The 54,765-nt window shown below is 68.3% G+C and carries 57 protein-coding genes and 2 pseudogenes; 19 read left to right on the top strand and 40 right to left on the bottom strand.

Annotated elements, in window-relative coordinates; translation table 11 throughout:
• Positions 1-119: 119 nt before the first annotated feature.
• From Q664_RS42305 to Q664_RS42290, 4 genes are read right to left on the bottom strand one after another with little or no spacing between them, the layout of a single operon-like run.
• On the bottom strand, positions 120-908 hold the full coding sequence (locus Q664_RS42305; protein WP_043409911.1) for an ABC transporter permease: 789 nt from the start codon (positions 906-908) through the stop codon (positions 120-122).
• Between the two features lie 4 nt (positions 909-912).
• Complete coding sequence (locus Q664_RS42300) at positions 913-1,683, bottom strand: ABC transporter permease subunit (RefSeq protein ID WP_043409908.1); 771 nt, start codon at positions 1,681-1,683, stop codon at positions 913-915.
• Complete coding sequence (locus Q664_RS42295; protein WP_043409904.1) at positions 1,680-2,411, bottom strand: ABC transporter ATP-binding protein; 732 nt, start codon at positions 2,409-2,411, stop codon at positions 1,680-1,682. Before Q664_RS42295 ends, Q664_RS42300 begins: the two co-directional genes overlap by 4 nt.
• 4 nt (positions 2,412-2,415) lie before the next feature.
• The gene (locus tag Q664_RS42290) at positions 2,416-3,081 is read right to left on the bottom strand and encodes a TetR/AcrR family transcriptional regulator (protein WP_160174622.1); all 666 of its coding nucleotides are present in this window, start codon (positions 3,079-3,081) and stop codon (positions 2,416-2,418) included.
• Between the two features lie 270 nt (positions 3,082-3,351).
• Between Q664_RS42290 and Q664_RS42285 the strand changes: the two genes are divergently transcribed.
• The 4 genes from Q664_RS42285 to hppD all read left to right on the top strand — a co-directional run bounded on the left by Q664_RS42285 (position 3,352) and on the right by hppD (position 6,946).
• Positions 3,352-4,665 carry a cation:proton antiporter gene (locus Q664_RS42285; protein ID WP_043409901.1) on the top strand — a complete coding sequence of 438 codons (1,314 nt, stop codon included), beginning with the start codon at positions 3,352-3,354 and terminating at the stop codon, positions 4,663-4,665.
• 1 nt (position 4,666) lies between these two features.
• On the top strand, positions 4,667-5,605 hold the full coding sequence (locus Q664_RS42280) for a universal stress protein (RefSeq protein ID WP_043409898.1): 939 nt from the start codon (positions 4,667-4,669) through the stop codon (positions 5,603-5,605).
• A 30-nt stretch (positions 5,606-5,635) separates the two neighbouring features.
• A complete protein-coding gene (locus tag Q664_RS58500) occupies positions 5,636-5,770 on the top strand; it encodes an alpha-hydroxy-acid oxidizing protein (protein WP_152622648.1) in 135 nt (44 codons plus the stop codon).
• An 84-nt stretch (positions 5,771-5,854) separates the two neighbouring features.
• Entirely contained in the window at positions 5,855-6,946 is a 1,092-nt protein-coding gene (gene hppD, locus Q664_RS42275; protein WP_043409893.1) for a 4-hydroxyphenylpyruvate dioxygenase, read from the top strand.
• 23 nt (positions 6,947-6,969) lie between these two features.
• Here hppD and Q664_RS42270 read toward each other — a convergent pair whose 3' ends face one another.
• The 17 genes from Q664_RS42270 to Q664_RS42190 all read right to left on the bottom strand — a co-directional run bounded on the left by Q664_RS42270 (position 6,970) and on the right by Q664_RS42190 (position 22,848).
• Positions 6,970-8,292 (bottom strand): aminotransferase-like domain-containing protein, encoded by a 1,323-nt coding sequence (locus tag Q664_RS42270; RefSeq protein WP_052519353.1) that lies wholly within the window; start codon positions 8,290-8,292, stop codon positions 6,970-6,972.
• Positions 8,293-8,361: 69 nt separating this feature from the next.
• Entirely contained in the window at positions 8,362-9,639 is a 1,278-nt protein-coding gene (locus tag Q664_RS42265; RefSeq protein ID WP_043409890.1) for a hemolysin family protein, read from the bottom strand.
• Positions 9,640-9,712: 73 nt separating this feature from the next.
• A complete protein-coding gene (locus tag Q664_RS42260) occupies positions 9,713-10,093 on the bottom strand; it encodes a response regulator (RefSeq protein WP_043409887.1) in 381 nt (126 codons plus the stop codon).
• Between the two features lie 151 nt (positions 10,094-10,244).
• The gene (locus tag Q664_RS42255; protein ID WP_043409884.1) at positions 10,245-11,078 is read right to left on the bottom strand and encodes a metallophosphoesterase family protein; all 834 of its coding nucleotides are present in this window, start codon (positions 11,076-11,078) and stop codon (positions 10,245-10,247) included.
• Between the two features lie 90 nt (positions 11,079-11,168).
• Complete coding sequence (locus Q664_RS42250; RefSeq protein WP_052519351.1) at positions 11,169-12,428, bottom strand: ceramide glucosyltransferase; 1,260 nt, start codon at positions 12,426-12,428, stop codon at positions 11,169-11,171.
• A 158-nt stretch (positions 12,429-12,586) separates the two neighbouring features.
• Positions 12,587-13,279: a phosphate signaling complex protein PhoU gene (phoU, locus tag Q664_RS42245; RefSeq protein ID WP_043409880.1), complete on the bottom strand. Its 693-nt coding sequence runs from the start codon at positions 13,277-13,279 to the stop codon at positions 12,587-12,589.
• A 20-nt stretch (positions 13,280-13,299) separates the two neighbouring features.
• Positions 13,300-14,043: a phosphate ABC transporter ATP-binding protein PstB gene (gene pstB, locus Q664_RS42240; RefSeq protein WP_200883847.1), complete on the bottom strand. Its 744-nt coding sequence runs from the start codon at positions 14,041-14,043 to the stop codon at positions 13,300-13,302.
• Positions 14,044-14,088: 45 nt separating this feature from the next.
• Positions 14,089-15,003 carry a phosphate ABC transporter permease PstA gene (gene pstA / locus Q664_RS42235; protein ID WP_043409873.1) on the bottom strand — a complete coding sequence of 305 codons (915 nt, stop codon included), beginning with the start codon at positions 15,001-15,003 and terminating at the stop codon, positions 14,089-14,091.
• Positions 15,000-15,998 carry a phosphate ABC transporter permease subunit PstC gene (gene pstC / locus Q664_RS42230; protein WP_052519350.1) on the bottom strand — a complete coding sequence of 333 codons (999 nt, stop codon included), beginning with the start codon at positions 15,996-15,998 and terminating at the stop codon, positions 15,000-15,002. Before pstC ends, pstA begins: the two co-directional genes overlap by 4 nt.
• A gap of 91 nt (positions 15,999-16,089) precedes the next feature.
• Entirely contained in the window at positions 16,090-16,908 is an 819-nt protein-coding gene (locus Q664_RS42225) for a phosphate ABC transporter substrate-binding protein (protein ID WP_043409868.1), read from the bottom strand.
• A 108-nt stretch (positions 16,909-17,016) separates the two neighbouring features.
• The gene (locus Q664_RS42220; protein ID WP_043409865.1) at positions 17,017-17,709 is read right to left on the bottom strand and encodes a response regulator; all 693 of its coding nucleotides are present in this window, start codon (positions 17,707-17,709) and stop codon (positions 17,017-17,019) included.
• Between the two features lie 70 nt (positions 17,710-17,779).
• Positions 17,780-18,280 (bottom strand): SixA phosphatase family protein, encoded by a 501-nt coding sequence (locus Q664_RS42215; RefSeq protein ID WP_043409862.1) that lies wholly within the window; start codon positions 18,278-18,280, stop codon positions 17,780-17,782.
• Between the two features lie 54 nt (positions 18,281-18,334).
• Positions 18,335-19,288 carry a metallophosphoesterase family protein gene (locus tag Q664_RS42210; RefSeq protein ID WP_043409858.1) on the bottom strand — a complete coding sequence of 318 codons (954 nt, stop codon included), beginning with the start codon at positions 19,286-19,288 and terminating at the stop codon, positions 18,335-18,337.
• A gap of 12 nt (positions 19,289-19,300) precedes the next feature.
• Entirely contained in the window at positions 19,301-20,665 is a 1,365-nt protein-coding gene (locus tag Q664_RS42205; protein ID WP_043409855.1) for a sensor histidine kinase, read from the bottom strand.
• A 6-nt stretch (positions 20,666-20,671) separates the two neighbouring features.
• A complete protein-coding gene (locus tag Q664_RS42200; protein ID WP_043409852.1) occupies positions 20,672-21,358 on the bottom strand; it encodes a response regulator in 687 nt (228 codons plus the stop codon).
• 114 nt (positions 21,359-21,472) lie between these two features.
• Entirely contained in the window at positions 21,473-21,970 is a 498-nt protein-coding gene (locus Q664_RS42195) for a hypothetical protein (RefSeq protein ID WP_043409850.1), read from the bottom strand.
• Positions 21,967-22,848 (bottom strand): tetratricopeptide repeat protein, encoded by an 882-nt coding sequence (locus Q664_RS42190; protein ID WP_235217088.1) that lies wholly within the window; start codon positions 22,846-22,848, stop codon positions 21,967-21,969. The genes Q664_RS42195 and Q664_RS42190 overlap by 4 nt, the downstream gene beginning before the upstream one ends.
• A gap of 175 nt (positions 22,849-23,023) precedes the next feature.
• Between Q664_RS42190 and Q664_RS42185 the strand changes: the two genes are divergently transcribed.
• On the top strand, positions 23,024-23,608 hold the full coding sequence (locus Q664_RS42185) for a YceD family protein (RefSeq protein ID WP_043409844.1): 585 nt from the start codon (positions 23,024-23,026) through the stop codon (positions 23,606-23,608).
• An 84-nt stretch (positions 23,609-23,692) separates the two neighbouring features.
• Here the strand turns inward: Q664_RS42185 and Q664_RS42180 are convergent, their stop codons facing one another.
• From Q664_RS42180 to Q664_RS42165, 4 genes are all read right to left on the bottom strand, one after another.
• Entirely contained in the window at positions 23,693-25,231 is a 1,539-nt protein-coding gene (locus tag Q664_RS42180) for an ELWxxDGT repeat protein (protein WP_084610814.1), read from the bottom strand.
• A 170-nt stretch (positions 25,232-25,401) separates the two neighbouring features.
• Positions 25,402-26,214 carry a DUF1963 domain-containing protein gene (locus Q664_RS42175; RefSeq protein ID WP_043409841.1) on the bottom strand — a complete coding sequence of 271 codons (813 nt, stop codon included), beginning with the start codon at positions 26,212-26,214 and terminating at the stop codon, positions 25,402-25,404.
• A gap of 37 nt (positions 26,215-26,251) precedes the next feature.
• Positions 26,252-27,070: an SRPBCC domain-containing protein gene (locus Q664_RS53415; RefSeq protein ID WP_052519348.1), complete on the bottom strand. Its 819-nt coding sequence runs from the start codon at positions 27,068-27,070 to the stop codon at positions 26,252-26,254.
• Positions 27,067-27,423, bottom strand: coding sequence for an ArsR/SmtB family transcription factor (locus Q664_RS42165; protein ID WP_043409838.1), 357 nt, complete (start codon positions 27,421-27,423; stop codon positions 27,067-27,069). Before Q664_RS42165 ends, Q664_RS53415 begins: the two co-directional genes overlap by 4 nt.
• 96 nt (positions 27,424-27,519) lie before the next feature.
• On the opposite strand from Q664_RS42165, the gene Q664_RS42160 reads away from it, so the two are divergent.
• The gene (locus tag Q664_RS42160; RefSeq protein WP_043409835.1) at positions 27,520-28,644 is read left to right on the top strand and encodes a hypothetical protein; all 1,125 of its coding nucleotides are present in this window, start codon (positions 27,520-27,522) and stop codon (positions 28,642-28,644) included.
• Positions 28,645-28,823: 179 nt separating this feature from the next.
• Here Q664_RS42160 and Q664_RS60330 read toward each other — a convergent pair whose 3' ends face one another.
• Positions 28,824-29,435: a hypothetical protein gene (locus Q664_RS60330; protein WP_052519347.1), complete on the bottom strand. Its 612-nt coding sequence runs from the start codon at positions 29,433-29,435 to the stop codon at positions 28,824-28,826.
• On the opposite strand from Q664_RS60330, the gene Q664_RS61755 reads away from it, so the two are divergent.
• On the top strand, positions 29,424-29,792 hold the full coding sequence (locus tag Q664_RS61755; protein ID WP_052519346.1) for a hypothetical protein: 369 nt from the start codon (positions 29,424-29,426) through the stop codon (positions 29,790-29,792). The two genes, Q664_RS60330 and Q664_RS61755, sit on opposite strands and share 12 nt — an antisense overlap.
• Complete coding sequence (locus Q664_RS61750) at positions 29,789-30,265, top strand: hypothetical protein (RefSeq protein ID WP_052519345.1); 477 nt, start codon at positions 29,789-29,791, stop codon at positions 30,263-30,265. The genes Q664_RS61755 and Q664_RS61750 overlap by 4 nt, the downstream gene beginning before the upstream one ends.
• Before the next feature lie 22 nt (positions 30,266-30,287).
• Here Q664_RS61750 and Q664_RS61745 read toward each other — a convergent pair whose 3' ends face one another.
• Positions 30,288-30,614 carry an imine reductase family protein gene (locus Q664_RS61745; protein ID WP_326938788.1) on the bottom strand — a complete coding sequence of 109 codons (327 nt, stop codon included), beginning with the start codon at positions 30,612-30,614 and terminating at the stop codon, positions 30,288-30,290.
• A gap of 336 nt (positions 30,615-30,950) precedes the next feature.
• Between Q664_RS61745 and Q664_RS62425 the strand changes: the two genes are divergently transcribed.
• Complete coding sequence (locus tag Q664_RS62425) at positions 30,951-31,079, top strand: hypothetical protein (RefSeq protein ID WP_268811445.1); 129 nt, start codon at positions 30,951-30,953, stop codon at positions 31,077-31,079.
• Positions 31,080-31,179: 100 nt separating this feature from the next.
• On the opposite strand, the gene Q664_RS42145 is transcribed toward Q664_RS62425, so the two are convergent.
• A complete protein-coding gene (locus tag Q664_RS42145) occupies positions 31,180-31,614 on the bottom strand; it encodes a hypothetical protein (protein WP_043409832.1) in 435 nt (144 codons plus the stop codon).
• A 383-nt stretch (positions 31,615-31,997) separates the two neighbouring features.
• On the opposite strand from Q664_RS42145, the gene Q664_RS59600 reads away from it, so the two are divergent.
• Positions 31,998-32,330: a hypothetical protein gene (locus Q664_RS59600; RefSeq protein WP_160174621.1), complete on the top strand. Its 333-nt coding sequence runs from the start codon at positions 31,998-32,000 to the stop codon at positions 32,328-32,330.
• On the opposite strand, the gene Q664_RS42140 is transcribed toward Q664_RS59600, so the two are convergent.
• The 5 genes and pseudogenes from Q664_RS42140 to Q664_RS62790 form a co-directional block, all read right to left on the bottom strand.
• Positions 32,252-33,076: a ferritin-like domain-containing protein gene (locus tag Q664_RS42140; protein ID WP_043409829.1), complete on the bottom strand. Its 825-nt coding sequence runs from the start codon at positions 33,074-33,076 to the stop codon at positions 32,252-32,254. The genes Q664_RS59600 and Q664_RS42140 overlap by 79 nt on opposite strands.
• Positions 33,073-33,309: a hypothetical protein gene (locus tag Q664_RS42135; protein WP_043409826.1), complete on the bottom strand. Its 237-nt coding sequence runs from the start codon at positions 33,307-33,309 to the stop codon at positions 33,073-33,075. Before Q664_RS42135 ends, Q664_RS42140 begins: the two co-directional genes overlap by 4 nt.
• Before the next feature lie 71 nt (positions 33,310-33,380).
• Positions 33,381-34,505, bottom strand: a complete 1,125-nt coding sequence (locus Q664_RS42130) for a serine hydrolase domain-containing protein (RefSeq protein ID WP_084610813.1) — start codon at positions 34,503-34,505, stop codon at positions 33,381-33,383.
• 62 nt (positions 34,506-34,567) lie between these two features.
• Positions 34,568-34,768 (bottom strand): hypothetical protein, encoded by a 201-nt coding sequence (locus tag Q664_RS42125; RefSeq protein WP_043409823.1) that lies wholly within the window; start codon positions 34,766-34,768, stop codon positions 34,568-34,570.
• A 25-nt stretch (positions 34,769-34,793) separates the two neighbouring features.
• A pseudogene (locus tag Q664_RS62790) lies at positions 34,794-34,949 on the bottom strand (bestrophin family protein); the annotation flags it as partial.
• 110 nt (positions 34,950-35,059) lie between these two features.
• Between Q664_RS62790 and solA the strand changes: the two are divergent.
• Positions 35,060-36,181 (top strand): N-methyl-L-tryptophan oxidase, encoded by a 1,122-nt coding sequence (gene solA, locus Q664_RS42120; protein ID WP_043409930.1) that lies wholly within the window; start codon positions 35,060-35,062, stop codon positions 36,179-36,181.
• Positions 36,182-36,641: 460 nt separating this feature from the next.
• Here the strand turns inward: solA and Q664_RS42115 are convergent, their stop codons facing one another.
• The 4 genes from Q664_RS42115 to Q664_RS58495 all read right to left on the bottom strand — a co-directional run bounded on the left by Q664_RS42115 (position 36,642) and on the right by Q664_RS58495 (position 41,459).
• The gene (locus Q664_RS42115; RefSeq protein WP_160174620.1) at positions 36,642-38,441 is read right to left on the bottom strand and encodes a TIR domain-containing protein; all 1,800 of its coding nucleotides are present in this window, start codon (positions 38,439-38,441) and stop codon (positions 36,642-36,644) included.
• Positions 38,438-38,974, bottom strand: coding sequence for a M12 family metallopeptidase (locus tag Q664_RS42110; protein WP_160174619.1), 537 nt, complete (start codon positions 38,972-38,974; stop codon positions 38,438-38,440). The genes Q664_RS42115 and Q664_RS42110 overlap by 4 nt, the downstream gene beginning before the upstream one ends.
• 285 nt (positions 38,975-39,259) lie before the next feature.
• On the bottom strand, positions 39,260-39,673 hold the full coding sequence (locus Q664_RS42105; protein ID WP_043409819.1) for a hypothetical protein: 414 nt from the start codon (positions 39,671-39,673) through the stop codon (positions 39,260-39,262).
• A gap of 445 nt (positions 39,674-40,118) precedes the next feature.
• The gene (locus tag Q664_RS58495) at positions 40,119-41,459 is read right to left on the bottom strand and encodes a hypothetical protein (RefSeq protein WP_152622647.1); all 1,341 of its coding nucleotides are present in this window, start codon (positions 41,457-41,459) and stop codon (positions 40,119-40,121) included.
• 432 nt (positions 41,460-41,891) lie between these two features.
• On the opposite strand from Q664_RS58495, the gene Q664_RS42090 reads away from it, so the two are divergent.
• Positions 41,892-43,496: a PKD domain-containing protein gene (locus Q664_RS42090; protein ID WP_043409919.1), complete on the top strand. Its 1,605-nt coding sequence runs from the start codon at positions 41,892-41,894 to the stop codon at positions 43,494-43,496.
• Positions 43,497-43,733: 237 nt separating this feature from the next.
• Here Q664_RS42090 and Q664_RS42085 read toward each other — a convergent pair whose 3' ends face one another.
• Positions 43,734-46,355: a DUF4962 domain-containing protein gene (locus tag Q664_RS42085; RefSeq protein ID WP_043409816.1), complete on the bottom strand. Its 2,622-nt coding sequence runs from the start codon at positions 46,353-46,355 to the stop codon at positions 43,734-43,736.
• A gap of 312 nt (positions 46,356-46,667) precedes the next feature.
• Here Q664_RS42085 and Q664_RS42080 point away from each other — a divergent pair, with 312 nt between their 5' ends.
• Complete coding sequence (locus tag Q664_RS42080; RefSeq protein WP_052519343.1) at positions 46,668-48,617, top strand: glycoside hydrolase family 15 protein; 1,950 nt, start codon at positions 46,668-46,670, stop codon at positions 48,615-48,617.
• Positions 48,618-48,632: 15 nt separating this feature from the next.
• Here the strand turns inward: Q664_RS42080 and Q664_RS42075 are convergent, their stop codons facing one another.
• Both Q664_RS42075 and rpmF read right to left on the bottom strand, forming a co-directional pair.
• Positions 48,633-49,037, bottom strand: coding sequence for a DoxX family protein (locus Q664_RS42075; protein WP_052519342.1), 405 nt, complete (start codon positions 49,035-49,037; stop codon positions 48,633-48,635).
• A 147-nt stretch (positions 49,038-49,184) separates the two neighbouring features.
• Entirely contained in the window at positions 49,185-49,373 is a 189-nt protein-coding gene (gene rpmF / locus Q664_RS42070; protein ID WP_043409813.1) for a 50S ribosomal protein L32, read from the bottom strand.
• Positions 49,374-49,623: 250 nt separating this feature from the next.
• Here rpmF and plsX point away from each other — a divergent pair.
• From plsX to Q664_RS42040, 6 genes and pseudogenes are all read left to right on the top strand, one after another.
• Positions 49,624-50,689, top strand: a pseudogene (gene plsX, locus Q664_RS42065) (phosphate acyltransferase PlsX).
• A gap of 48 nt (positions 50,690-50,737) precedes the next feature.
• Complete coding sequence (locus Q664_RS42060) at positions 50,738-51,721, top strand: beta-ketoacyl-ACP synthase III (RefSeq protein WP_043409812.1); 984 nt, start codon at positions 50,738-50,740, stop codon at positions 51,719-51,721.
• A 29-nt stretch (positions 51,722-51,750) separates the two neighbouring features.
• Positions 51,751-52,683 carry an ACP S-malonyltransferase gene (gene fabD, locus Q664_RS42055; protein ID WP_043409808.1) on the top strand — a complete coding sequence of 311 codons (933 nt, stop codon included), beginning with the start codon at positions 51,751-51,753 and terminating at the stop codon, positions 52,681-52,683.
• Position 52,684: 1 nt separating this feature from the next.
• A complete protein-coding gene (fabG, locus tag Q664_RS42050) occupies positions 52,685-53,431 on the top strand; it encodes a 3-oxoacyl-[acyl-carrier-protein] reductase (RefSeq protein WP_043409805.1) in 747 nt (248 codons plus the stop codon).
• A 103-nt stretch (positions 53,432-53,534) separates the two neighbouring features.
• Complete coding sequence (acpP, locus tag Q664_RS42045) at positions 53,535-53,777, top strand: acyl carrier protein (protein ID WP_043409801.1); 243 nt, start codon at positions 53,535-53,537, stop codon at positions 53,775-53,777.
• Between the two features lie 79 nt (positions 53,778-53,856).
• Positions 53,857-54,765: beta-ketoacyl-ACP synthase II (locus tag Q664_RS42040; protein ID WP_043409799.1), on the top strand; the 909-nt coding region annotated here is incomplete at its 3' end.

The raw sequence follows: 54,765 nt of genomic DNA, 5'->3' as shown, positions 1-54,765 counted from the left end.
TGTCTGATGGAACTTCACCCGCTCAACGAGGGCCCGGGGCGCTACCTGCCGCGCGCCGCACCCGCCTCCATTGGCTCGAACTCTTCGTGAGCGACTGCCGAGGAAGGCGAGATGCCGGCTCAGCGCGGCTCCGCGCGCTCGAACACGCGGGTGCCGATCACGAGCGCCCCGCAGGAGCCCACGAAGGCCACGGCCAGTGAGATGGCCGTGAGGAGCGGCACGGACGCGTCGTACCACAGGAGATTCGGTCCCAGGACGATCAGATCTCGCAGCCGGTCGCGCCCGTCGTACAGATCGGGACGGTAGAGCAGCACGGCGGTCGGGAACATGGGCACGATCCACATCGCGAACGCGATGAGGAGTCCCTGGAACGCGTCACGCACCAGGAGCAGCGGGACAACGAGCACACACAGCAGCAGCACCGCCAGGGCCGTGAAGATGAGCCCGGCGCCCACCGCTCCCGCGACACTCACGTTGGAGCCCTCGCCCGTGTAGGGCCGCACGACGAGCCCCAGGACCAGGGACATCCCCACGCCCACGGCGGAGGAGGCGAGCAGGATGGGGCCCACCCGGGCCATCAGGAAGACACGGCGGGAGACAGGCTTGCTGAGCAGCATCTCGAGGGACCGGTTCTCCCGGGGCTCGACGAGCGCCCGCATCAGCCCCGTGACGCCGCCGAAGAAGGCCAGCATGTAGATGCCAACGTATTCGTTGACCAGGATCACCGCGCCCATTCCACGAATGAGGAACGCGCGCTCCATGAAGGTGATGACCGCGGTGGGAAACAGCGGCATGAACAAGGCCGTGAAGACGACGACGGCGATGCCCACGAGCAGGGACACGAGGGGCAGCCACCCGAGGGCATGGCGGGCCTCGAGGAGGCGGTAGCGACGAAGAGGGGCCTGCATGGCGTCACATCTCCAGATGGCGCACCCGCAGGGCGCCGAGAGCGAGTACAGCCGCGTTCATTCCCAGCAGGAGGGCGATGGGCGTCAGCACGTGCCCCGGGCGCAGGTCGTCCACATGGCCGAGCACGGAGATGCCCTGGGTGAGGGGGTTGAGCTGGGAGATGCCATTCCAGGCCGGGTTGTAGAAGCCGATGAAGGCCATGCCCACCAGCAGGCTGAGCACCATCAGGCTGACGAACCCCGCCAGCGCCCGCCGCTGGATGAGCACGGCCATGAGGGCGCTGAAGCAGACGGCGAAGAACGCGGCGAAGAGGTGCACCGCCATGGAGGCGAAGAAGAGCCCCGCGCGGAACCCCGGCAGGCTCCGGGCCACGAAGGGCGCGGCGGCCAGGTGCGTGCCGATGTAGAGCACCCCCATGACGGCACAGGCCGACAGTGTCCGGGCCAGGAAGTACGCGGCGGGCGAGATGGGCTTGGACAGCAGCACCGCGAGCTGCCCCGTCTCCCGCTCGCGGATGAGCAGGCTGCTCGCGAGCACCACCCCGAGGACGAGGATGCACTTGTTCATCGCCAGGTCCGTCCAGATGAACAGGAAGAGGATGAAGGGATCCGACGTGGAGAACCACCCCTTCAGCGCCGAGAGCACGTGCTCGGGCGGCTTCGCCGCGACGAAGGGCATGGAGATGGCCGCGTAGAGCATCATCCCCGCGGCCAGCCACGTCTTCCGCTCGCCGAGCGTGGCGCGCATGTCGAGCCAGAGGAAGCGCGCCTTCATGCGGCCCTCCGCGCGAGCGACAGGTAGAGCTCGTCCATGTTCGCCGAGCGGTGCTCACTCTTGAGCGCCTCGACAGGGCCGAAGGCGACGAGCTTGCCCTGGTGCAGCGCCGCGACGCGCTGGCAGAGCGTCTCGATGTCCGACAGGATGTGGCTGGAGAAGAGCACGGTGACGCCGCGCTCGGAGGACAGGCGGCGCAGGTGCTCGAGCAGCTCGTAGCGGCCGAGAGGATCCAACCCGGAGGTGGGCTCGTCCAGCAGCAGGATGCGGGGCTCGTTGATGAGGGCCTGGGCGAGCCCCACCTTCTGCGTCATGCCGGTGGAGAAGCCGCCGAGCTTCCGGTCCGCCGCGGCCTCGAGTCCGAAGAGCTGGAGCAGCGACTGGATGCGCGTCTCGGCCACGCCCGGGTCGAGGTCGAACATGGCGGCGACGTAGTGGAGGAACTGGCGCGCCGTCATGTGGGCCGGGAGGGCGTAGCTCGCGGGCAGGAAGCCGCACTGGCGGCGCACCTCGAGGCTCTCGTGTACCACGTCGTGGCCGAGCACCCGGGCACTGCCCGAGGTGGGGCGCGTCAGCCCAAGCAGCATCCGGAGGGTGGTCGTCTTCCCCGCGCCGTTGTGTCCCATGAAGCCAAAAATTTCTCCGGGCTCCACATGGAAGCTCACTCCATCCACGGCCCGTACGGAGCCGTAGACGCGGGTGAGCCGATCGATCTCGATGGCATGCATGGCCTTACCTCTTGGAGCCGCGGCCCGGGCTCTTGGCCTGGGATGGCGGGGTGGGGGCGGGCGCGGAGAGGCCCGCGATGAAGATGTCGATGACGCCATCGAGCAGGCGCTCACGGGAGATGCGGTCTCCCGTGGTGACGAGCCCGGTGTGGTAGTGCAGGAAGCGCATCAGCCCCAGGACGAAGGGCACCGCTTCGATGTCCAGATCGGAGCGGAGCTCGCCCCGCTCGATGCCCTCGCGCACCCAGCCGCGAATCATTTCCAACTGGGCATCCGCCTTGCGCGGGTTGTCTCCGGATTCGGCCAGGGAGCGGAGCACCGCCACCTCGGGATCCTCACGGACGAGCCGCTCGAACAAGGTATCGCGGGAGAGCTCGCGGTAGGAGAAGCGCAGCGTGGCGCGCAACCGCTCGCGGGGCGACTCCAGCGGCAGCACCTCCGCGGCATACCGGCGCCCAATCTCCTCGAACAGGGTGCCGATGACCGCGTGGAGCAGGACTTCCTTGCTCTCGAACTCCAGGTAGACGGCCCCCTTGGCGATCCCCGCCTCGCGGGCGATGTCCTCGATGCGCGTGCGGCGGAAGCCGAAGCGCTCGAAGTGGCTCTTGGCCACCTGGAGGATGCGCTGACGCCGGACCTCGGTGGATGAGCGGCCAGCAGGCGTAGCCACTGGGGGAGAAGACGCTGCCATGAAGACAATATGACCCGTTTTTATTTTTCGGTCAAAGGGTCACGAGCAGCAGGGCCCTCCCGTTCCCGGTGGCACGGGGCACGGGTGTCAGGGGGCCCCAGCCCGCCCGCTCCCTGGATGGACGTGGGGCACAGCCCCTGGATGAAGCGTTCCCCGCCTCGCTGACTGGCGGGGGAGGGAGCGGCAGTTCTGATGCGGGCCGACCCATCCCCTACCTTCATTCAAGAGGGGGGAGAAGGAGGAGCGGTGATGCGCAAAGTCCTCGTTTATTCCGTCCTCCTTCTCGGAGGACTGGTGGCTTCGCAGGCGCTTCCCGCGCTCGGGCCAGGTGTCTACGAGCCGCTGACGCACGTCATCCGGCTGCTCACCATGGTGGGGCTCGCCTTCATCATGATTCACGTGGGGCAGGAGTTCGACCTGGATAAGTCGAACATGCGCCAGTACGGGTGGGACTACGTGGTGGCCGCGACGGCGGCGACCTTTCCGTGGATTTTCGTCACCCTCTACTTCGTCTTCGTCCTGGCTCCCCCCGAGTTCTGGGGACAGTTCGACCTGTGGAAGGAAGCTCTGCTTCAAGGGCGATTCGCCGCGCCAACGAGCGCCGGGGTGCTCTTCTCCATGCTCACCGCCGCGGGCCTGGGCGTGACGTGGATGTTCCGCAAGGCCCGCATCCTCGCCATCTTCGACGACCTGGACACCATCCTGCTCATGGTGCCGCTCACGGTGCTGCTCGTCGGCTTCCGCTGGCAGCTCGGGGGCGTCATCGCGCTCATCGTCCTGCTCCTCTGGGCGGGGTGGAAGTACCTGCACCGCTGGCACATCCCGTACAGCTGGCCTTGGGTGCTCGGCTATTCGGTGCTGCTCGCGCTCGCCTCCGAGGCCATCTACCTTGGGACGGGGTACCTGGACTCCGACGCGGCGGTCCACTTCGAGGTCCTCCTGCCGGCCTTCATCCTGGGCTGCATGATCGCCAATCCCGAGCACGGCCTGCACGAGAAGGACGCGTTGGAGGGGGAGCTCCCTGGACTCGATACGCCGGGCGAGCAGCGTGTCGCCACCCTCATCTCCGGCGGCTTCATGGTTCTCGTGGGGCTGTCGATGCCCGCCCTGGGTGGGGCAGGGGCGGCACCGGAATCCGAGCAGAGCATCAGCGCCGTCGCGGGTGGCAGCCCGGGCTGGGGCCTCATCGCCCTCCATGTGCTGGCGGTGACCCTCCTGTCCAACCTGGGGAAGATGTTTCCGGCGCTGTGCTACCGCCGGGAGGCAAGCCTGCGCGAACGGCTCGCCCTGGCGATTGGTCTCTTTCCACGAGGAGAGGTCGGCGCCGGCGTGCTCGTCGTGTCACTGGGATATGGCATCAACGGCACGGCGACGACCGTGGCCCTGCTGTCCCTGTCCCTCAACCTGTTCCTCACGGGCCTCTTCATTCTGGGCGTGAAGCGGCTACTGGCCGGTCCTCGCCCCACGGCCACTGCCGTGTCTACCCCCCAGGCGCCTCGTCCACCGCGGAGCCGAGCGCCCCGGCCGCCCAGGAACATCTCCGTACGCGAGGGAGGACACTGACATGATGACGCACGAGCCAATGGCGTCCGAGGGCCTCGGGCCAGGAAGGACGGTGGGGTTGAGCCGCGTCCTGGTGGCCACGGATTTCTCCCCCCACGCCTCTTGTGCGCTGGAGCGGGCGCTCCAGCTTCCCCTCCGGGAGGGAGCGGAAATCCTCCTTGTCCACGTGCTCAAAGCCACCGTGGGGGGCCGCGACGAAGAGGAAGAAGCGCTCGCCCGGCATGCCCTCGAGGAGTCGGTGCTCCTCACCCAGGAGGCACGCGCGCGAGTCGTATGCAAGGTGCGTAGCCTGCTGGTGCGGGGCATACCGGCGGAGTCCCTCACCCAGGCGGCGCGGGACTTCGGTGCGGAGTTGGTCGTGCTGGGGAGGCCTCGCCACCCCAGCTCGCTCCTGGCGAGAATGCGGGAGCGGTTGGCCGGAGGGCTCATCGAGAGCATCCCCACCGCGCTCCTCATCGTCGGGCCGCCTCCGGTGTGTCCGTACCAGCGCCCCCTGGTGGCCGTGGACTTCACGGAAGCGTCCCGGCATGCCTTGGAGGCAGTGCTCCACCTGTGCCCCGGTGTGAGCCGCGTGGCCGTGCTGCACGACTACGACACCTCCTACGCGCTCGTCCTCCACCAGTCGGGAGCTCAGCTCTCCCGCATCCTGGAGTACCAGCGCGAAGCCAAGGCACAGGCGCGCGCCGAGTTGCAACGGTTCCTGGCCCCGTACCGTGACGCCGGGGTGTACTTCGACGAGATCGTCCGTTCTGGCGATGCCACCGCCTCCATTCTGGAGATCGCCCAGGAGGAGCAGGCGGACCTGGTGGTTGTTGGAAGGCACCTGCGTTTGGGGCTGAGCCGGATCGTGCGTCCGCACACGGGGCCGCAGGTCGCCAGGGAGAGCACCTGTGACGTGCTCATCTTGGGGCAGGAGGCCCCACACGCCGCTGGAACGTGACCGGCAGTGCACGGGGCGTAAGGGAGAGGCATGGCCATGCCCCTGCTGGTGGCGCCCATGGCCTACCACCACCTGGCCGCTCCGGAGGGCGAGGTGGCGACCGCGCGGGGAGCGGGGGCCGCGGGTGTCCCCCTGGTTCGGATTCCCTTCTCTTCCTGGATGTGAAAAAGTGCAGCCCCTTTACTCTCGCAGTGCGGTTGCGTCGAGGGTTGGCCCGTGTCTCGGCGGCCTCGAGGAAGAGAGCTGAACTTGAACTTCGCTGGGGTCGATCATCTCGAGCTGTATGTGGGCCAGCTGGAGGAGGCGGCGGAGGTGTACTGCGCCGGCTTCGGTTTCCGGGTGACGGGAAGGGCCGGTCCGGAGACGGGGCAGCAGGGCCGCATCAGCCTCCTGCTCAAGCTGGGCCGCATCCGGCTGATTCTCACCCAGTCCCTGGTGGCCACGGATGAGGCCGCGGACTACGTCGCGGTCCACGGGGACGGAGTCAAGGACGTGGCGTTCCGCACGGAGGATGCGGCGGCGGCCTTCCACGAGGCGGTGCGGCGGGGCGCGACACCGGTGCACGAGCCGCGGGTGTACGAGGGTCCTCACGGACGTCTGGTGCGGGCGACGGTGGCCGCCCCGGTGGGTGACCTGGTGCACTCCTTCATCGAGCGCGCGTCGCCCGAGGGGGATTTCTGGCCGGGCCGTTTCCAGCCGGTGGTGGCTCCCGCCTCGGAGCGCGATCTCCTGGCCTCGCTGGACCATCTGGCCCTGTGCCTGATCCCGGGCACGCTCCAGGAGACGGTGGACGCCTATGGGCGGCTGTTCGGCCTGAAGCAGAGCCACGAGGAGAACGTGGCGACGCAGTACGGGGGCATGAACTCCAAGGTGGTGCAGGATGCCTCCGGCGGCGGGGTGTGCTTCGCGCTGATGGAGCCGATGTCCGGCAAGCGCCCGGGGCAGATCGACCACTTCCTGAGCAACCACCGCGGGGCGGGTGTGCAGCACATGGCCTTCCTCACGGAGGACATCCTCGAGGCCGTCCGCGTGCTGCGCGCGCGCCAGATGCCCCTGCTGGACAGCCCCGCCGGCTACTACGAAGCGCTCCCGGCGCGGGTCGGCACGCTGTCCGAGGATCTGGAGCAGCTGCGCGAGAACCATGTGTTGGTGGATCGCGAGGGCAACGCGGGGTACCTGCTGCAGGTCTTCACCCGCTCGGTCCACCCCCGGCGCACGCTCTTCTTCGAGGTCATCCAGCGCAAGTCGGCGCGGGGGTTCGGTACGGCCAACATCCGTGCGCTCTACCAGTCCGTGGAGCAGGAGATGATGCGCAAGGAGCGGAAGGCGAACGTCGGGTAGCTCGCGCCGCCCGGCGGTTCCGGTCACCCCGCCTGGAGCGCTCGCGCGCCGCGCTGCTCCAGCGTCGTCTTGAGCAGCCTGGCCAGGCGGGACACGCCCTCCTCGATTCTCTCCGGTGTGAGGTAGCTGACGGAGAGCCTGAGCTCATGCTCGCCACCGGTGCCGAGGTAGAAGTAGCGCATCGGCGTCCAGATGACCTGGTGGTGCCGCGCGGACTGCTCGAGCAGGGCCTCATCCGCCTCGATGGGGAGCTTCATCACGAGGAAGAAGCCACCGTCCGGGACGTTCCACGTCACGTCGCGTGCCCAGGCCTCGCTTCTCGGGAAGTGGCGCTCCAGGGCCTGGAGCGTCGCGTCCATGTTCTCCTTGTAGAAGCGGATCGCCTCGTGGTTCGCCTCGAGGAGGCTGCAGCCGTTCATCACCAGCATGCCGCCGATGATGGCCTGGCAGATGGCCGACGTGTTCACGGTCAGCAGGCTCTTGATCTTCGAGAACTCCTCGGCCAGCAGGTGCGGCTCGTTCGTCGGGCCGAGCACCCGTTGATCCGCCACCGCGTAGCCCACGCGCAGGCCCGGGAAGGCGGATTTCGAGAACGAGCCCAGGTAGATGACCTGTCCCCGGTCATCCATCGACTTGAGGGTGGGTTTGCGGGGGCCCTCCCGGTAGAAGAACCCATAGGGGTTGTCCTCGAGGATGAGCATGTCGGCGCGCGCGGCGATCTCCAGCAGGCGCTTGCGCGAGGGCTCCGGGAGGCTTCGTCCGGACGGGTTGGCGAAGTCCGCCACGAGGTAGAGCGCCCGCGGCCGCTTCCCTTGCGCCTTGAGCGTTTCCACCGTGCGCTCGAGCTCGTGCAGATCCAGCCCCTCCTCGCGCTCGGCCACCGGGACGATCTCGATGTCCAGGAGCCTGGCCGCGCCGGTGATGCCGATGTAGCAAGGCATGCCCACCAGCAGGACATCGGTGTCCTTCGAGAACAGCGCGCGCAAGGAGATGAACATCCCCTCCTGGCAGCCGGCGGTGACGACGATGGACTCGGGGGCGACGCGGATTCCCTCGTCCTTCTCCAGCATCCGCGCGATCAGCCCGTGGATGTGTCCGTTGGTCCGGCCGTATTGGAACAGGTTGGTGCGGATCTGCGCCTCGGTGAAACCCCGCTCCTGGCCGAGATGACGGACGTACGCGTCGAGGTACGTCGTGAGCTGCTGGGGATCATAGAACTTCTCGTGGGGCCTGCCGGGCGCGAACGAGATGGCCTCCGGGTAGCGGAGCGCGATCTCGTTCAAGAAGTTCATGACGTCCAGGATCGGATCCGTCAGGGAAGGGTGCAGGGCGTCTTGGAGCAGCATGGCGGTGACCCACGATAGGCGAGGTGTCCCGGCGGGTGCCACGGCCCCCGCTCCAACCGTCTCCGTTCTTCAGTCCTTGGATGCTTCCTGGGGGGGCAGGTGGATGCGCACCGTGCGCACCCGGCGGGGGCTCGAGTCCAGCACCTCCAGCACCGTGCCGTCCTCCAGCGTCAGCTTCGTTCCCGGCTCGGGGATGGTTCCGGCCTCGGCCGAGCACAGGCCTCCCACCGTGGACCAGCCCTGGCCCTCTTCCAGCTCGAGCCCCAGGGCCCGGTTGACGTCCCGGATGGCCGCCGTGCCCTGCACCACCACCGTGGTGGGGCTCTCGTGCTTGAGGAGCTCCTCGGGCTTCTCGAACTCGCTGGCGATCTCTCCCACCAGCTCCTCGACCATGTCCTCCACCGTCACCAGTCCCGCCACCCCTCCGCGCTCGTCCACCACGATGGCCAGCTGCATCCGCCGCTGCTGCAGCTCCTTCAGCGCGTCGATGGCCCGCATCGACTCGAAGGCGAACCAGGCCGGCCTCATCACGTCCTCGAGCACGATGAGCGGGCCCTCCCACGCGATGCCCAGCAGATCCTTCGCGATGACGTAGCCCACGATGTTGTCGAGCGAGCCCTCGTACACCGGCATCCGCGAGTGCCCGTGCTCCAGCAGCACCTGTTTGATCTCCTCCGCGCTCGAGTGCCGGCGCAGCGCCACCATGCGGCTGCGCGGCACCATCACCGCCGACAGCGGGATGTTGCCGAGATCGAAGGCCCGCGAGGCGATCTCCCCGGCCCGGGGATCCAACGAGCCCGACTTCGCCGCTTCCTCCACCAGCTGCTGCAGCTCGTCCGGGGACAGGCGCGACTCGGTGAAGTTGGTCTTGTCTCCGAAGAAGCGCAGGATGAGGTTGGAGCTGGCGGTGAGGAACCACACCAGCGGCTGCACCAGCCAGGAGATTCCCCGGAGCGGGCGGGCGATGAACAGCGCGTACCCCTCGGAGAAGCGCAGGGCCAGGGACTTGGGCACCAGCTCGCCCAGCACGAGCGACAGATAGGACACCAGCCCCACCACGCCCGCGAAGGCCACGCTCTCGGCCGTCTCCGCCGCCAACCCCAGCTGCTTGAGCGGTTCCACCAGCCGCTGGGCGATGGAGGCTCCACCGAAGGCCGCCGCGGTGGCGCCCACCACGGTGATGCCGATCTGCACCGTGGCCAGGAAGCGCTCGGGGTTGTCCCGCAGGGCCTGCACCGCCTGGGCGCCGCGGTTGCCCTCGTCAAGGAGCTCGCTCAGGCGCGTCTTGCGCACCGACAACAACGCGAGCTCCGCCCCGGCGAAGATGCCGTTGGCGAGGATCAGCACCAGGATGATGGCGAATTCGAGGGCGATGGCCGTTCAACCTCCGGGCATCGAGCTATAGCAGCAGGGGGCGGCCTCAGGCGTCCAAAGATTGGAGCAGCAAGGAGAGTTGATCCCGGCTGGCGCCCTTGGGGAGGTAGTAGTGGGGCCCGGTGCGGAGGGCGCCGCCCACCTCATGGGCCGCCGCGGCGGTGAGGAACACCACCCGGGGCGGGCTGCCGTTGCGAGGCATCCGCTCCAGCACCTCGAAGCCGTTCATGCCGGGCATGTTCAAATCCAGGAGCATCACGCCGTAGCGCTGCTGGGAGAGGGAGTCGAGTGCCTCCTGGCCGTTGGCGGCCTCGATGGCCTCGTAGCCGAGATCCTCGAGACACAGCCGGAGGAACTCCCGCCAGTCCGCGTCGTCGTCAACGACCAGCACCTTGCGTCCGTCGTCTTCGGATGCCCTTCGACCCAAGTCTCCTCCCGGTACGTGAGGACAACCCGCCGGCGGCAACGTGGCATTCGCGGAGGGAAGAAGGCCGGCCGGAGAGCAGGGGAGGAGGCAGCCGGGCAGCGCTCCTTCGAGCGGTCCTTCGAAGGTGCTCCAAAGGTGTCTCAAAGGTAGTTCAGAGGAGGGACACCGTCAGCTGGCTGGCCAGGTATTGCAGGGCGGGCATGACGTTGGGGGCCGAGCGCTTGCGCACCGGGGGCAGCGCCGAGCCCTGCCAGACGGGCTCGCCCACCAGCCGGCCGGCCGCGTGCTGGAAGAGGCGGAAGCGGCCGAGCTCGATGGAGCTGCCCGAGTTGTAGATGCGCAGCCCGCGGCCCCGGGTGGGGCCCAGGTCGAACTCGCGGGGCACGTGCCGGTGCCCGTGGAGGATCAGATCGCACCGGCCCTGGACGCGGCGGACGAGCTCGGCGCCCAGCGCCAGCTCCGAGGCGTGGGGCCAGCCCATGCGCGTGGCGAAGCGCTCCGGGAGGCTCTCCTCGGGCAGGGGCAGCACGTGGTGGTGCAGCAGCACGGCGGTGAGCGCGCCGGTGGGAGCGGCGCTCAGGGCCGCGTCCACCTCGTCCAGCACGGCCCGGGTCAGCTCGCCATGGCAGGCGAAGTAGTTGCGGTTGTGCGGGCCCGTGGAGTCCACGCAGACGAGGAAGAGGCCCTCGTGCTGCTCCACCCGCACCTTCTGGCCGTTCATCCACTGGCCTCCGGCGTCCTCGCCGGTGCGGTCATGGTTGCCGGGGATGAAGGTGAGCCGGCCGGCGTCGAGCAGCGGTGCGAAGAGCTCCCGGAAGCGCCGGTACTCGCTCCGGCTGCCCTGGTGGGTGAGGTCTCCCGTCACCACCACGTGGTCCACGCGCTCGGCGAGGAGGGCCTCCACGAGCGCGGAGGCCGTCGCGTCGCTCTCGCGGGAGAGGTCCAGATGCAGGTCCGACAGATGTGCCAGTGTCCGGATGAGCATGGGTACGCTTCAAGTACCCATGCGCTGAAACACCGGAATGGCCCCCCGGTGAACCTTCTGGGAGGGCCCGGTGACTTCGCGGTGAACCCGTCAGCCGACGAGCAGTTCCTTGGAGTCGGCCTCGGAGTCGGCCTCGGGCTTGGCGCCGGCAACCTCCTCGGGGGTGGGCAGCGGCTGCACCGGGGTGCCCGCGGGCGGAATCAGCTTGGAGCCGGCCATCACGCGCAGCTTGTTGCCGCGCCAGTCCACCGAGCGGGCGAACAGTCCGTTCACCCAGGCCACGAAGAGCAGCACGTCCTTGAGCAGCACCGCCGGCACCGTCATGGAGGGCATGGGCTGCCCGGGTCGCAGCACCCGGAAGACGGTCACGTCGTGGATGAGCTTGGCCGCCGTCACACCCGTCACCACCGCGAGCGCCCGGAGCGAGGGCTCGAACACGGCGCCCAGCAGGGCCCACGGCATGGGGTTGAGCAGCGACTGCGACAGGTACACCGGCGTGGGGATGCAGGAGTGGTGGATGATGCACCAGCGGATGTAGCGCTTGAAGAAGGCCGAGACGCTCTTCTTCTGCGACACGTTGTACACGGGGGCCCGTGCCACCACGGCGCGCTTGCCCAGGCCGCGCGTCACCCACCGGCCGATGACGAAGTCCTCGGCCAACACGTTGCGCACCGAGTAGAAGCCGCCCAGCGCCTCCAGCACCTCGCGGCGCAGCGCCATGGACTTGCCCACGACGATGTCCTGGTTCGCGGCCTGCTTCGCGGCGATCTGCCCCGCGCCCGTGGTGGTGCACTGGTACAGGTTGTCCATCAGCGAGCCCAGCGACTGCTCGCCAATGCCGCTCACGGGGTGGGAGATACAGCCCACCTCCGGGTCCTCGAAGGTGCGGGAGATTTCATGCAGGTAGTCCGGCTCCACGCGCGTGTTGGAGTCGCTGATGAGCAGGATGTCGTACCGGGCCGCGCCCGCCAGGGTGATGAGCTGATTCACCTTGGGGTTGAGGCCGGGCTCGCCGTGCTGCAGCTCCAGGCGCATGACCTTGGGCCAGCGCGCCACGGCCGCCTGGGCTACCTGATAGGCCGGGTCCCGGGTGTCCTTCACGCCGAGGATCACCTCGTAGACCGGGTAGCCGAGCGTGGCGAAGCACGCCAGGTTGGCCTCCAGATCGTCATCCACGCCGCACAGGGGCTTGAGGATGGAGATGCCCGCCGGAGGCGCGCCGCTGGACACCGGAGCGGGGGCTCGGGACAAGCTCCACTGCCGGCGCAGCACGAAGAAGAGTTGGACGCCGAGGACGAAGGCTCCAATGCCGGCGAAGGTGAGCAGGGTGAGGCTGAGCGCGTGGTTCATGGGCGCGGGCTGTCTCCTGAAGCGGGGGACGCTTTCGGCCGCGCATCCTACCCGCTGCGTTCCCGAAGCCCAAAGTCCCGGTGTGACGCTTGCCTGTCCGCTAGGAGAAATTCCAGTGACGGCGCAGGGGCATGACCTCCTGCGTCAGGCGGCGAGTGTCAGGTGGCGGTCGTCAGGTTGCGGCTGCGCGGGTGGCGGATGTCGGTGCCGCGAACCATGTAGACGACCATCTCCGCCACGTTGGTGGCGTGGTCGCCAATGCGCTCGAGGTGCTTGGCGATGAACATCAGCGCGGTGGCGCGGCGGATGTTCTTCGAGTCCTCCATCATGTAGCCGAGCAGCTCGTTGAATATCTTCAAGTAGAGGACATCCAGGTGCTCGTCCTCCTTGAGGACGACCTCGGCCTTGGCCACGTCCGAGGAGACGAAGGCATCCAGGGCGCGCTTCACCTGCTGCTGGGCCAGCTCGGCCAGGCGGGGCGTGTCCACGTAGGGCTTGAGGGGAGGGGCCTCGTTGAGGTCCTTGGCGCGCTCGGCGATGTTCACCGCCAGGTCGCCAATGCGCTCCAGGTCGGTGACGATCTTCAGCGCGGTGGTGATGAGGCGCAAGTCGCTCGCGGCCGGCTGGCGCAGCGCGAGGATGCGGCGGCACGTCTCGTCGATCTCCACCTCCAGGCGGTTGACCTCCTTGTCCGCCTGGATGACGCGCTCGGCCAGGGGCGAGTCGCGATCGATGAGCGCGCGCATGCTGTCCGCGATGAGTGCCTCCACCTTGGCGCCCATGGCCAGCAGCTTCTCGCGCAGGTCCCTGAGGTCCGCCTCGAATGCCTTGTCCGTATGTGTCGACGGCATGTGCCCGCTCTCCCTCGCTCCTACCCGAACTTCCCGGTGACGTAGTCCTCGGTGCGCTTCTCGCGCGGGTTGGTGAAGATCTGCTCGGTGGGACCGCATTCCACCAGCTCGCCCATGTAGAAGAAAGCGGTGCGGTCGCTCACCCGTGCCGCCTGCTGCATGTTGTGGGTGACGATGGCGATGGTGTAGCGCTCCTTCAGCTCGTGGATGAGCTCCTCGATCTTCGCCGTGGCGATCGGGTCGAGGGCGCTGGCGGGCTCGTCCATGAGGAGCACCTCGGGCTCCACGGCCAGGGCGCGCGCGATGCACAGGCGCTGCTGCTGGCCGCCGGACAGGCTCAGGGCGCTGTCGTTGAGGCGGTCCTTCACCTCGTCCCAGAGCGCGCCGCCCTTGAGGGACTTCTCCACGCGCGCGGCGATGTCCGCCTTGTCCTTCATCCCGCCCACGCGCAGGCCATAGGCCACGTTCTCGAAAATGGTTTTCGGGAAGGGGTTGGACTTCTGGAAGACCATGCCCACGCGGCGGCGCAGGTCCACCACGTCCACGTGGCGGTCATGGATGCTGGTGCCGTCCAGCAGCACGGTGCCCTGGTGGCTGGCGCCGGGGATGAGATCGTTCATCCGGTTGAGCGAGCGCAGGAAGGTGGACTTGCCGCAGCCGGAGGGGCCGATGAGGGCGGTGACCTGGTGCTCGGGCAGCGCGAGGCTCACCTCCTTCACGGCCACCTTGGAGCCGTAGAGGAGGGAGAGCTGGCGCGCCTCCATCTTGATGCGCGCGGGGACGGCGGGGGAGGGGGACATGGCTCGGTGTCAGTGGGACGCGGAGGCGCGCCGGCGGGTGCGGGCGCGGATGAGCACCGCGACGAGGTTGAGGACGAAGGTGAGGGCGAGCAGGACGAGCACCGTGGCGTACAGCAGGGGCCGGGTGGCCTCCACGTCCGGAGACTGCGTGGCCAGCACGTACGTGTGGTAGCCCAGGTGCATGAACTGGGAGTTCAGCGTGTCGGGGAGGTCCGGGAGGAAGTAGGCGGCGCCGGTGAAGAGGATGGGGGCCACCTCGCCCGCGCCCCGGGAGACGGCCAGCACGGTGCCGGTGAGGATGCCCGGCAGCGCGCCCGGCAGCACCACCCGGGCCAGCGTCTGGGAGCGGGTGGCGCCCAGCGCGAGGCTCGCGGTGCGGTGGTCCATGGGGACCGCGCGCAGCGCCTCCTCGGTGGAGACGATGACCACCGGCAGCGTCAGCACGGCCAGGGTGAGCGAGGCCCAGAGGATGCCCGGCTGGCCCCAGTTCAGCTCCTGGTAGCCGAGCAGCCGGTCCATGCTCCCGCCGACGAAGTGGATGAAGAAGCCCAGGCCGAAGAGGCCGAAGACGATGGAGGGCACGCCCGCGAGGTTGACCACGGCGATGCGCACCGCGGCCGCCAGCCGGGAGCCCGGGGGCGCGTACTCGTGCAGGTACACCGCCGTCAGCACGCCCACCGGCATCACCGCCAGCGTCATCAGCAGGGTGAGCGCCGCCGTGCCGTAGAGCGCGGGGAAGATGCCGCCCGCCATCATTCCGTCGGAGGGCGGCTGGCTGAGGAAGGACCAGGAGACGTGGCCGATGCCGCCGCGGACCACGTCGAAGAGGATGATGGCCAGCATGGCCACGATGAGCAGCGCGGCGAGGCCGGTGAGGGACGTGAGCGCGCCGCCCACGGCCCGGCGGAAGGTGTGCTGCTTCACGCGCCCGCTCCCGTCAGCCGCTTGAGGACCCGCCGGGTCCAGGTGGAGGCGACCATGTTGAGGACGAAGGTGAAGAGGAAGAGCTCCACGCCGATGAAGAACAGGAGCGAGTAGTGCGGGCTGCCCACCACCACCTCGCCCATCTCCGCGGCGATGGTGGCGGACATGGAGCGCACCGAGTCCGTGAAGTTCCACGACACGATGGCCGCGTTGCCCGAGGCCATCAGGACGATCATCGTCTCGCCGATGGCGCGGCCGAAGCCCAGCACGCACGCGGCGAGGATGCCGGGGGCCGCCGCCGGGAGCACCACCTTCCAGGCCGTCTCCCAGGGCGTGGCGCCCAACGCGAGCGAGGCCTCGCGGTAGCTGCGGGGCACCGCCGTGAGCGCGTCCTCGGACACCGTGAAGATGACGGGGACGATGGCCAGCGCCAGGCCCAGGCCCGCCACCACCGCGTTGAGGCGCGTGGGCAGCCCGAAGGTGTCCTGCAGGAAGGTGGCCAGCACCATCAGCGCGAAGAAGCCCAGCACCACCGAGGGAATGCCCGCCAGCAGCTCGATGGTGGGCTTGAGCACCTCGCGCAGCCGCCGGGGCGCGAACTCGGCCGCGTACAGCGCGCCCGCCACCCCCACCGGCACCGCCACCACCATGGACACCAGCGTCGTCTTCAGCGTGCCGATGAAGAGCGGAATCATGCTCACCTTCGGCACGTTGGACACCGGCTGCCACACGAAGGCCGGCGGGCGGTTGGCCCGCACCACCTGTGGCAGGAACATCTTGGACAGGCTCGCCTCCTCGCGGGCGTGGGCGTCCAGGAAGAGCGTCAGGGCCTCCTTCGCGATGAAGACGAGGATGAGCACCAGCGCGGCGATTCCCGTGAAGGCCGCCGCCGTGATGATTCCGGCGATGACCTTCTCGCGGATCTGCCGGCGCCGGGCGGCCGAGGACAGCCGCGGTGCCACGGGCGCTGTTTCCACGAGACCCTGACTCTGCATGGCTACCTGTCTATCCATCATGTTCTCGAGCCCCGTGTGACAATCGCGTGACGCGCTCGTGGCTTCATTCCAGGCAACTCGTCCCGGAGGACTACTTCACCGGGAAGTAGCCCACCTTGGTGACGATGGCCTGGCCCTCGGGGGACAGGGCGAAGTCGATGAAGGCCTTCACCTCGCCGGCCGGCGCGTTGCGCAGGTAGAAGTAGAGGTCGCGCGAGAGCGGGTACTTGCCGCTCTTGATGTTGGCCTCGGTGGGCTCGATCTCCTCGTTGCCCTTCTTGACCTTCAGCTCCTTGATGCCCTTGGCGTAGGCGGCGCCGCCGTAGCCGATGCCGTTCTTCTCCTTGGCCACGGCGTTCACCACCGCGGCGGTGCCGGGCAGCGTCTGGGCGCTGGCGGCGTAGTCCTCGCCGTCGAGCACGTTGTCCTTCACGAACACGTAGGTGCCCGAGGAGTTCTCACGCGAGTAGACGACGATGGGGGCGTCCTTGCCGCCCACTTCCTTCCAGTTGGTGATGTCGCCCAGGTAGATGCCCTTGAGCTGCTCCTGGGTGAGGGAGCCCACCGGGTTGGACTCGTGGACGTAGAAGGTGACGCCGTCCCTGGCCACGGAGAGCTGCGTGGGGGTGGCCTTGATGGAGCGCAGCTTGTCGTCCTCGGCCTTCTTCATGGGGCGGCTGGACATGGCGATGTCCGTGGTGCCGTTGATCAGGGACGCCAGGCCGGTGCCCGAGCCGCCACCCGTCACCTGCAACCGGGTGTTGGGATTCTTCTTCATGAACTCCTCGGCCCAGCGCTGGCCGAGGAGGACCATGGTGTCCGAGCCCTTGACGGTGACGGTGCCCGCGCGCGCCGCGCCGGGGAGGGCCAGCAGCAGCACGGCGGCGATCGAAGCGATGAACGTCTTCATGTGGATGTCTCCCGGTCTGTTCCACGCGTTGTGGAACAACGGTAGGCACCCTGTATGCGCCGTCTGTGGCTGTTTGACGGAAGGAGCGTGACAAATGCGCAACGACGCTCAACACGCCATGCCGGGCTCGACGATGCGGTAGCCCACGCCGCGCACCGTCTCCAGGTAGGCGCGGGCGGGCCCCAGCTTGTCGCGCAGGCGCATGACGTGCGTGTCGATGGTGCGCGTCTCCAGGTTGCTCGACAGGCCCCACACCTCCTCCAGCAACTGCTCGCGCGACTGCACGCGGCCCACGCGCGTCATCAGGTACTCGAGCAGGCGGAACTCGAGCGCGGTGAGCGGCACCTCCTTGCCGTCCACGTAGAAGCGGTGGGCGGAGGTGTCGAGCGTGAGGGGACCGAGCTTCACGGGCGCGGACTCGTCCCGGGCGGGAGCGCTGCGGCGGAGGATGGCCTTGAGCCGCAGGACGAGCTCGCGGACGCTGAAGGGCTTGGTGACGTAGTCGTCGGCGCCCACCTCGAAGCCACGCACGCGGTCGGACTCCTCGCCCTTGGCGGTGAGCATGACGATGAGCACGTCACGGGTGTTGGCGGCGGCGCGCAGCTGGCGGCAGACGTCCACGCCGGACATGTCCGGCAACATCACATCCAGGAGGACGACGTCCGTGCGCTGCTCCCGGGCGGCGGACAACGCCGACTCGCCCGTGGGCGCCACGCGGGTGGAGAACCCGGCGGCGCGGAGATTGAAATCAATGAGCTCGGCGAGATCGCGCTCGTCATCGACGATGAGGACGTGGGGCATGGCGGCGGCGCACTCTGGACCCTGGCGTTTGCACTGGGGTGTCGTGCCTGCGACAACTCTGTAACATCTGTTACTTGGCGTGGGAATCGTTGTAACGCACGAGGGCCCGGCCCGGTGCCGCGAGCCACGCGGGGGTGAAATATTTCCCCTCGGGGTGGAGCGCGAGCGCGGCGCCCTTGCGCAATTTTCCAGGCAGCTCGTCCAGGTCCAGCGCGAGCGCACCGGCGCGGGTGAGGGAGGGGTTGTGGCCCACCAGCATCCACCCCGCGCCCAGCTCGCGCGCCAGGTGGAGGATGCGCTTGGGGGCGCTGTGGCGGGGAATCAGCGCGGGGTGCACCTCCACGCGGCCCAGCCCGAAGGCCTCGGCGAGGAGCTCCGCGGTCTGCACCGCGCGCACCAGCGGGCTGGTGACGATGCCCGTCATGGGCGTGAGGCGCGCCAGCTTGCGGGCGTGGGTGCGGAAGGCGGCACGGCCCTCGACGGTGAGGGCGCGGGCCTCGTCACCCAGGGGGTGCACGTCTTCGGCCACCGCATGGCGGACGAGCAGCAGGGGCATCTGGTGAGAAGACATGGCGGGCCGCGTGCGTAGGCCGCCGGGGACAGCGAGGCAAGCAACGTTCCCGCGTCAGCCGTCCAGATCCAACACGCCGGAGATCTGCGTCGGCTCCTCGTCGACGGGGGTGGCGTGGTGACGCTCCTCGTCGCCCGCGGCCTGCTTGAGCATCATGGGCGGGGCCACGACCGGCAGCTCCAGCGGCGTGGGCCTGTGGGGGATGTTGGCCCCCGGAGGCGGGCGCAGCACCGGGCCCGGCGGAGGCAGTCCCGAGTGGCGGCGCGCGGCCTCCATCAGCGCCTTGTGGTGGCGATAGCGCGCCTCGACGAGCTTGTGGATGAGCAGCGGGCCGCCCGGCACGCGGCGCGCGGTGAGGGCCTGCGTGGCCTTGCGCACCGGGTAGCGCACGCGGCGGATCTGCACGCGCCAGCCCTTGGGCGTGTAGGTGAAGACGCCGTAGGCGGGGCGCAAGTCGCCGTCCCGCGGGATGCCGGCGCTGGCCACGTCGGCGATCAGCAACCGGCCTACGCGGCGCCGGTAGGGGAAGTGCAGGTGGCCGAAGGCACACGCCGCCGCGTCCAGGTTCTGGAAGTAGCGCCGGACGGTGGCCTCGTCCAACGTGGGATCCAGCGAGTCCTCGAGGTTGCGCGGGTTGGCGTGGCAGACGAAGAGATCCTGCCCCTTGCGCGGCGAGTAGCGCTGGGAGAAGGGCAGGGCGCCCAGCTTCTTGAGCCAGGACTCGCCGAGCTGATCCCTCGTCCACTGGAGCAGCTCCGTCTTCCAGTGGTCCCGCTCGCGGTAGGCCCCGCCCAGGTAGTGGCCGGCGAGGTAGCAGTCGGTGTTGCCCATGAGGATCGAATCGCAACGATCGAAGAGCAGCTCCACCGTCTCGCGCGGGTGCGAGCCCCGCAGGGCCAGGTCCCCGGCGGCCACGATGTAATCGGGCGCGACGCGGGCGATGTCCTCGAGGACGGCCTCGCAGGCGGGGAGGTTCCCGTGAATGTCGGCGAGGATGGCGACCCGCATGGCCGCCCCATCCTAACCCGTCGCCGTGGCCGAGGGCACCGCCGCTGGAAGGAAAATCGTGAAGGTAGAGCCCTCGTTTGGTTGGCTCTCGACCCGGACCTCGCCCCCCATGGCGCTCATCAGGTGCTTGACGATGGACAGGCCCAGGCCCGTACCCCCCATGTCCCGGCTTCGTCCCTTGTCCACCCGGTAGAAGCGCTCGAAGATGCGGGCCAGGTGCCTGGGCTCGATGCCGACCCCGGTGTCCCGGACGTGCACCACGCACCGCCCCTCCTCTAGAGCGCCCGTCACCACCACCCGGCCCCCCTCGGGCGTGTACTTCACCGCGTTGTCCAGCAGGTTGAGGAGCACCTGCTCCAGCCCCCGCTCGTCTCCCCGGCCGATCAGCCCCGGGGGGACGTTCAACTCGACCGTAATCTTCTTGCCCTGGGCCTTGTGCCGGACCACCTCGGCGGCCCGGGAGGTGGAGACGGCCAGGGGCACGTCCGTCACCTGCAACTTCACTTCCCGTGACTCCAACCGGGACAGTTCGAGCAGATCCTCCACCAGCTCCGAGAGGCGCTCGGACTGGCGGTGGATGATGTCCACCATCTTGGGGGCCATGACGGCGTCCTGGAGGGCGCCGCCCTGGAGCGTCTCGGCGTAGCCGCGGATGGCGGTGATGGGGGTGCGCAGCTCGTGGGAGACGTTGGCGACGAAGTCCTTGCGCACCTTCTCCAGCCGGCGCAGCTCGGTGACATCGTGGAAGACGGCGGCGCTGCCGGGCAGGTCCTTGCCCAGGGGCGTCACCCGGATGGCGAGCGTGCGGGAGAACAGGCCCTCGAGCGGCAGCTCGAGGCGGGTGGAGGCGCCCTCGCGGCAGGCGCGGATGACGGCCTCGTTGAGCGCGTCATTGCGCAGGAGCGCCAGGGGGCGCTGGCCGATGATGTCCCCCGTCGTCTGGAGCATGTCGCGCAGGGCGTCGTTGTGGCGCACCACCGTGCCCTCGGCGTCCGTCACCCAGATGCCCTCGGCCATGCCGTCCAGCACGGCGGTGAGGGTGCGCGACTCCTGGTTGAGGCCGGCATTGCGCGCGGACAACTGCTGGTGGAGCGAGTCGATGGCGCCCTGGAGGTTGGCCACCTCCTCGAGCCGGTCCCGCTCGTCCTCGCGGCTGCCGGTGGAGGGGGCGCCCTCGGCTCGGGTGCGGACCTGGCGGGCGAGGGAGAGGAGCTGCCGCTTGAGCGCGTCCCGGGCCGCCCACAGCGTCAGCAGGGAGCCGGCGAGGGTGGCGAGCGACACGAAGAGCGCATCCAGCCGCCAACCCAGCAGCAGGAAGAGGACGAGCGCCGCGATCGCGGGGGCGAGCAGGGGAAGCAGGAAGAGGCGCAGGGGCATGGGCTTCTAGCGCGGCGGAGGGCTGAGCTTGTAGCCCACGCCGCGCACCGTCTCGATGATGTCGCCCGCGGGGCCGAGCTTCTCGCGCAGGCGTTTGATGTGCGTGTCCACCGTGCGGGTGTGGATCTCCGCCTGGATGCCCCACACGTCGGAGAGGAGCACCTCGCGCGTCTGCACGCGGTCGGCGCGCTCCAGCAGGGTGCGCAGCAGGCGGAACTCCAGCGCGGTGAGGACCACCTCCTGGCCCTTCACGCGCACCTGGTGGCGCGAGGTGTCCAGCTGGATGTCGCCGGCGGACAGCTGGGCGGCCGGGCCCTCGTCCACGTCCGCGCGCCGCAGCACCGCCCTCACGCGCAGCAGCAGCTCGCGCACCGAGAAGGGCTTCACCACGTAGTCATCCGCGCCCAGCTCCAGACCCTGGACGCGATCGGACTCCTGGCCCTTGGCGCTGACGATGATGACGGGCACCTTGCGCAGCTCGGGGTCGCTCTTGAGCAGGCGCAGCACCTCGCTGCCCGCCAGGTCCGGCAGCATCAGATCCAACAGGACCAGGTCCGGCACGTTGGCGCGCGCCCGGGCCAGACCGGTCGCACCCGTGCCCGCCACCTCCGCCTCGAACCCCGCCGCCCGCAGGTTGTACTCCACCAGTCCGGACAGGTCCTGCTCGTCCTCGATGATCAGGATGCGCGCCATCGTCCCTCCGTGCCCCTCGCTTGAACACGTGTGGCCTACCAGATTGGGGGTGGCGGTTGAATGACGAGCGCGTGACGCCTGTGTGACACGGAGCGTCCGCCCGCCGGCCTCCGCTCAGGGAGCGAAGGAGGGATCGCACGCCACTTCCGTCAGGGTGATGGCGGCGGCGATGAGCGGCTCGTTGCGGGCGGCGCTCACGGACTCCAGATAGTTGCAGGAGCTGCCCAGGAAGCGCGGCGGGTTGGAGCGCGAGAGCGCCTCGATGACGACGACGTAGTCGCGGCCCACGGGGACGTCCACGGCCAGCTCCTGGGCCCCGCTCCGCAGCCCCGCGGGGAAGCGCAGGGCGCGCCCCTTCTTGCCGTCCGGCCCCTGGAGGACGAGCGCCTCCTGCGGTTGCACCTGCTGGTTGAGGCAGGTGCGTTGGATGTCCGCACAGCGGCGCGACTTGCCCTCGGGCAGCACCACCACCTGGAAGGCGCCCAGGTCGTCGGCGACGGCGCGCGAGATGCTCAGCTCCAGGGCGAGGCTGTTTCCAGACGAGGGCGGCTCCGCCCCACAGCCAGCGGCGAGGGTGGCGCCCAGCAGGAGGAGGAAGGAACGCGGGCTCATGGGTTCACCCGGATGGTGATGGGGACGCGGCCCCGCTCCTCGGAGGTGGCGTAGACGACGGCGCCGGCGGTGCCCGCCACGGCCACCGCGCCCACGGCCACCCAGAGCCACGGACTCTTGTACCAGGGGCGCTCGCTGGACGTGGCCACCGTGCCGGGCTCGGGCGCTATCTGGAAGACGAGCGGGTTGAAGGCATCCCCTCGGCCCGCCAGCCGCCGCTGTGCCGCGTCCGCCACCTCGAAGTAGTACTCCACCTCGTAGGCCGAGGCCGTGGCCGGCAGCTCGTATGCGGGGATGGTGGCGATGAAGCGCTCCTTGTTGGCCCGGTCGCGCGTGAAGTCCACGGAGCTGTACGCCTGGGCGCCCGCCCGCCGGTAGAAGAGCCGCGCCCGCGCTCCGAGCGCCATGTCCTGGATGGTGGCCTCGGCCATCACCGGCGTGCCGCCCTCGGCATCCGGGATGGGGTCCACCTGGAGGGTGACGGGCCGGACGCGGCGGTTCTTGATGTCCTCCTTGATGCGCGCGTAGAGCGTGCGGATCTTCGGCGGCGCGGTGCGGGGCAGCTCGTAGTCCGGCCGGGCCTGGAGGAGCATCTCGTAGGCCTCGCGCGCCCGGGCCTCGTCCCCCAGGTACAGGGAGGTGAGCCCGAGCAGCCGGTAGAGCTCCACGAGTTGATCATCGGTGACGTCGGGGGCGTCGAGGCCGGCCTCCAACGTCTTCACGGCCTCCTCGAAGTCGCCATCGCTGATCTGCTGCTGGGCGCGGGCGATCTCCGGGCGCGCCGGAGCCACCTGGAAGAGCAGGGGGGAAGGGAAGAGGGGCCGGGCGAGCGAGGCACCGGGGGACAGCAGGCTCGCCACCACGATGCTGGCTACCACGCGATTCCGCCGGACGGACATTGGCACCTACCCTAGCAAACGGCCAGACAGCCCTCTAGCGCGAGGAGACTCCCGCAACGGTGAACGGACCGTGACATCTATGGAGGTTCGGACGCGTTGACTGCGGGGGGGAGCCTCACCATGATGCGCGCCCTTTTTGGAGGTACTTGGGTAGATGCTCGTAAAGATTGAAGAAATTCGCGACACAGGGCTCCAGGTGAAGAAGGAGATGAGCCTGGAGTCGCTCGAGGCCGCGCTCGAGGGGTCCAGTTTCCGGCCGCTCGAGCCCCTGGCCGTCTCGGCGAGCCTGCGCAAGGTGAGCGGGGGCGTGCTGCTCGAGGGCAGGTTCACCTCGCGCGTGGTGGCCGAGTGCAAGCGCTGCCTCACGGAGTCGAAGCTGGAGCTGCCGGTGTCCTTCACCCTCAACCTCGTTCCCGAGTCGCTCGCCCGTGGCGAGGGCCTGGTGGACGAGGACGAGGAGGATGAGGAGAAGAAGGACAAGGGCACGGGGGAGAGCGGTGGCTCGTTCGCGCTGGATGACGCGGATGCGGAGGTGTTCGACGGGAAGGTGATCGACCTGGAGCCGATCGTCCGTGAGCAGGTGCTGCTCGCGCTGCCGATGAACACGGTGTGCCGTGAGGAGTGCAAGGGGCTGTGCATGAAGTGCGGCCAGAACCTCAACGACAAGGCGTGCGGCTGTGACATGACGTTCGTGGACCCGCGGTTGGCGGCGCTCAAGAACATCAAGCTGAAGGGCTAGTCGTGCCCCGGGCACGGGAAGAACGAAGGCCGCCTCCTGGCACCGGGGGGCGGCCTTTCGTGTGTCCACTGGCCGCTGGACGGCTCAGTGCCCGGTCGTGCGGTCGCCTCTGCGCAGGGGAAGGGCCCACAGTTCGTTGCCCGTCTCCCGGGTGTGCGCGACGAAGAAGATGAAGCCATCCGAGCGTGTGAATTCTCGCGGACCCGAGCCCTCCGGATCCCGCGTGAGGTCCTGCAGCAGCCGCGTGCCGCGGGGTGTTCCATCACTCACCCATGGCTCCAGACCGTGCTCCCCGTCGTGGGCACTGAAGACGATGCGCCCATCGCCCACCGGTGTGAGCGGCGCGACGGGGATGTTCGCTCCGAGCAGCGACCGCGACAGCAGCTTCGTCCCCGAGTCCGTCCCGTTGGACACCCACAGCTGCGCTTCCATCGGGAAGCTGGCGAGGAACAGGTACTGGACGACGAAGAAGAGCTTGCCTCCCGTGGCCGTGAAGAGGGTGACAGCGGGAGGGCTGAAGTCGGGATCGGTCTCGAAGAAGTCGGGAATGGCCGCCACGCGCACCGGGCGGTGGTGGCAGGAGCCGTCCACTCGCACCTTGTACAGGAGCAGCTCGGAGCTGGCCGGGTCATCGCGCGTGAAATAGAGACGGCCGTTGTTGACCGTGAGCAGCTGGATGAAGGAGTCCGCGGGGCCCGGAGACAGGTCCGCGACGAGCCGCGTGCCTCTCCGGGTGCCATCCGACTTCCACAGTTCGCGGCCGTGAGCCGGGTCGCTGGAGGTGAAGTACAGGTCGCCCCCCGCCTCGGTCAGGCCCATCGGATCCGAGCCGGTGGGCCCCGGGTAGATGTCCTCCACCAGGTGGGTGCCCGAGGCGGTGCCATCGCTGACCCAGAGCTCACTGCCGTGAGCCGTGTCCGGTACGGCGAAGAACAACCTGCCGTGCGCGGCGGCCGCTCCGAATCCCGAGCTCGGGACGTCTCTCACGACCCGGGTTCCCGAGACCGTGCCGTCGCTCCGCCACAACTGGTGGCGGTTGTCATCGGGGGCCGGGCCCGGGACGTAGTCGAAGAAGAACAGGGTGTCCTCCACCACCGTGAGGTCGACGGGGAACGTGAAGCGCCCCAGCCGGCGGGTGCCCGAGGCCGTGCCATCGCTCGCCCACAGCTCTTCACCGCTCGTTCCGGTGCTCACGATGAAGAAGAGCCGGTCCCCCGCCACCCTCGGCGAGTGCAGGGTGCTGAAGCCAGAGGGGGTCGATGGAACGCGGAGCAGGGCGACGGTGCCCGGGGCGGTGCCTTCGCTCCTCCACAGCGTGGTCTCCCGGTGGAGCGGGGAGGTGACCGTGAAGTAGACCCGCCCCTTGAAGTCCACCAGGTTCGTCGGTCCGGGCGCATCGAAGAGTGCCTCGGGAGGTTGCTCTTCCGGAGGAAGGATGTCCTTCACGAGGTATGCCCGGCCGAGCTCCACTCCCGGCCGCTTCCAGGCCGCGGACACCTCGGGGCTCTCGTCCGGTGTGGCCTGTTCTCCGGGTGCTTCCCCGGGCGAGGTCTCCTCCCCGGTGAGTGATCCACCACAGCCCACGGCCAGCGCGCAGAGCAATGCCAGACCCCGCCATCTCATGACCTTCCCCCCTCGTGTCCTCAGGTCGTGGATCGACCTTCCGAGACGATGGGGAGCGAGGTCTGGATGACCACTGCCTCCAGGGCGTGGGACTTCATCCACCCGGCGTCATGGCCACTGTCCCCGTGGTCATCGAGAAGCGGCCTCCTGGCCGGTTGCCCGCGGTTGGCTCAGCCACATGCCCAGCCGAGCGCGAGGACCTCGGGGTGGTTGGGGCAGCGCGTGATGTGGGCGGTGCCCATGTCGCCCCACATGAGGGGGAGGTGGTCCTGCGAATCAATCTGCAACACGTACTCCATTCGCGCCTTGCACTGGGGGCACTCGGGATACTCCACGCCTTGGATCCAGTGTGGCCAGCCCAGCAGCTTGTCCCCCATCGACGCGTTGGCGATGGTCTCCGCCTCCAGCTCGTAGAGACCGATGGGTGGGGAGTCGAGTCCGATCTCCGGACAAAGGAACCGCACCGTGTTCGCCTCGAAGTCGTAGTCGCGGTCCAGCCCGAGCTCCTTGTGCTCGGCGGCGGAGGGGAAGTCCTCGACCTGCTTCCAGCCGGAGATCTCCTTGGGCGGAAACGGTTTCCCGGCCGGGGCGGCCATCTCCCCACGGGCCGTGTCGATGATGCGGATTTGATGCGCCTCGCTGAAGGGGGACCACCCGTTACACTCCTGCTCGCAGTCATCGCGCTCGCAGTAGAACGCCTGCAGCAGCCCCTTCCCGAGACGCTGACGTGCTTCCTCGGGAATCGTTTCCAGGTCGAGCTGGAGGAGGAGCCGGAGCGGTTGTTCGCAGTTCGCACACGCGGGGTGGTTCTCACCACTCGGGATCCACGGCAGTCCACCGAAACGGGACCCGGCCGCGCGCCCGTGCCCGTTCTTCACCTGGGGCAGCCAGGCGGAACGCTTGTGCTTGTTCCGCCACGGCTCGAGGGCCTTCTGAATCGCTTCCGCCTTCGCCGCATCGTCCGACTTGTCCGAGGGTTCCATGCGCGCATCCTACCGCTCACGCGCGTTCCCGTGCTCCCTACGAATCGGACCGCTCGGGCGGCTTGTTTCCGCGGGCGTGAATCGTCCGGGTGCCGGCCGTGTACCGCCCCGAGACGCGCGCGCTCCTGGGGATGACGAACTCCCGCCCGGCACCCAGGTGCATGTCCATGCCATTGATGCGCACCACGTAGCTGCCTTCCAGGACCACGACGTACTCGTCGGTGTCCCGCCACTGCTCGCCGGTCTCCGCGTCGCTCTTCGCGTGGCAGAGGGTGAGCTGGGTGCCATCGGCGCCGTTGAACACGTAGGCCTCGACGCCGGGGATGCTCAGTGACGCGTCCGCGACGCGGTTGGCCGCGCCCAGCATGAAGGCGGGGAAGCTGCCCAGGCCGAAGCGCGCGGCGTAGTCCGCGTTGAGCGCGGAGAAGCGCTCCTTGTCGAACCCGGCGGCGGGATTCCCGTCCACCGACGCCTCCAGGTTGTCCAGGCAGAAGTGCCAGCCCGTGGCGTCGCGGGAGACGTTCGCCCGGTCCGCCGGGATGGTGGTGAAGACCAGCAGGCAGCCCGTGCCCTCGGGCTTCAATTCCCACCGCAGCAGGTCTCCCTCCCACGTGTATTCGAGCACGCGCGGCGGATCGAACACGTGCATCTTCCCGGAGCCAGGATCGCCCTCCTCGAAGAAGAAGCGCAGTTGGGCGCCGGCCTCCCGGGCTCCCTCGATGCGCGCGGGGAACCAGTGGGCCAGCTCCTTGCTGTCCGTCAGTGCGCGCCAGACCTTCTCGGGCGGGTGGGCGAGGCGCCGCTCGAACCGGAGCTCGACCTTGTTGCCTTTCGTCGTCAGGGTGCCGTGCTTCATGACTTCCTCCTCGGGGCCGGGCTCCGGCGGGTAGGGGCGGGCTCATCGTCCGCCATGGTGTCCAGGTGGCGCTCCAGCGCGTCGAGCCGCCGGGCCCACAGCTCGCGGTATGGCGCGAGCCACGAGTCCAGCTCCAGGAGGGGCTCTGGACGCAGGCGGTACAGCCGCCGTTGGGCGTCCTGCTCCACGTCGACCAGTCGAGCATCCTTGAGCACGCGCAGGTGCTTGGACACGGTGGGCTGCGTCAGCCCGAGCCGATCCACCAGTTCCCCGACGGGGCGGCGCCCCTCGCGCAACAGGTCCAGGATCCGGCGGCGGTTCGGCTCCGCCACGACTTCGAACGCGCTCAGCATGAGCCTTATATGCTGATGGAGGCATATGTCTGTCAAGGCATATACGATGGGCTGAAGCAGGCCGGCTGGTATAGGTATCAGGAGGGGAGGGGTCTCATGCCGGAAGACACTGAAGACAACGAGCTCAACGCGAAGCGCTGGGCCTGGTGGCGGACGGTCTCCGCGCGTCTGGAGGATGCGTCGTCATGGGAGGTCCTCTGGCGCCTCCGGGTGTTCTGGGGCACCCAGGGCCCGACGGCGAAGCAGGCCGCGCTCCTCCGGCAGTTCATTCCCGAGTTCAAGGGAAGGTCCATCACGGAGGTCGGCGAATGGCTGGCCGGCACCGCCTGGAAGGAGTGGCGCACGCTCTTCGCCGAGGATGCTCGAAGACTCCAGAAAGAGGCGGAGGCACGCGGCTTCCGGGTGGAGACCGTGCAAGAGGGGCTGGACGATCCCGCCATCGCGCATGTCCGCTCACTCCTGCGAGCGCACGGGGACGCCCACCCGGAGGCGGCCCGTTACTGGATCTCCTTCCTTCCCTCCTTCCATGAGGGGGGCTGCATCCTGGTGACTCTCGGTCCCGGCGAGAGCCTCGTGTCCGTCGCCAGCCGGGCGCAGCATGAGACCGTGCCCGTTCCCGACGAGCGTGGCCTGCGCTTCCTCGAGGAACTGGCGGCGCTCGATCCGCTCGGAATCCCGGGTGGGAACCAGATTGGCCTGGATGGAATCTATCTGACGTGCCTGGTGGAGGAGCGTCAGGGCCGTCGCGAGTTCTCCACCTGGAGTCCCGATCCGAAGCAGTACCCGCGGGAGCATGGCTTCGTCTGGGCCGTCTACCAGCTCGCCGCGGACCTCATCCGAGATCCCGTGACCTGCCGCTTCCTGGAGGAGATGTTCGGGTACCTCAACGACAATGATGAGCGGCTGCCGGTGAGGCACTTCGACGAGGTTCCCCGGCGCATCCGCCTCTTCGGCAGCCTCTCGTCCATGAAAGCGAAGGCGCTGGAGGCCCTCTTCGCATCCGTGTCCCCCGACGAGCCCCTGCTCATGGACCTCTCCAGCTTCGAGGGGATGGGCACCTCGCAATACCCACTCTTCGCGCGCTTCCACTCCCGCCCGGGACGCACCGCATGGTGGGTGAACAGGATCGCTACCATGCAACTGCTCGGCGCGGGCCTTCCCCGCTCCCACCTGCATGACACCCTGGAGGCCGCCCGCGCGGCGCTGCTCGACGCGTCGTGAGGCGGGTGAACGCGGCACATGAACGATTCCGCGCGGCGTCTTCCACGACTCCAGCGCAAGTGGATCCTCGCGCTGGAGTCTGTGTTCGCCCCCGAGGGGCAGGTCAGTGGTTGATCAAGCTGTAGTTGCCGCTGCCCGTGCTGCTGTGAGCACCGCCCGTGGGACAAACCGAGCCGGGATTACCGCCAAAGAACAGCCCCTGGCACTTGTTGCACCATCGCCAATTCGACTGCAGATCGGGGCCAGTTCCCGAGCCATGGATCAGTAGATGAGAAAGACATACGGGAAGCCCCTGAAAACACCAAGGCCGGAAACCGCCAGTCATTCAGCGGCTTCCGGCCTCGGGGGAACCCAGGGACTACCAGGTCAGTTGGGACGGGCACCACCTCGAGGTTCGCGTCCTTCCAGATGGACTTCGGGCTGTGGGCCAGCCCGGCGCGCGCCAGGCCCCGCTCCAGCGCCTGATCCGCGGCCACGAGCGGCAGGGTGCGGATCTTCACGTCGGCCCACCCCTCGGTGCCGATGAGCACGAGGTTGCCGTGGCTGAGGGTGGCCGCCAGCCGGCCCTCGCGCACGGGGATGCCCTGGATCTGCTGCGGGATGTGGACCTGCCAGAGGTGCTCGGTGACCTGCGTGACGCGCGGCGTGCCGAGCTGCGACGTATCGATGCCCAGCACCTCCGCGTTGTCGCGGGCGAACCGGACGACGAGCTCGCCCACCAGGGACTCGTCCACCGTGGACACCGCGCGGCCGAGGCTCTGGCCCACGTCGCTCAGCTGATGCTCGAGCACCGGAGCGGGCCGTCGTGGAAGGGCGCGGTGCTCCTGGGCGGGGTGATGGGGCTGGGCGCGCTGACCCGGGCCGAGCACCTGCACCTGTGGCCCTTCCTGCTCGTCTACGCCTGGCTCCACCGGGACCAGGGGGCGCCGGTGCGCGCGCGACTCGTGCGGTGGGCGGGGGCGGTGGGCGTGTCCCTGGTGGTGCTCGCGCCGTGGGCGCTCCACAACGCGCGCGTGCTCCAGGAGCTCAACGCGCGGACGCCGGAGCTCGAGCCGCTGCCCGTGGTGGCCCCCGTCACGGTCTATGGCCCCCCGCCGACGCGGCCCGCCTGCTGGCCGCCAAGCTGGGACGTTGGCTGGACGGCTTGAGCCTCGGGTATGGCGCCTCCAACCTGCCGGGAGGGCTCCAGGGGGCTCGCGCGCCGGTGGATGTCTTCGTCCCGGAGCGCACCTGGTTGAAGTGGCCGCTGGTGCTGCTGCTCCTGCTGGGCGCGGGGCTCTCGTTGCGCGCGCGGCACCGGGCCTTCAGCTTGTTCACCCTGGTGCTGCTGCACCGCGCGCTCATCACCCTGGCCTTCTTCGGGTACACGCGCGGCATGCTGGTCCTCTTTCCCGTGCTGGTGCCGCTGCTCCTGTTGCCCCTGAAGGCGTTCGCCAGCAGCCGCCCCTCCCTGGCCGGGAAACTCCCGGTGCTCGCCTCGTGCGCCCTGCTGCTGCTGTGGCTCGAGGCCGGGACGCTCGCCCTGCGCGGTCCCCGCGACTTCATGGCGAGCGGCAGCACCGACCGGACGAGCGGCAAGCTCATCCAGGATGATTGGATACGGCTCTGGCCGAAGCCCTGAGCGGGGCCCTACAGCCCATGCGTCAGTCCCGTAGCAGGGTCTGGAACACGGCCGGCAATTCCTGGAGGCCCAGGCCCTGGCTGAGGGCGCGCTTGTAGTTCTCGAGCAACTCCTGGGGGAAGCGTGCGCTGATGCGGGCGTCCTTGCTCAGCCGGACGATGTGCTCGATGGCCGCGACGTGGGTATTGAGGCTGCACTGGTCGCCCGAGAAGTCGTTGCGTTCCACCATGCCCTGCGCGGCGTCGGCGGTGACGGAGACCAGGCCGAGGAAGGTGCTCTTGTGGGAGAAGAAGAGCTTCGGATCGAGACCTTCCGCCTTGCACATGGCCGCGGCGTGCAGGAACGCCAGGGAGCTGCCGTAATAGGCCTCGAGAATCGCGCAGTCGAGTGTCGCGGCGGAACCGATCTTCTCGTCGACGTAGACCGAGAGTCCTGTTCCAGACCGCGACGTCGTGACCCGCCGCCGCGAAGGCTCGGGCCAGTGCGCTTCCCATGAGGCCGGTACCGATGACCGCTATTTTCGTGGGACTACGGGAGTCCATCTTCCATCTCCTTGTGTCGAGCGTGTTGAGCGAGAGAAGCACCAACCCCTCTCCCACCGGGAGAGGGACGGGGTGAGGGTATCGAGCTCACCCGGGTTGTGCCCACCAGCGGAGAACGTGTCGGTCGTGCTCTCCTACCCTCGATGGAAGCTGGTCACTACGTCATGCACGTGAACAGCAAGGGCTCCGCTGGCGTGGAGGCGTGCGAGGGCTTCAGCTTATGCCACGCTGGCCTCGATGAGCGGCTCGAGGTGCCCTTCGTCATCGAGTAGCAAGCTGTCAGGCGAAGCGGGCGGCCACGGCGCCTGATCCGTGGCGCCCGAGCCTTCGTAGGTGGCTCAATGACCGCAGTGCCTCTCCGAGCGGTGCCTGCTACTCCCAGATGAGCTCGCGGCGGAGGATGCCGGTGGACACGTGCGGATCCGCCGCGCGCCAGGTGCGAAACACGCGAATGCGCCCGGCCGTCGCGAGCCGTGGATGACGGGTGCGGAGGACCGCCGTCCATCGGGCAATCCGGGACGGCTCCGGTCGCAGTGCCAGATGCCACAGGGTGCCCCACTCCCGCTGCGAGGCCCCCTCGGCGAGATCCCATCGGACGAGCTGGCCGCCGACCTCCGCTTCGAGCTCCAGCGCGGGAATCTCCGCCGGAGCCTTCGTGTGGAACGTGGGGTAGCACGCGAACGGGAAGCCGTGCCGCAGGCCCATCGCACCCGACACCGTGGCACCGAGCACGAGCACTCCGCCGGCGACCGCGGCCGGTATCCACCCGCGCTCGTCCCGGGCCTTCTCCGTCCTCGTGCTGGCCACACCACTCGTCGATGCGGAGCCAGGGACGCCACCCCCCATGCTCGGCCCACTTCCAGTAGAGCTGGCCCCGCAGCGTTCCGCCCAGCGCCCAGTCGAGCCCCGCGCTCCACTTCCACAACCCCGGGAAGAGGAAGATGAGCCCGACGAGGACCCAGGCGGCACGGATGGGGAGTCCGTATGCCACGGCTTCGTCCGGAGCGCCCTGGGGGCCGTGCTTCCTCGCGCGAAGCCATGCGTCCACCGAGAGCGCGTCTCCGCAGGGGCTCGCCGCGAGCAATAGCGCGAACCACAGGAGATGGTGGGTGTGCATGACCGTCCCGGAGAACTGGGGGACCGCCAGCACGTAGGCCAAGGAGCTCGCCGCGAGCACTGTCGCCACCCGCGTGAACAGCCCCACCACGGAGAGCAGTGCCGAGGGGACGAGGATGCCGAGCGCGGCCCAGGTCCAGACGGGAGACATCGGGAGGTGGGACGCGAGCCACGCGAGGCCCCCGGGGGTGGCTCGCATGGCCTCGGACGTCGCGGCCCACGCGGGCGCCTCGTATACGTCACGCGAGAGCAGCACGACGCTGAAGACGGTGATGCGGAACACCGCCAGATCGACCGCGCTGCCCGCGAGCCACCCGCGCATGGCGCGTCAGCGAGGTTCGAGCCCGCGTGCCCTCAATGGCGCGAGCACCTCGGTCTCCATCGACTTGCGCGCGAGCTCCAGGTAGGCCCGCGACCTCATCCACCCGAGTGCATGGATCGCGGAAGGCTCTCCCTCGCCCTGCGCGGCGATGCGGGCCTGGTTCTCCCGGACCACGGCGATCGTCTTCCCCGCCGCTTCGCGGAGCACCTCCCGCTCGTCCTCCTCCAGCATGGGCAGTGCCCAGTCCAGGAACATCCACCCGAACTGCCCGTGCGCGGCCTCGTCCTTCACGATTCGCCCCAGCACCGCCTTCACCAGTGGGTGCGTCGCGGCGCGCCAGGTGCCTCTGAGCAGGGGGATGGAGATGGCCTCGCCCACGCAGAAGTAGCGGACGACGAGCTCCGCGGCCTGTGCGAGCGCACGTCCCGGCCGGGGTGGTGGAATCATCCCCAGCGGATCATGCAGGAGGGGGATGCCCCCGCCCAGCTCGCTCGCCAATCGCGCGCACAGCTCGACGTGGACCATCTCGTCGAGTGGGAAGCGGCAGGCCATGGCGATGAGATCCAACGGGGCCCGCGCGGCGATGAGCGCCTGCAGCGTCGCGGTGCACGCGGCGGCGGTGCGGTGCTCCTGGAAGGCGGCCTCGGTCCAGGCCCTCCGCGCCGCGAGGACGAGGTGCTCGGGAAACGCCTCCGGGCGGAGCGTCCCCCACGGGAGTGCCTCCACCTCGGGCCGGAGCTTGCGGTACCGGCGCTCGACGTTGCCTCCGAGCATCCCCAGCTCGAACAGCTCCTCGCCGGGAACGTGGGGCAGGACCAACGTACTCGTCATCGACCGCCGTCCGCGGTGCCGCCATCCGGGATTCCACCATCCGCGCCCGCGTCGGGGACCGGCTCGCAGTAGGGGTCATTGTTCGGGTTGTCATCGCACGGGGGAGGCGCGATGAGGTTGCCGGAGGACAAGCACCCACTGGCCATCTTCACGACCGCGATGCCCGCGGTGGCGAGCAGCAGGGGGCGGGTGACGCGTTGAGAGGGTCTGCGGCCCGGGGGAAGGTCTGCCATGTCGTTCTCCTCGTACCCGGGTGGCTGCCCGGATCTCGGAGCAAGCATACCTGGGATTCATGGGGGTCGCCCTACATCCCCAGCGCGGAGGTGAGCACGAAGCGGCCGCACAGCTCGAGGGCCAGGGAGGACTCTGGCTCGTTGTAGAAGCTGCCCGTGAACACGGCCACCAGGTTCAGCGAGGGGAAGACGAAGAGGTACTGGCCCCCGTTTCCCCGCGCGAAGTAGGCGTCCACCGGTGTGCCGGCGATGCCAAACGTGTTGACCCACCAGAGGTAGCCGTACTTCGAGTCGCCCAGCGGGTGGCCGCCGGTGCTGGACTCCTTCACCCAGGCCTCGGGGACGAGCTGCTCACCGTGCCACCGGCCGCCATCCAACATCACCTGGCCCAGTTTGGCGAAGTCCCGGGGGCGCAGGTGCAGGTGGCCTCCGGTGTCAGTACGCCCGCCGTCGGCCTCCTTCCACTCGAACCGGGTGATGCCCAGCGGCTCGAAGAGGTGGCGGCGGGAGAACTCGGGGAACGGCACTCCGGCGGCGTCCTCGACCAACGCACCCAGCACCACCACGCCCCCGGTGCAGTACGCGCTGGACTGTCCGGGCTCCTCCGCCATCGGGAGATCCAGGATGAACTTCACCCAGTCCCGCGAGTCGTACATCCGCTCTTCGTTGCCGGGAGAGTCCTCCTGCCAGTCGTTGCACGAGAGCCCGGTGCGCATCTGCAACAGGTGGCGCAACGTCAGCCGCTCCTTGCGTTCATCCGCGTTCTTCACGGGCGCGTACCTTCCCAGCAGGGGCAGCACGGGAGTGTCCACGCCGGGCAGCAACTCCTGCTCCAGGGCAATCCCCGTGAGCATCGAGGTGATGCTCTTGGTGGCCGAGCGCAGGTCATGCGGCTTGTCGCGGTTGAAGCCGTTCCAGTAGCGCTCGTAGACGAGCTTGCCGTTGCGGGCGATGAGCAAGGAGTCCGGGGCGGGGTAGTCGCCGGCCGCCAGCTTGCGCTCCAGCTCCGCGAGTCGCTCGGGGTTCATCCCCTCGGCCTGAAGCGAGGAGACGGCCCACCCGTCATCGAGCGGATCGGGCGGGCTGCCAGGGCCCTCCATCCGGTATCCACCACAGGCCATCACGCCGCACGCGAGCACCCAGAGCAGCGGGCGCCAGCCACGGGACTTCCACGGGGCAGTCAGGTTGATCCGCATCCGGTGAGCGAATGGCAAGGAGCCCCAGAATGTCCAGGCCCTTGCCGATTCCGTGAGCGGTCTCACCGCGAGGTCAGGAGCGTCAACAGTTCCTCCCAGACCGCGGGGGAGGTCGGCCCGGCGCCGCTGGCCGTGCGGGCGAACTCTCCCAGCAGCGCGAGGTAGAGCGCGCGCGTGCGGTGCCGCGCGGAGTCCGCGGAGAGTCCCATCTCTCGCAGGAGTCCCTCGACGAAGCCCTCTCGCGTGCGATCGACCCGGGCCACGACCTCTCCAGAGCGGCGCGGGGGACGCGGAAGGCAGGTGCAGTGCGCTCCGCCGCGACGCCCACACCACGGTGCAGGAGAGCGCCGCGACGCCGAGTACCTGCGGCAGGACGCGCGGCAGGATGGTGCCGCGAAGGACGAAGAAGAGCCGCAGGGGGCTCGGCCGCTCTCGAACGATCATCGGTGCTGCCAGTTGCCGCAACCCGCCCGCCGATGCAAGCACCCCGGCAGCCGCGTGGGCGATGAGACCGAGGTGTGAAATGCACGGCGAATCGCGGTTAGATGGCCGGCATGGCACGCATCGCGGTCCTGGGAGCGGGAGGAGTGGGCAGCGCGACGGCACGGTTCCTCGCCCACGAGGGACACTCCGTCACCGTCGTGGAGCAGTTCTCGCCCGACCATGATCAGGGCAGCTCGTATGGCACCTCGCGAATCATCCGCAAGACGTACACGAATGGGCTCTACACGTCGCTGATGGGCGAGGCCTACCCGCTCTGGGACGCGCTGGAGCGCGAGGCGGGTGAGTCGCTCTTCGTTCGCACGGGGGGCTTGTTCTTCGCTCCCAGTGGACATCCAGAGCTGGCCGCCATCCGCCGGGCGCTCGGAGAGCACCGGGTGCCATTCGAGGAACTGGATCCTACCGCCTGTGCCCGGAGATTCCCCGGGTTCCGGCTGCGGGCAGGAGAGTCGGGGGTGTTCGAGCCCGAGGCGGGTTTCCTCCGGGCCTCCGCGTGTGTGCGCGCCCAGCTCCGCCTCGCGTCTGAGCACGGAGCCCAGGTGCGCGCGGGAGCGCGGGTGGAGGCCCTCGAGCCCCGGGCGCGAGGAATCGCCCTCGTTCTCGCGGGAGGCGAGGTGCTCGAGTTCGATCGGGTGGTGGTCTGCGCGGGGCCCTGGACCGCCCGGCTGTTGGCGGGGCACGTCTCGCTGCCGTTCACGGTGACGCGGCAGGTGTACTGTCACTTCGAGCCCTCGGCGCCACTGGCGGAGTTCAGCGCGGAGCGCTTTCCGGTGTGGATCGACTTCGGCACATACTTCTATGGCTTTCCGCATGACGGACAGCGGCCCGGCGTGAAGGTGGCGCTGCATCAGCCGGGCTTGCCCACGGATCCCCACCAGGTAGACCGGGAGGTGCACGAGTCGGATAGGGAGCCGCTGCGCCAGGTCTGCGCGGAACACCTGCCAGGCTTGTCGCCGCGCGTGGTGCTCGAGAAGGTGTGTCTGTACACGATGACGCCGGACGAGGACTTCGTGGTGGACCGGCTGCCGGGAGAGCCTCGGGTGACAGTGGTGGGCGGCTTGAGCGGGCACGGGTTCAAGTTCACCGTCCTGCTCGGCCGCCTCGCCGCGTGGATGGCCACGGACCACCCCATCCCCTGGGAGCTGTCACGCTTCGCACTGGCTCGCTTCGCGTGAGCCCCGCGCTCTAATTCCTGATGGAGGGGCACACAGAGGGAACATGCCAGCGTCTACATCCCCAACCGATGGACGTCTTCCGCGAGCCCTCCGCAGTGGTGCCGCGCCAGCCTTTCTGACGGCGCGGTGCTGTGTTTCTCGTTATCGCCTCGCGGGAGCCATCACTGCGCTCTGGCTGTAATTCCGTGCAGTGCCCCGCCAGGGAATGCGGGTTGGGCTGGTCAGGCGTGTGTCCGCTGGAGATGAATCGTTTCTGCGTAGGCTTGGTTTGCTGCTCATGGGGCAGCCGTCAGCGGCCCTCACCTCTTGTTCTGCTGCCGCCCGCTCCCCCCAACAGGGCTCCTGTCCTTCCTATACGTCCCGCAGACGCCATCACGCCTTGCATGACACGGAGGTCATGCCGGCTTCGTTCATCCCGCGGAACTACTCGGTTTCCTGGGCACGGCCAGCCATCGTGAACCTACGGGGCGCGCAGCGTGTCGAGCCAGTCCTGGCACCAATCCCTCAATGCCTCTTCAGAGAGAGTGCTCCAGAGGGGGAGTCGCCGTGCATCGGGGTGCACCACTGGCGTCTCGTCTAGTTTGAAGAGCCAGATACGCATTCCCTCATTGCGGTGGCGCCTCAGAGCGCTAGCAAGCTCGTCGTAACAGTACGGGCTCACGGCGAAGTGACGGCTCCAGAAGATCGCGCAAACGTCGGCATGGCGCAGTCGCTCATGAATGACGGCCTGCAGATCCTTGCCGTGCTCATTCGGCTCATCTCCGAACACGGGTACGAGTCCACGTTCTATGAGCTGGCTGGCGAACAACTTGGCGATCGATGCGTCTTCAATCGCTCGGCTGACAAAGACCTTGCCCACGCGGGCCGAAGGATCGATGGGGGCCCGGGCAAGGCTCCTGATGAGCTTGGGCAGACTCTCCACGCCATTACGACGGTTTAGTTCCTGCGCGACTCCCAGTCGGGTGTATAGGTCCTTGTGCCGCAGGAATGCTTCCCCCGCTGACCCGCCGAGGAATGCGAATGGGATCACGGGTACTCCCCGGGCCTCCGCGAGTCGGATCAGAAGACTCGAGCTGCCACCGGTCGCGCCCCCCAGTGCGATGACAGCGTCCACCCTCTCGAGCGCTTGGAGTTGACAGTAGAGCCATGTCTCCGCACTGAACTCTTTTTGACCGATCACGGGGTACCAAAATTCCACGAGTTTGACACGCTCGTTGTCGAGCTCGCGCTTCAGGGCCTCAAAGTTTTTCCGCGTGTTATCGCCGTCGGGCATGAAGAGGCGAATGATCGTTGCGCTTTGAATGCTTGCATACCCCAGCGCGACAGGGTAGTCAGCGGATTCAGGCCATGGGTTGCATATACACAGCTTGATGCCGTTCTCGGCCAGTTGCCGTCCAATGGCATTGCACGCGATTATAAACTGCTGCTCCTGGCCGCCTGTTGCTTTGTCGGGGCTCCCCCCTATGAACAAGACTGACTCGACAAAGGTGGAACTCTGAAGTGGTTGGGCGGGAGGCATTTTGGCAACCCGCAGTTCCGCGCTCCCTTGCAGATGGATCTGTGGCTGCGCGTTGAGTTCGGCATGAGAACGCTTGATCTGCTCCTGAGCCCAGCGGGCGGCACTCACCAGATCGATGAAGTCTTTCCCTTGTGCCATGCACGCGCCTGTCGAGATGGCTTTGGTCAGGTAGTCCGTTAACAGTCCGCCATGCTGGGGGGTCTCCCACGCATTACCCGTTCCAGTTGCACTGATGATGAGACCCGGGATTTGGTTGTCTTGCTGGAAACCTGTGATGGCAGGGTCGCGAAGCGCCTCACCCGCCCAGCAGCAATCCAGGACGACGGCCCACTCGGCAAACCCTCTGTTCTTGAGTGTCCTGACGACATCGAGAACTGGCAGCGTCGTCGTATTCTGCTCATTCTCTTGGCTGTTCGTTAGGAGCAGGCGTAGATCGCACGCCCCCAGCACTGCGCCATGTCCTACGAAGTAGAAAATTGCCAGGGCGTCTCTATCCAGTCCATTGACAAACGACTGGAACGCCTGTTTCACCACTGACGAACCCGTGTCAATCCACTTGTAGGAAGTCGGCTCTGGGGCCGCCAAGCCGCGCCCGCCCTTGCGCGAGACGAAGACATTCCAAATCTTTTCTACGTCGTCCCGAACTCCCGCCAGTTTCGGCAGTTCTTTTTCCCCTTGCTCTTTCCCCCATGGAGTGTTTGAACAACCCACCACGAAGAGTCCGGTATGCTTGACGCTCATGGTGCTCGTTTGCCGTAGAGATCTTGCACGAGTTTGGTGTCGCCACTCGACAGGCTTGTGTTCCTGGGTATCGGGCTGCCCGCCATCAGCCATGCTGCTGGAAATGGGTAGGCCATGATGGAGAGAGAATCATACGGGATGGTATCGACGACGGCGCGCGTGAACCGTTTGAGAATGTTGCGTTCCACCTGTTCGAGAGACCAGTTGTAAGGGTGACTCGTCATGTCGCTGATGATTCGCTGCTCATCCAGCGTCACTTGTGCATCGGGGTGCTGATGCTCATGCCCCAGGCCCAACGCATGACCGAACTCGTGCAGCACTGTTGCGGAATCGACATCCGCTAGATTCATCGAAGCTTTGTGGTAGCCGAGATTGCGATGGATACTGTCCGTGCCAATGTAGGACCAGTTGCCGAGTTGCTGATTGAAGCTCACGCGAATCTCCGCATCGAATGCAGTGCTTCTCTCGAATTCCAGCTTTGCGGCGGTGGACCAGGGCTTTGCAAACTCAAGGACCTTGTTCTGCTGATCCACGGTCCCTCCCATGAATTGAACCCGCAGGATCATCGGAGCCTTGTGCCACACAAGGTCTCGGAGAACCACTCCACGGGCAGTCGCATTTGTCTTGAGCAACTCGGGCGGCGGTGAGGTGAAGCGGCGAGGTGGGAAACTCATGACGGTTCTCCGACGATTCCAGGACGATACTACATCGAATCAGGGACGGATACTTGGTATCATGGTCAGCCGCGTCAGCAGTATTGGCGGGTGCGAGCCTGGCCCCGGCGCGAGGGTCGCCCCAGGCAGCGTGTGTTGAGGCGCTCAAGACAGCCAGCAGGCCCAGGCTCCTGCCGCGCAACTCTTGGGGCCCAGTCCGCTAGGCTTGAATCTGTCCGGGTTGAAGTCCGGACGGTCCAGGCCCGGCCGCATGTTGTCGAGAGTCATCGGCTTGGGGCCGTTCTGCAGGCCCAGCTTGTTGCCGTTGATGTCGGGACGCGGCGTGAATTGGGGCTTGGCGTCCGGCTTGGGAGTGCTGGGCTGGAAATCCAGAATCCGGTCACCTGCCTCGGCAGTGTCAGCTTCGACATGGCGGCAATCCTCCCGGTCGCTGGCCTGACGGCTGCTGTGTGCTTGTCCAAGAAGCCATTGGCGGTAGGGCCGCGTTTGCTCGTGACGGCCGCGAAGGGAGGCGTTGGGCCCTTCGAGATCCAGCTTGGCGCTGCTCTCGGCGCGCATGTGACAGCGCTGACCCGCGACTCCTCCCCTGTCGACAGGTTGCATGAGCTGAGGGGCGACAGAAGCCGCGAGCGATGCCGCTGCACCGTTCGACCTCGTCCTCAAGGGCGTGGGCAGTGTGCTGCTCTGCAAGGCTTTGAGTTGACTGGATTCCGGGATGCGTTCGCGTCCAGTTCGGCGATGCGGCGGAACGAACTCACCACCTTCGACGCACGTCGTTTCTGCTCAGGATCCGGAGGCTCGCACAGCGGCTGATGCGTCGTGAATTCTTCGGCGAGGCGGTTCTTGACTGAGGTGCCGCCACTCACCGACTGCTCGCGAAAGCCTTCGTCGTGGAGCACTTACGTTCGACGAGGGGCAACCAGTCCGAAGTTGGCAATCGCTCGCTTCGGACTTCACGGCAGTGAGCGACAAGAGGGTCCCCCGTGAGGAGGACCCTCTCGAATCAGATGGGCAGCATCTTGAGGAGGTCCTTCACCTGCTGGGGAGCGGCCTCGGTCTCACCCAGCGCGCCCGTGTATGCACCCAGCAGCGCGGAGGCGGGGTTGACCTTGCCAGTCCCCAGCGCCCCGATCACTCCCTCGGCGGCTCCCTTCCAGGTCTTGACCACTCCACCCAGGCCCCCCTCGATGACGCCCTTGACGCCACCCTCGGAGTTGCCAATCCCAGTCAGGACATTGCTGACGCCCGGAATGAACCACAAGTGCTTGCCCGCCTCGCCGGCGAACCACTGGAAGTTGTCCTTGTTGCTCCCGTCCTTCTTGACGTGGGTGTCGTTCGTGGTCGGCAGCCGGTGATCCTTGCCCAGGGAGGAGTAACCCTTCTCGGCGAAGTCCTTGACCATTCCGGCCTCGGTGCCGTGCCGGGCGTCTCCGTCCTTGGTGATGCCCTCGATGTTGCCGTCTCCCTTTCCACCCTGGACCTTGCCCGTCCGCTCACCACCGTCGGAAATCTTGGAGCTGTCGATGTACTCCAGCACCTTCGCCAGCCGGTAGACGGCATCGGGGTTCTGACGGGAATCCTTCAGGTCGAGCTTGGGATCCACGCCGGTCTGCTTGCACAACTGATCGAACTTGATGTCCTTCTGACGACCGAGTTTGGCCAGCGCGGGAGAGTCGTTGACGATGTCCGCCGCCGAGCGGGTGTCTCCCTTCGGCCGCTTGTCCGTGGCCTGGGGAATGGGCGTCCCGTCCGCCGCGAGCGGCGCGGCCGGCGCGGCGGGCCTGCTCGGGGGATTCTTGCTGGCGACCGAGGGGAGGCGGGGGGCCATGGTGGGGGCGAGGTCCCCGCCAAAGCCAGGGGGCAGGCCACCGGCCGAGTAGGGGTCCATCATCGGTGCACCGGCCAGCTCCGGCGGCAGGCCACCCGCGGCGGCGTAGGGGTCAATCATCGGCGCACCACCGAAGCCCTGGCCCAGGCCCGCGGCGGCGTAGGGGTCCATCGCGGGCGCCATCAGCTGCGGCGCCATCATGCCGAGCGTGGAGGCGGCGTCGAGTCCGGCCCCAGCCAGCCCCGCGGCCCCACCGAAGGCATCACCCACGCCACCCAACACATTGCCCAGCCCGTTGAGCTTGGAGTTGTTCAGCCTGCTGGGCTCGAAGCTGTCCCGGTTGAAGCCCGGAGCGTTCAGGCCCGGCTTGTTGCCGTTGATGTCGGGGCGCGGCGTGAACTGGGGCTTCACGTCCGGCTTGGGCGCGCTGGGCTTGGGCGCGCTGGGCTTGAAATCCGGAACCTTGTTGCCGCCGCTCTTGAAGAGGTTGCTCGCACCACCGAGTTTGATGCCCATGACGTGCTCCGGAAGAAAGAGGATTGAGAAGAGGAAGCCGAGATGGAGAAGCGTTTTGCAGCGCGCGTGCCAGGCCTTGGCTCCTGGCGAAGACGCTGTCTTCTCAAGGGGTTGGGCCAAGGGGAGCGCGCCTCGGGGCCCAGACTGGTGACGGGGCTCACCAGGCGGAGGGTGGAGTCGAGTCACCACTGGTGAGTGGAGTCACCAGGGGGGCTGGGTCTGCCGGGTGTAGATGCGGGCCGAGGCGTCGTCGAATCACGAGAACTCCAGCCATCGTCCTTCCCCCCCATACGCTCAAGTCCGCGATTTACCTGTTTAGAGCGATTTGCATGTTGACACCCCGGTTTTGGCGCTCGCAATGTGCGCCCGTCGCCGAAACTGCGCATCGAGGCCACCACCGCGTCCATGACGCTCATCGCAGGGGATTTCACCATGCCGAAGTCGAAGAACCTCTTGTCCTGCCTTCGTTCCGCCCGCCGGGCCTGGCCGGGGCTCACCGCCCTTGCCCTTGCCGCGGCCACGCCGGCCGCCCATGCCGATTCGGCTATCTACGGCGGCGGCCCGTTCTATTCCGGCGGCACCGCGGTGATGGACGACCTGCGCAACTCGGGCTTCACCACCGTGATGTTGTGGAGCTTCCACATCGAGGACAACGGCGACCTCGTCTACAACGACATCCCGGTGGTCAAGAACGGCGCCTACATTGGCGATCCGGCCTGGCCGACGCGGCTGGCCACGCTCAAGACAGCGCCGACCTCGGTCAATCGCATCGAAGTATCGATCGGCGCCTGGGGCGTTCCCGATTTCGAGCGCATGATCAAGCTGGTCAACGGCACCGCCGCTGGTTGTGGCAGCACCCTCGTTTGCGGCACCGGCAGCAACAGCATCCTGTACCGCAATTTCCAGGTGTTGAAGACCGTCACGGGCGCCACCGCGGTCAACTTCGATGACGAGAGCGCCTACAATCTCGCCCCGACCACCCAGTTCGGGCAGATGCTGATCGGCCTGGGCTACAAGATCACCTTCGCGCCCTACACCAATCAGAGCTTCTGGAGGAGCCTCAAGGACAACCTCGGCAGCGCGGTCGATACCATCTACCTGCAGGTGTACGACGGAGGCGCTGGCAACAACCCGGCGAGCTGGAACACCGCGATGGGTATGACCGTCGACCCGGGCCTGTGGTCGCGTCACGGCTCCGGCTGTGGCAGTGGCGACAGTCCGGCCACGGTGCAGAGCAAGATGAGCAACTGGAAGGCTTCCGCCGGCATCTCTGGCGGCTTCATGTGGCTGTATGACGATATCCAGGCGTGCGGGTCTCAGGGCACGGCCGCGCAGTACGCGGCGGCGATCAACACCGCTGTCAGCGGCAACACCCCGCCAGTGGCCAATTTCGGTGTCACCGTGAGCGGATTGACCGCGACCTTCAGCGATGCCTCTAGCGACAGCGACGGCAGCATCACCTCGCGCAGCTGGAATTTCGGCGACGGCAGCGGCTCGACCGTGACGAATCCCAGCCGTGTCTACGCCAGTGCCGGCAACTACAACGTCAGCCTGACCGTGACCGACAACGGCGGCGCCAGCCATACCAAGACCCAGACCGTCTCGGTCGGTGCCGGCTACGCCAACCTGGCGCTCAACAAACCGGCGACCGGCTCCACCGCCTGCAACAGCAGCGAGACGCCGGCCAAGGCGGTCAACGGCAGCGTCTCCGGCGGCACCACCGACAAGTTCTGTTCGTTGGCCTCTCCGTCCTGGCTGCAGGTTGATCTCGGCTCGGTGCAGACGGTCAGCAGCTTCGTGGTCAAGCATGCCGGCGCGGGTGGTGAGTCGAGCACCTGGAACACCAGGGCCTTCACCATCCAGACCTCCAGCAACGGCACGGCCTGGAGCACCCCGGTGACGGTGACCAACAACACCGCCAGCTCCTCGACCCACTCGATCAGCGCCACCTCGGCGCGATACATCAAGTTCAACGTGACCACCCCGTCCCAGAACGGCGATCCCGCGACGCGCATCTACGAATTCGAGGTGCGCTGACGGAGCCACGGGCGGCTTCACGCCGGAGCTGGTCAACCGGCTCGGCCAGGAGGGATGGCTGGACGCGGCCAATCCCTCACCGTGGTCACGCCCTATGGGGGCTCGCTGCAACTGCAATTCAGTCAGATGCTGTTGAATTGGGCCAGGCAGGCACAAGGAATAGAGCCGCCCAGCATGCGGGCAGCCGCAAATCATTGCGCTCAAGAGCGATGCCACCCCTCCAGGCCCAAGGGCAGCTCAATGCGTGGGCGGGCGTGAGCGGCGGCGCCGGCAATGGGCGAGCACTCCGCCCAGGGCGAGCAGGCTCCACGTGAAGGCGAGTTGTTCTCCTCCCACGGCACAGGAGGGGCCCACACGGAAGCGGGAGGTCCCGGGCTCCGGTGCCTCGAGGGGCGGCATCGCCGAGGTAGTGCCTTCCTCGGGGTCGTCCCCACCGGAGTCGGAGGTCGAGGGCTCGAGGTCGATCGGGGGCTGGGGATCGGCGGAGTCCACGGGCGTGACGTCAGCGGGAAGCGGAGCGTCGATCATTCCCACCACGATGGCGTCGCCGTCGCGATGGAAGGGGACCTCCACGCCGTTCCAGAGGACGCGGGTGGCCTGGGGCGCGTGGACGCGGGGCGAGCCCTGCCCGTTTCCAGACAGCCGCAGCGTCTCGGTGGCGAGCCCGTCCGCTTCCAGCAGCCGGATGCCGTCCGTCTGGCTGATGAGCGTGCGCGAGGCATCGGAGAGGCTCGTGCCCTGGACGAGCAGCACCCGGGTGGGCGTGGTGCCCTCGTAGCGCACGACACCGGCGAGCCCCTCCAGCCGGAAGCCCCCCGCGCTCCGGCTCTGTCCGGGCAGGTCGTTGAAGAGGGCGTAGACGGTGGCGGTGCCCTCGGTCACCTTCAGCCCCGCATCGGGCGTCCGCGCGTCGAGTGCCTTCACCACGGGGCGCGAGGCCCAGGCCGACTCCGGCGTGGGCACCAGGGCGGTGAGGAAGGTGGCGTTGGCGGAGGCGGTGGTGGGCTTCACCTCGGCGTGGGTGATGGAGCCGGTGGCGTTGAACTTCTGGACGTGGACGGGCTTCTGCTCGGTGAAGGTGGCGTCGAAGGACTCGGGGGCCACCACCGCGACGCCGAGGGCCTGGCCATTCTCGCCGCGCCCGTGGAGCCAGGTGCCCTCGCGGGCCGCGCCATTCATGAAGTGGCAGGACCACCGGTACACGTGGGAGCGCGACGCCTGCACCACGTCTCGCAGCACCACCCACTTGCGGTCGAGGAAGAGGGCATGCCGGTCCCAGCGGCGCAGTCCGAAGGTGGAGGCGTAGAGCGAGGCGCCGTCGCCGATGGTGTAGCCGTAGTGCTCGCTGGAGCCGAAGAAGGGGATGCCGCCCTTGCGGTCGAGGTACCAACCGTAGGACGCGGCGGAGTCGCTCCGATCGCGCACGCCCTCGCCGAGCTGGCCCACGCCGTCGATGGTCAGCGAGTTGTGGAAGACGGTCTGGTTGGCGGCGGGCCCCGGCGAGCCCGTGTGGCCGATGTAGTAACCGGGGGCCTCGGGGGCGAGCCACGAGCCCTGGCCATACAGGTAGAAGCCGTTGTCGTCGGCGTGGTCGTGGCTGATGTTGAGGGTGCCGCGAGGCTCCATGCCGCTCTTCAGCCACTGCCACCCGGCCATGCCGCCATACGGGCCGTTCTTGAGCGCGAACAGGAGCGAGCCCTTGTCCCAGCCGCCGCGGAACACGGCCACCTGCTGGTTGTCGCCGTACCAGTCCAACGGCAGGGCACGCGGGTCCGCGGCGCGCAGGGAGGCGTCATGGAAGAGGAACTCGAAGACGCGCTGGTTGAGCTCGGGCGCGTAGCTGCTGAAGGTGGTGCCGCGCAGCCAGGTGTCCGCCGTGGCCTGGGCCACCGGGTCCCGGTAGCGCGTGGCGGCGTAGCGCAGGGGCATCAGCCCCATGTCCTTGCTGATGGCGTAGAAGTTCCCGTGGAGGAGCAGGGACTGATAGGGCCGCTCCGGGAGCTGGGTGGCCGCCAGGGCGCGCGGCATGGCCTTCACCAGGGCCAGGTCTCCCACGTCCGTGCCGGTGACGCGCTGGAGCGCGCTGACGAAGGGCAGGTGCCAGCTCAGCCCGTACGTGACGTAGCCGAAGCCCTCGTGCCAGAGGCCATCGGTGACCAGATCCAACACCCGCTTCACCTTGCGCGCGTTGCCGGTGGCCAGCTCCAGCCACGGCTGCGTGGTGCTGTCCGGCAGCTCTCCCCGGGTGGCGAGCGCCGCGAGCCCGATGGCGGCATGGTTCACCCAGTTGTGGTTCTGCAGGTACTCGTCCGCCCACCACTCGCCGCCCTTGGAGGACTGCATCAGGGCGTTGGCGTTCTGCTGGAGGGTCGCGCGGACGCGGGAGGCCTCGGCGGCGGAGAGCTTCGGGGCCACCAGATCGTAGGCCACCGCGACGCCTCCGAGCAGGTGCGACTGGATGAGATCATGCGTGCCGTCGAGGTCCAGGTTTCCCCACGAGGAGACCGTCAGCAGCCACGCCCTGGCCAGCTCGAGGTGACGGCTGTCGGTGGACACCTGCCCCACGAAGGCGAGCACCACCAGCAGGTTGCCGACCTCGCGGCGATCCAGTTGCAGCGTCTTCCCGGTCGTCTTCCAGGTGACGAGCCCCGAGGGCGCGACGGTGCTGTCCAGGTAGCTCGTCGCGCCCTTGAGCAGGGGCTGGTAGATGGCCTGGTGGGTCGTCTGCGCCTTCTGGCGCAACGCCTCGACCTGGGAGGCGTCGAAGAAGAGGCCGGGGTGGGGCCCCGCGAGCGCGGGAAGGGCCACCCACAGCACCAGCCAGGACAGCGCCCACCCACGCGTGAGGAAGTGCTTCATGCGGGGTGGATGCCACCCTTTATTCCGCCCACTTCCCACACGGGGGCGGTGGAGGGCTCGCCCGCCAGGCCGGGGGTCGTCCTCCGGGCCTGGACGTGTTCGCCAGGGTGCTCGGCTGGCCTTGGCGATCGGCTGCGGGGCGGCCGGCTGGGGGACGGCATACCCGGAGGCCAGGAGGAGCTCCGCGACGGCCCGGGTGGCCTTGCAGACCTCCAGGGCGCGGCTCGGAGTGGATGTCCGGCTGGTGTCCGCCCGGGTTGGCGTCGTGGTCCGCGAGGGTTCCTACCCTTGGGGCAGGAGAGGGCAGCGTGCATGGACCTCTACAGTGCCGCCAAGCGGATGAACCGGCCGTTCCGGTTCTCGAATCCGGCGTCGTACCGGGAGATCTCCCTGGCCAGCCGGGGGCTGATCGGGGACGGCATCACGTGCGCCCTGGTCCGGCCGGACGGTGTCATCGACTGGCTGTGCTTTCCCCGCTTCGACAGCCCGAGCGCCTTCGCGGCGATCCTCGATGACGAGCGGGGCGGTTTCACCGGCATCACTCCCGCCGTCTGGCCCTTCGAGAGCCTGCAGCGCTACGACCCGGACACCAACGTGCTGGAGACGCTCTTCCGCGTCGAGCGCCAGGGCGTGGTGCGGATCATCGACTACATGCCGTGGACGAACGATCCCCGGGCCACCATCCACGAGGTGCACCGGCGCATCGAGTGCGTGGAGGGCTCACTCGAGCTGGACGTCGTCTTCGATCCGCGGTTCAGGTTCGGCGAATCGGAGACGCGGGTGGATCTCGAGGAGCATGGGCTGGTCGCGAAGGGCGCCCGGGGTGAGCGGATGGTCGCGGTGCTCGATGGGGAGGCGCACTGGGCGCCGCGGGGCGGGGCGGGCCTGCGGACGCGCATCCGGCTCGGCAGGGGAGAGCGGCGCTGGATGATCCTCGCGTGGGACTCGGAGCACCCGGAGCCCGTGGCCGCGTACCGGCCCTACGAGCTGCTCCGGGCCACGCGACAGGCCTGGCGGGAATGGTCCCGGCAGCTCCAGTACGAGGGGCCATGGCGGCACCATGTGCTGCGCTCGGCGCTGGCGTTGAAGCTGCTGATGTACGCGCCCACCGGCGCCATGGTGGCCGCGGCCACCACCTCGCTGCCCGAGTGGATTGGAGGGCCTCGCAACTGGGACTACCGCTACAGCTGGGTGCGTGACGCGGCCATGGCCGTGCGGGCCACCAACCTGATCGGCTACCCGACCGAGTCCCGCGAGTTCTTCTACTTCGTGCGCGACACGCTCAAGCACGGCGAGCCCCTCCAGGTGATGTACTCGCTGGATGGGGGGCCGGTGCCCGAGGAGCGGATCCTCGAGCACCTGTCCGGGTTCCAGGGCTCGAGCCCCGTGCGGATCGGCAACGATGCGCGGGAGCAGCTCCAGTTCGACACCGCGGGGGCGCTGCTGGACGCGGCCTATCTCTACGAGCGGTTCGGGGGCCGGCTGCCGCTGCGCACCTGGGCGCTGCTCAAGCGGGTCATCGAGACCACCGCCCGCCGCTGGCGCGAGCCGGATCACGGCATCTGGGAGCCGCGCCGGGAGAAGCGGCACAACGTGCACTCCAAGCTCATGTGCTGGTTGGCGCTCCACCGGGGCCGCCACCTGGCCCGGCTCTTCGCCGAGCCCGCGCTCCAGGAGTTCTGCACCTACGAGGCGGAGCTCATCCGCCAGGACATCCTCCAGCACGGCGTGGACCCCACGGGCCGGCACTTCGTGGGCTTCTATGGGGGCAACGAGCCGGATGCCTCGCTGCTGCTGCTGCCCATCGCGGGGTGCTTCCGGGCGTGCGAGCCGCTCGTGCAGGAGACCATCGACTGGTTGCGCTCGGAGCTGGGGGCGGGCCGTTTCCTGCGCCGCTACCGGATGGACGATGGGGTGGCGGGGCCGGAGGGGGGCTTCCTCCTGTGCGGCTTCTGGCTCGTCGAGGCGCTGGTGCTGTCCAACCGGCTGGATGAGGCCGAGAAGGTCTTCATGCACCACGCGGAGGCGGCCAACCACCTCGGGCTGCTCGCCGAGGAGGTGCACCCGCTCACGCGCGAGCAGCTGGGCAACTTCCCCCAGGCCTTCAGCCACCTGGGGCTCATCAACGCCGCGGCGCGCATCGATCTGGCGCTGCGGATGCGGGACGAGGGCGAGCTGGCGCCCCCGCATCTGCTCGAGACCGAGCCGCCTCCCATCGCGGGCAGCTCCTGCCATGACGCGTGGCTCGGGCCGGCGCCGTGAAGGGGGGCGGGGTGCTCAGCCCATCGCGGGCTGGGCGGAGGGCCGCGGCTCGTCGGCGCCTCGCGACACCCGGTGCCAGAGCTGGTGCGAGGTGAGCAGCACGCCGAGGAAGATGAGCGGCCCCATCACATTGCTCGTCGGGTCTCCCGAGGCGTAGTGGGACACCGAGGCCGACACCAGGTTGATGGTGAAGCCCGCGTAGGCCCACTCGCGCAGCGTGCGCGGCACCAGCGGCACCGCCAGGGCCACCACGCCCAGCAGCTTCGCGGTGCCCAGCAGGGTGCGGAAGTAGTCCGGGTAGCCGAGGTGGCGGAAGCCCTCCACCACCTGCGGGCTGCCGGAGAGGCCCGAGTAACCCGAGTACGACATCATCAGGCAGAACAGGCCGGTGAAAACCCAGTACGCGATCTTCAGCTTCATGTGTTTCGTGTCTCCCTGTCGTGCCGGGGGCGGGGAGCCATGGCCGGCGCGGCCGGGACACTAGAGCCGTTCGCTCCAAAGCAGAAAGGCCGCCCCTCGCGAGAGGGAACGGCCTTCGTGCCTTCCAGTGGAACTGGAGTCAGGTGATCAGGCCTGGGCGCCCGGCACCGTCTCACGGCCCTTGTAGTGGCCGCACGCCGCGCAGGCGCGGTGGGGGAGCACCGGCTCCTTGCAGTTGGAGCACGAAATCACCTGCACCGCGCTCCGCAGGTTGTTGTTGGCCGCCCGGCGGCGGTCACGACGCATCTTGGACGTACGCTTCTTGGGAACACCCACGGCTCACCTCTGTATCGTCACGGCCCTGGACTCCGGGGCTTCCCCACCAGTCCCGACCGGCAAAAACTCGGAAGGCGGCGGACCCTAGCCGCTCGGAGCGTGTGAGTCAACGCGCGTGTGCGGGGGTCGCCGTGCCCTGTCCAACCCTGACCTGGCCGGGCCCATTCTTACGTCCCCGGGCCCGGGGGTGTCCACCCGCTTGCTCTCCGTGCTCCCAGCCTCGGGGCGTCCATGGAAGGATGCGCCCGCGATGAGGCTCGTCCTGGATGCGATGGGGGGTGACCATGCCCCCGCGGCCCCCCGTGGAGGGGGCTCTCCTGTTCGCGCGCGAGCACCCGGCGCACGAGGTGGTGTTGGTGGGGGACCCGGTGCGGCTCCGGGAGCCCCTGACCCGGGCCGGGGGGCTCCCCCCCAACGTGCACCTCCACCCCGCCTCCCAGGTGGTGGAGATGGAGGATCACGCCTTCTCCGCCATCCGCCGCAAGAAGGACTCCTCCCTCCGGGTGGGCTTCGAGCTGGTGCGCCGGGGGGAGGCGGACGCCCTGGTGTCGGCGGGGCACTCGGGCGCGGTGATGGCGGGGGGGCTGCTGGTGTTGGGCCGCATCCCCGGGGTGGAGCGCCCGGCCATCGCCACGCTGCTGCCGGCCCTGGAGGGGGTGGGGCGCTGTCTGCTGCTGGACGCCGGGGCCAATGTGGAGTGCCGGCCCGTCCACCTGGCCCAGTGGGCGGTGCTGGGAGCCGCCTACGTGCGCGCCCGCCTGGGCATCCCCCGCCCCCGGGTGGCGGTGCTCTCCAATGGCGAGGAGCCCTCCAAGGGCACCTCCCTCACCCGCGAGGCCTCCGAGCTGCTGCGCGCCTCGGAGCTGGACTTCACCGGCTACGTGGAGGGGAAGGATCTCTTCTCCGGGGAGGTGGAGGTGGTGGTCACCGATGGCTTCACCGGCAACGTGGTCCTCAAGACGTCCGAGGGCGTGGCGGCGGCCGTCACGGGGCTCCTGCGCTCGGCCATCGAGCGGCGCGGAGGTCTGCCGGAGAAGCTGGGCGCGCTGCTGCTCCAGCCCACCTTCACCGGCCTGAAGAAGGTGATGGACTACGCGGAGTACGGCGGCGCACCGCTGCTGGGAATCGAGGGCGTGGGCATCGTCGCGCATGGCCGCAGCTCGCCCCGGGCGATCCAGAAGGCGCTGGAGGCCGCCCTGCAGACGGCCCAGGCGGGATTGCGCACCGAGTTGACGCGTTGCATCGCGGACGCCTCCGCCTGGCTCCCCGCCCGGCAGCGGGGAAAGGGAGCGACAGCCGAGGCCTTTTCCGATTAGAGAGCGCGCCCGAGGCGTTCGTGTCCGGTACACCCACTGGGAGTCCCCTTGGCACGCACGCAAATCATCGGTACCGGCTCGTACGCACCGGAGAAGGTCCTGACCAACGCCGACCTCGAAAAGATCGTCGACACGACCGACGAGTGGATCACCGCGCGTACCGGTATCCGCAAGCGCCGCGTGGCGGCGCCGGGCGAGGCGACCAGTGACATGGCCGTGCAGGCGGCCCGCCGTGCGCTGGAGATGGCGGGGATCCAGCCGGAGGAGCTGGGGCTCATCGTGGTGGGCACCGTCACGCCGGACATGCCCATGCCCTCCTGCGCGGCGGTGGTGCAGGCCAAGCTGGGCGCGAAGAACGCCTTCGCCTTCGACGTGTCGGCGGCGTGCTCGGGCTCGCTCTACGCGCTCAACGTGGCGGACCAGTTCATCCGCACCGGCCAGGTGAAGCGCGCGCTGGTCATCGGCGCGGAGATGCTCAGCCGGGCGGTCAACTGGGAGGACCGCAACACGTGCGTGCTCTTCGGGGACGCGGCGGGTGCCATGGTGCTCGCCCCCACGGAGGACGCGGATCGCGGGCTGCTCTCCACGCACCTGTACACGGACGGCTCCTTCGCGGACATCCTCTGCATCCCGGGCGGCGGCACGAGCAAGCCCACCTGCGAAGAGGTGCTGAAGGAGAAGCTGCACACGCTGCACATGAATGGCCGCGAGGTCTTCAAGTTCGCGGTGCGCGCGCTGGCGGATGCGACGCACACGGCCCTGAAGTCCAATGGGCTGCACGTGCGGGAAGTGGACCATGTCATCTCGCACCAGGCCAACATCCGCATCCTCGAGGCGGTGCTGCAGCGGCTGGAACTGCCGGTGGAGAAGTGCTGGCTCAACCTGCACGAATACGGCAATACGTCCTCCGCGTCGCTGCCCATGACGCTGGACGAGGCCCACCGGGCCGGCCGGCTCGAGCGGGGAGACGTGGTGGCGATGATGGCCATTGGCGCGGGGATGACGTGGGGTAGTGCGGTGATGCGCTGGTGACGCGCTGTTGAAAGGGAGGGAGCAGGAGCATGTCGAAGATCGCGTTCGTCTTCCCAGGGCAGGGCAGCCAGGCTGTCGGCATGGGGAAGGACCTGTACGAGAAGTTCCCCGAGGCCCGGGCCGTCTTCGAGGCGGCCGACGAGGCGCTGGGCGAGAAGTTCTCCCAGGTGTTGTTCGAGGGACCGGAGGCCTCGCTGAAGCTGACGGCCAACACGCAGCCGGCCATCCTCACGGTGTCGGTGGCGGCGCATGCCGTCTTCTCCAAGCGGGGACCCGTGCCGGCCTTCGTGGCGGGGCACTCGCTGGGTGAGTACTCGGCGCTGGTGGCGGCGGGCGCGCTGCAGCTGGCGGACGCGGTCCGGGCGGTGCGGGCCCGTGGCACCTTCATGCAGGAGGCCGTCCCCGAGGGCGTGGGCGCCATGGCCGCGGTGCTGGGCCTGGAGCCGGCCAAGGTGAAGGCGGCCTGCGACGCGGCGGGCGAGGGGCAGGTGGTGTCCCCGGCCAATTACAACTCGCCGGAGCAGACGGTGATCGCCGGCAGCGCCCAGGCCGTGGAGCGGGCCATCGCCAAGGCGAAGGAGATGGGGGGCAAGGCGAAGCTGCTGCCCGTGTCCGCCCCCTTCCACTGCGCGCTGATGGAGCCGGTGAAGCCCCGGCTGGCCGAGGTGCTGGCGAAGGTGAAGGTGTCCGCTCCCTCCGTCCCGGTGGTGACGAACGTGGAGGCCGCCCCCAACAGCGACGCGGCCCGCGTGGTGCCGCTGCTGCTGGAGCAGGTGAGCTCCTCGGTGCGCTGGGTGGAGAGCATCCAGGCCCTCCACGCCCAGGGCGTGACGCGGGTCGTCGAGGTGGGCCCCGGCAAGGTGCTGAGCGGCCTCATCAAGCGCATCACCAAGGATATCGAGTCGTTCAACGTCGAGGACTCCGCGAGCCTGGAGAAGACCCTCGCGGCACTGGGAGCCTGAGATGAGCGCGTTCAAGGACAAGGTGGTGCTGGTGACGGGTGGCTCCCGGGGTATCGGCCGCTCCATCGCCGTGGGCTTCGCGAAGCAGGGCGCCACGGTGGTGTTCAGCTACGCGGGCAACGAGGCCGCGGCGCAGGAGACGCTGGGCCTCATCCAGGCGGCGGGCGCCAAGGGCGAGGCGGTGCGCTTCGACGTGTCGGACGCCACCGCCTGCGCCAGTGCCGTGGAGGGTGTGCTCAAGACGCACGGCCGGCTGGATGTGCTCGTCAACAACGCGGGCGTGGCCGTGGACGGCCTGGTCATGCGGGTGAAGGACGAGGACTGGGACAAGCAGCTGGACACCAACCTCAAGGGCGCCTTCTCGCTCATCCGCGCCGTCAGCCGGCCGATGATGAAGCAGAAGGGCGGCGCCATCATCAACCTGACCTCCGTGGTCGGGGAGATGGGCAATGGCGGACAGGCCGCCTACTCGGCGTCCAAAGCGGGCCTCATCGGCCTGACCAAGTCCGTGGCCCGCGAGCTGGCCAGCCGGAACATCCGCGTCAACGCCGTGTCCCCCGGTTTCATCGGCACGGACATGACCTCGCACCTGGGCGGGGAGACGCGGGAGAAGATGGAGGCCGCCATCCCCCTGGGGCGCCTGGGCTCCCCGGAGGACGTGGCCAATGCCGTCCTCTTCCTGGCCAGTGATGCGGCCGCCTACATCACCGGAGAAGTCCTGAAGGTGAATGGCGGCATGTACATGTAGCCAAGGGTTGGATCGGCGACGGTCGTGGGTTATACCGCGCCCGCTTACATAGGTCCGGGGAGTATGCCGGGCCACCACGTGGTTCCTGGAGGGTTCAATACCTATGTCGACTTCTGCTATCGAGGCCAAGGTCAAGAGCATCATCGCCGATCAGCTGGGCGTGGGGGAGGAGGAGATCAGGCCGGAGTCCTCCTTCATCGAGGACCTGGGCGCGGACAGCCTCGACATCGTGGAGCTGGTGATGGCGATGGAGGAGGAGTTCGAGGTCGAGATCCCCGACGAGGAGGCCGAGAACATCAAGAGCGTTGGGGACGCCATCAACTACATCAACACCCACAAGAAGTAGGCATCACCGTAGGGCCGGGGAGCGCTGGACCCCCCGCCAGCGTTCCATGGCAGCAGCGCGTATTTGAGTGGAGAGCAACGTGTCAAACCGTCGAGTCGTCGTCACCGGCACCGGAATCATCACGGCACTGGGAACCGGGACCGAGAAGAACTGGCAGGCGATGCTCGCCGGCAAGTCTGGTATCGGACCCATCACCCGCTTCGAGACGAAGAAGATCGATACGAACTTCGCCGGTGAGGCGAAGGACTTCGAGCCGGAGCAGTTCATCGACAAGCGCGAAGTGCGCCGGATGGACCTGTTCTCCCAGTTCGCGCTCGCCGCGGCCGAGATGGCCGTGAAGGAGAGCGGCCTGCCGGTCGGTCTGGACAAGCCCAACGGTTATGCGCCCGAGAAGGTGGGCGTCATCGTCGGCTCGGGCATCGGCGGCCTTTCCTCCCTGGAGGAGCAGCACCGCAAGGGGCTGGAGAAGGGCTTCGACCGTCTGTCTCCCTTCTTCATCATCCAGATGATCATCAACATGGCGCCGGGCCTCATCTCCATGCGCTATGGCTGCAAGGGCCCCAACTGGGCGCCCGTGTCGGCTTGCGCCACCAGCGCCCACGCCATCGGCGAGGCCTGGAAGTCCATCCGCCTGGGTGAGACGGACGCGGTCATCGCCGGCGGCTCCGAGGCGGCCATCACCCCGCTGGGCATGGGTGGCTTCTCGGTGATGAAGGCGCTGTCCAACCGCAACGACGACCCGGCGGCCGCCAGCCGTCCCTTCGACAAGGATCGCGACGGTTTCGTGATGGGCGAGGGCGCTGGCGTCATCGTGCTCGAGGAGCTGGAGCACGCGAAGAAGCGCGGCGCCAACATCCTGGCGGAGCTGGTGGGCTACGGGGCCAACTCGGACGCGCACCACGTGACGCAGCCGGCCCCCGAGGGCGAGGGCGCGGCGCGCTGCATGCGTCTGGCGCTGCAGTCCGCGGGGATGAACCCCGAGGACATC

Source organism: Archangium violaceum Cb vi76, from assembly GCF_000733295.1.
GTDB lineage: Bacteria > Myxococcota > Myxococcia > Myxococcales > Myxococcaceae > Archangium > Archangium violaceum.
The sequence above is the reverse complement of the archived record's forward strand: the minus strand, read 5'-3'. Positions and strand labels throughout refer to the sequence as shown.

Bases quoted from the DNA above. Each gene is read 5' to 3' on its own strand.
- Q664_RS42305 (WP_043409911.1), bottom strand. From the start codon at position 908: ATGCAGGCCCCTCTTCGTCGCTACCGCCTCCTCGAGGCCCGCCATGCC.
- Q664_RS42300 (WP_043409908.1), bottom strand. From the start codon at position 1,683: ATGAAGGCGCGCTTCCTCTGGCTCGACATGCGCGCCACGCTCGGCGAG.
- Q664_RS42295 (WP_043409904.1), bottom strand. From the start codon at position 2,411: ATGCATGCCATCGAGATCGATCGGCTCACCCGCGTCTACGGCTCCGTA.
- Q664_RS42285 (WP_043409901.1), top strand. From the start codon at position 3,352: ATGCGCAAAGTCCTCGTTTATTCCGTCCTCCTTCTCGGAGGACTGGTG.
- Q664_RS42280 (WP_043409898.1), top strand. From the start codon at position 4,667: ATGATGACGCACGAGCCAATGGCGTCCGAGGGCCTCGGGCCAGGAAGG.
- Q664_RS58500 (WP_152622648.1), top strand. From the start codon at position 5,636: ATGGCCATGCCCCTGCTGGTGGCGCCCATGGCCTACCACCACCTGGCC.
- Q664_RS42270 (WP_052519353.1), bottom strand. From the start codon at position 8,292: ATGCTGCTCCAAGACGCCCTGCACCCTTCCCTGACGGATCCGATCCTG.
- Q664_RS42255 (WP_043409884.1), bottom strand. From the start codon at position 11,078: ATGCTCATCCGGACACTGGCACATCTGTCGGACCTGCATCTGGACCTC.
- Q664_RS42250 (WP_052519351.1), bottom strand. From the start codon at position 12,428: ATGAACCACGCGCTCAGCCTCACCCTGCTCACCTTCGCCGGCATTGGA.
- phoU (WP_043409880.1), bottom strand. From the start codon at position 13,279: ATGCCGTCGACACATACGGACAAGGCATTCGAGGCGGACCTCAGGGAC.
- pstB (WP_200883847.1), bottom strand. From the start codon at position 14,043: ATGGAGGCGCGCCAGCTCTCCCTCCTCTACGGCTCCAAGGTGGCCGTG.
- pstC (WP_052519350.1), bottom strand. From the start codon at position 15,998: ATGCAGAGTCAGGGTCTCGTGGAAACAGCGCCCGTGGCACCGCGGCTG.
- Q664_RS42225 (WP_043409868.1), bottom strand. From the start codon at position 16,908: ATGAAGACGTTCATCGCTTCGATCGCCGCCGTGCTGCTGCTGGCCCTC.
- Q664_RS42220 (WP_043409865.1), bottom strand. From the start codon at position 17,709: ATGCCCCACGTCCTCATCGTCGATGACGAGCGCGATCTCGCCGAGCTC.
- Q664_RS42215 (WP_043409862.1), bottom strand. From the start codon at position 18,280: ATGTCTTCTCACCAGATGCCCCTGCTGCTCGTCCGCCATGCGGTGGCC.
- Q664_RS42210 (WP_043409858.1), bottom strand. From the start codon at position 19,288: ATGCGGGTCGCCATCCTCGCCGACATTCACGGGAACCTCCCCGCCTGC.
- Q664_RS42205 (WP_043409855.1), bottom strand. From the start codon at position 20,665: ATGCCCCTGCGCCTCTTCCTGCTTCCCCTGCTCGCCCCCGCGATCGCG.
- Q664_RS42200 (WP_043409852.1), bottom strand. From the start codon at position 21,358: ATGGCGCGCATCCTGATCATCGAGGACGAGCAGGACCTGTCCGGACTG.
- Q664_RS42195 (WP_043409850.1), bottom strand. From the start codon at position 21,970: ATGAGCCCGCGTTCCTTCCTCCTCCTGCTGGGCGCCACCCTCGCCGCT.
- Q664_RS42185 (WP_043409844.1), top strand. From the start codon at position 23,024: ATGCTCGTAAAGATTGAAGAAATTCGCGACACAGGGCTCCAGGTGAAG.
- Q664_RS42180 (WP_084610814.1), bottom strand. From the start codon at position 25,231: ATGAGATGGCGGGGTCTGGCATTGCTCTGCGCGCTGGCCGTGGGCTGT.
- Q664_RS42175 (WP_043409841.1), bottom strand. From the start codon at position 26,214: ATGGAACCCTCGGACAAGTCGGACGATGCGGCGAAGGCGGAAGCGATT.
- Q664_RS53415 (WP_052519348.1), bottom strand. From the start codon at position 27,070: ATGAAGCACGGCACCCTGACGACGAAAGGCAACAAGGTCGAGCTCCGG.
- Q664_RS42165 (WP_043409838.1), bottom strand. From the start codon at position 27,423: ATGCTGAGCGCGTTCGAAGTCGTGGCGGAGCCGAACCGCCGCCGGATC.
- Q664_RS42160 (WP_043409835.1), top strand. From the start codon at position 27,520: ATGCCGGAAGACACTGAAGACAACGAGCTCAACGCGAAGCGCTGGGCC.
- Q664_RS61755 (WP_052519346.1), top strand. From the start codon at position 29,424: ATGCTCGAGCACCGGAGCGGGCCGTCGTGGAAGGGCGCGGTGCTCCTG.
- Q664_RS62425 (WP_268811445.1), top strand. From the start codon at position 30,951: ATGGAAGCTGGTCACTACGTCATGCACGTGAACAGCAAGGGCTCCGCT.
- Q664_RS42140 (WP_043409829.1), bottom strand. From the start codon at position 33,076: ATGACGAGTACGTTGGTCCTGCCCCACGTTCCCGGCGAGGAGCTGTTC.
- Q664_RS42135 (WP_043409826.1), bottom strand. From the start codon at position 33,309: ATGGCAGACCTTCCCCCGGGCCGCAGACCCTCTCAACGCGTCACCCGC.
- Q664_RS42130 (WP_084610813.1), bottom strand. From the start codon at position 34,505: ATGCGGATCAACCTGACTGCCCCGTGGAAGTCCCGTGGCTGGCGCCCG.
- solA (WP_043409930.1), top strand. From the start codon at position 35,060: ATGGCACGCATCGCGGTCCTGGGAGCGGGAGGAGTGGGCAGCGCGACG.
- Q664_RS42115 (WP_160174620.1), bottom strand. From the start codon at position 38,441: ATGAGCGTCAAGCATACCGGACTCTTCGTGGTGGGTTGTTCAAACACT.
- Q664_RS42105 (WP_043409819.1), bottom strand. From the start codon at position 39,673: ATGCGCGCCGAGAGCAGCGCCAAGCTGGATCTCGAAGGGCCCAACGCC.
- Q664_RS58495 (WP_152622647.1), bottom strand. From the start codon at position 41,459: ATGGGCATCAAACTCGGTGGTGCGAGCAACCTCTTCAAGAGCGGCGGC.
- Q664_RS42090 (WP_043409919.1), top strand. From the start codon at position 41,892: ATGCCGAAGTCGAAGAACCTCTTGTCCTGCCTTCGTTCCGCCCGCCGG.
- Q664_RS42085 (WP_043409816.1), bottom strand. From the start codon at position 46,355: ATGAAGCACTTCCTCACGCGTGGGTGGGCGCTGTCCTGGCTGGTGCTG.
- Q664_RS42080 (WP_052519343.1), top strand. From the start codon at position 46,668: ATGGACCTCTACAGTGCCGCCAAGCGGATGAACCGGCCGTTCCGGTTC.
- Q664_RS42075 (WP_052519342.1), bottom strand. From the start codon at position 49,037: ATGAAGCTGAAGATCGCGTACTGGGTTTTCACCGGCCTGTTCTGCCTG.
- fabD (WP_043409808.1), top strand. From the start codon at position 51,751: ATGTCGAAGATCGCGTTCGTCTTCCCAGGGCAGGGCAGCCAGGCTGTC.
- fabG (WP_043409805.1), top strand. From the start codon at position 52,685: ATGAGCGCGTTCAAGGACAAGGTGGTGCTGGTGACGGGTGGCTCCCGG.
- acpP (WP_043409801.1), top strand. From the start codon at position 53,535: ATGTCGACTTCTGCTATCGAGGCCAAGGTCAAGAGCATCATCGCCGAT.